The organism is Kitasatospora sp. NPDC094028, assembly GCF_049543595.1.
Classification (GTDB): Bacteria; Actinomycetota; Actinomycetes; order Streptomycetales; family Streptomycetaceae; genus Kitasatospora.
Map to the genome: position 1 here is coordinate 375,788 of NZ_JBMVFA010000003.1, position 57,671 is coordinate 433,458.

The 57,671-nt window shown below is 72.8% G+C and carries 40 protein-coding genes and 2 pseudogenes (1 of these 42 cut by a window edge); 21 read left to right on the forward strand and 21 right to left on the reverse strand.

The features are described 5' to 3' along the window. Nucleotides 1–30 precede the first annotated feature (30 nt). Entirely contained in the window at nucleotides 31–879 is an 849-nt protein-coding gene (locus tag ACPC54_RS07365) for a helix-turn-helix domain-containing protein (protein WP_498962174.1), read from the reverse strand. Between the two features lie 295 nt (nucleotides 880–1,174). On the opposite strand from ACPC54_RS07365, the gene ACPC54_RS07370 reads away from it, so the two are divergent. Further along, a complete protein-coding gene (locus ACPC54_RS07370) occupies nucleotides 1,175–1,738 on the forward strand; it encodes a GNAT family N-acetyltransferase (protein WP_498962176.1) in 564 nt (187 codons plus the stop codon). A gap of 19 nt (nucleotides 1,739–1,757) precedes the next feature. Here the strand turns inward: ACPC54_RS07370 and ACPC54_RS07375 are convergent, their stop codons facing one another. Together ACPC54_RS07375 and ACPC54_RS07380 are read right to left on the reverse strand one after the other, a co-directional pair. Then, nucleotides 1,758–1,952 (reverse strand): DUF397 domain-containing protein, encoded by a 195-nt coding sequence (locus ACPC54_RS07375; protein WP_498962178.1) that lies wholly within the window; start codon nucleotides 1,950–1,952, stop codon nucleotides 1,758–1,760. Further along, complete coding sequence (locus tag ACPC54_RS07380) at nucleotides 1,945–2,793, reverse strand: helix-turn-helix domain-containing protein (RefSeq protein ID WP_498962180.1); 849 nt, start codon at nucleotides 2,791–2,793, stop codon at nucleotides 1,945–1,947. The genes ACPC54_RS07375 and ACPC54_RS07380 overlap by 8 nt, the downstream gene beginning before the upstream one ends. Nucleotides 2,794–3,122: 329 nt before the next feature. On the opposite strand from ACPC54_RS07380, the gene ACPC54_RS07385 reads away from it, so the two are divergent. The 3 genes from ACPC54_RS07385 to ACPC54_RS07395 all read left to right on the forward strand — a co-directional run bounded on the left by ACPC54_RS07385 (nucleotide 3,123) and on the right by ACPC54_RS07395 (nucleotide 4,415). After that, nucleotides 3,123–3,485: an ATP-binding protein gene (locus ACPC54_RS07385; RefSeq protein ID WP_498962182.1), complete on the forward strand. Its 363-nt coding sequence runs from the start codon at nucleotides 3,123–3,125 to the stop codon at nucleotides 3,483–3,485. After that, nucleotides 3,482–3,634: a hypothetical protein gene (locus tag ACPC54_RS07390; RefSeq protein ID WP_498962184.1), complete on the forward strand. Its 153-nt coding sequence runs from the start codon at nucleotides 3,482–3,484 to the stop codon at nucleotides 3,632–3,634. Before ACPC54_RS07385 ends, ACPC54_RS07390 begins: the two co-directional genes overlap by 4 nt. Before the next feature lie 142 nt (nucleotides 3,635–3,776). Then, entirely contained in the window at nucleotides 3,777–4,415 is a 639-nt protein-coding gene (locus tag ACPC54_RS07395) for a flavin reductase family protein (RefSeq protein ID WP_498962186.1), read from the forward strand. Between the two features lie 24 nt (nucleotides 4,416–4,439). Here the strand turns inward: ACPC54_RS07395 and ACPC54_RS07400 are convergent, their stop codons facing one another. The 4 genes from ACPC54_RS07400 to ACPC54_RS07415 all read right to left on the reverse strand — a co-directional run bounded on the left by ACPC54_RS07400 (nucleotide 4,440) and on the right by ACPC54_RS07415 (nucleotide 8,328). Further along, nucleotides 4,440–5,180 (reverse strand): alpha/beta hydrolase, encoded by a 741-nt coding sequence (locus ACPC54_RS07400; RefSeq protein WP_498962188.1) that lies wholly within the window; start codon nucleotides 5,178–5,180, stop codon nucleotides 4,440–4,442. Nucleotides 5,181–5,415: 235 nt separating this feature from the next. Next, nucleotides 5,416–6,651 carry an RCC1 domain-containing protein gene (locus tag ACPC54_RS07405; protein ID WP_498962190.1) on the reverse strand — a complete coding sequence of 412 codons (1,236 nt, stop codon included), beginning with the start codon at nucleotides 6,649–6,651 and terminating at the stop codon, nucleotides 5,416–5,418. A gap of 31 nt (nucleotides 6,652–6,682) precedes the next feature. Further along, nucleotides 6,683–7,960, reverse strand: a complete 1,278-nt coding sequence (locus ACPC54_RS07410) for an RCC1 domain-containing protein (RefSeq protein WP_498962192.1) — start codon at nucleotides 7,958–7,960, stop codon at nucleotides 6,683–6,685. A gap of 122 nt (nucleotides 7,961–8,082) precedes the next feature. Then, on the reverse strand, nucleotides 8,083–8,328 hold the full coding sequence (locus ACPC54_RS07415) for a hypothetical protein (protein WP_498962194.1): 246 nt from the start codon (nucleotides 8,326–8,328) through the stop codon (nucleotides 8,083–8,085). Between the two features lie 288 nt (nucleotides 8,329–8,616). On the opposite strand from ACPC54_RS07415, the gene ACPC54_RS07420 reads away from it, so the two are divergent. After that, nucleotides 8,617–9,513, forward strand: coding sequence for a carbohydrate binding domain-containing protein (locus ACPC54_RS07420; protein WP_498962196.1), 897 nt, complete (start codon nucleotides 8,617–8,619; stop codon nucleotides 9,511–9,513). Continuing rightward, a complete protein-coding gene (locus tag ACPC54_RS07425) occupies nucleotides 9,513–10,856 on the forward strand; it encodes a hypothetical protein (RefSeq protein WP_498962198.1) in 1,344 nt (447 codons plus the stop codon). The genes ACPC54_RS07420 and ACPC54_RS07425 overlap by 1 nt, the downstream gene beginning before the upstream one ends. 63 nt (nucleotides 10,857–10,919) lie before the next feature. Here the strand turns inward: ACPC54_RS07425 and ACPC54_RS07430 are convergent, their stop codons facing one another. From ACPC54_RS07430 to ACPC54_RS07445, 4 genes and pseudogenes are all read right to left on the reverse strand, one after another. Next, on the reverse strand, nucleotides 10,920–11,843 hold the full coding sequence (locus ACPC54_RS07430) for a hypothetical protein (RefSeq protein ID WP_498962200.1): 924 nt from the start codon (nucleotides 11,841–11,843) through the stop codon (nucleotides 10,920–10,922). Continuing rightward, nucleotides 11,840–12,799 carry a hypothetical protein gene (locus ACPC54_RS07435; protein WP_498962202.1) on the reverse strand — a complete coding sequence of 320 codons (960 nt, stop codon included), beginning with the start codon at nucleotides 12,797–12,799 and terminating at the stop codon, nucleotides 11,840–11,842. Before ACPC54_RS07435 ends, ACPC54_RS07430 begins: the two co-directional genes overlap by 4 nt. A gap of 125 nt (nucleotides 12,800–12,924) precedes the next feature. Further along, nucleotides 12,925–13,107, reverse strand: coding sequence for a zinc-binding dehydrogenase (locus tag ACPC54_RS07440; RefSeq protein ID WP_498962445.1), 183 nt, complete (start codon nucleotides 13,105–13,107; stop codon nucleotides 12,925–12,927). Beyond that, nucleotides 13,096–13,194 (reverse strand): annotated as a pseudogene (locus ACPC54_RS07445) (quinone oxidoreductase family protein); the annotation flags it as partial. The pseudogene ACPC54_RS07445 and the gene ACPC54_RS07440, both read right to left, overlap by 12 nt. Nucleotides 13,195–13,400: 206 nt before the next feature. Here ACPC54_RS07445 and ACPC54_RS07450 point away from each other — a divergent pair. From ACPC54_RS07450 to ACPC54_RS07465, 4 genes are all read left to right on the forward strand, one after another. Further along, on the forward strand, nucleotides 13,401–14,975 hold the full coding sequence (locus tag ACPC54_RS07450; RefSeq protein WP_498962204.1) for an MFS transporter: 1,575 nt from the start codon (nucleotides 13,401–13,403) through the stop codon (nucleotides 14,973–14,975). A 111-nt stretch (nucleotides 14,976–15,086) separates the two neighbouring features. Further along, nucleotides 15,087–15,566, forward strand: coding sequence for a MarR family winged helix-turn-helix transcriptional regulator (locus ACPC54_RS07455; RefSeq protein ID WP_498962206.1), 480 nt, complete (start codon nucleotides 15,087–15,089; stop codon nucleotides 15,564–15,566). After that, the gene (locus tag ACPC54_RS07460) at nucleotides 15,563–16,147 is read left to right on the forward strand and encodes a cysteine hydrolase family protein (protein WP_498962208.1); all 585 of its coding nucleotides are present in this window, start codon (nucleotides 15,563–15,565) and stop codon (nucleotides 16,145–16,147) included. The genes ACPC54_RS07455 and ACPC54_RS07460 overlap by 4 nt, the downstream gene beginning before the upstream one ends. Nucleotides 16,148–16,186: 39 nt before the next feature. Next, nucleotides 16,187–16,849: a class I SAM-dependent methyltransferase gene (locus tag ACPC54_RS07465; RefSeq protein WP_498962211.1), complete on the forward strand. Its 663-nt coding sequence runs from the start codon at nucleotides 16,187–16,189 to the stop codon at nucleotides 16,847–16,849. Between the two features lie 66 nt (nucleotides 16,850–16,915). Here ACPC54_RS07465 and ACPC54_RS07470 read toward each other — a convergent pair whose 3' ends face one another. The 3 genes from ACPC54_RS07470 to ACPC54_RS07480 all read right to left on the reverse strand — a co-directional run bounded on the left by ACPC54_RS07470 (nucleotide 16,916) and on the right by ACPC54_RS07480 (nucleotide 26,846). Further along, complete coding sequence (locus ACPC54_RS07470) at nucleotides 16,916–18,073, reverse strand: acyl-CoA dehydrogenase family protein (RefSeq protein WP_498962213.1); 1,158 nt, start codon at nucleotides 18,071–18,073, stop codon at nucleotides 16,916–16,918. A 46-nt stretch (nucleotides 18,074–18,119) separates the two neighbouring features. Next, nucleotides 18,120–26,294: a type I polyketide synthase gene (locus tag ACPC54_RS07475; RefSeq protein ID WP_498962215.1), complete on the reverse strand. Its 8,175-nt coding sequence runs from the start codon at nucleotides 26,292–26,294 to the stop codon at nucleotides 18,120–18,122. Between the two features lie 198 nt (nucleotides 26,295–26,492). After that, nucleotides 26,493–26,846, reverse strand: a complete 354-nt coding sequence (locus tag ACPC54_RS07480; protein WP_498962217.1) for a hypothetical protein — start codon at nucleotides 26,844–26,846, stop codon at nucleotides 26,493–26,495. Nucleotides 26,847–27,038: 192 nt separating this feature from the next. Here ACPC54_RS07480 and ACPC54_RS07485 point away from each other — a divergent pair, with 192 nt between their 5' ends. The 3 genes from ACPC54_RS07485 to ACPC54_RS07495 all read left to right on the forward strand — a co-directional run bounded on the left by ACPC54_RS07485 (nucleotide 27,039) and on the right by ACPC54_RS07495 (nucleotide 28,847). After that, nucleotides 27,039–27,890, forward strand: coding sequence for a helix-turn-helix domain-containing protein (locus ACPC54_RS07485; RefSeq protein WP_498962219.1), 852 nt, complete (start codon nucleotides 27,039–27,041; stop codon nucleotides 27,888–27,890). Between the two features lie 13 nt (nucleotides 27,891–27,903). Continuing rightward, a complete protein-coding gene (locus ACPC54_RS07490; RefSeq protein WP_498962221.1) occupies nucleotides 27,904–28,101 on the forward strand; it encodes a DUF397 domain-containing protein in 198 nt (65 codons plus the stop codon). A 176-nt stretch (nucleotides 28,102–28,277) separates the two neighbouring features. Next, nucleotides 28,278–28,847: an HD domain-containing protein gene (locus ACPC54_RS07495; RefSeq protein WP_498962223.1), complete on the forward strand. Its 570-nt coding sequence runs from the start codon at nucleotides 28,278–28,280 to the stop codon at nucleotides 28,845–28,847. Here ACPC54_RS07495 and ACPC54_RS07500 read toward each other — a convergent pair. Together ACPC54_RS07500 and ACPC54_RS07505 are read right to left on the reverse strand one after the other, a co-directional pair. Further along, the gene (locus ACPC54_RS07500; protein ID WP_498962225.1) at nucleotides 28,829–29,296 is read right to left on the reverse strand and encodes an NUDIX hydrolase; all 468 of its coding nucleotides are present in this window, start codon (nucleotides 29,294–29,296) and stop codon (nucleotides 28,829–28,831) included. The genes ACPC54_RS07495 and ACPC54_RS07500 overlap by 19 nt on opposite strands. Next, a complete protein-coding gene (locus tag ACPC54_RS07505; protein ID WP_498962227.1) occupies nucleotides 29,283–30,056 on the reverse strand; it encodes a DUF5919 domain-containing protein in 774 nt (257 codons plus the stop codon). The genes ACPC54_RS07500 and ACPC54_RS07505 overlap by 14 nt, the downstream gene beginning before the upstream one ends. 95 nt (nucleotides 30,057–30,151) lie before the next feature. On the opposite strand from ACPC54_RS07505, the gene ACPC54_RS07510 reads away from it, so the two are divergent. The 8 genes from ACPC54_RS07510 to ACPC54_RS07545 all read left to right on the forward strand — a co-directional run bounded on the left by ACPC54_RS07510 (nucleotide 30,152) and on the right by ACPC54_RS07545 (nucleotide 37,611). Continuing rightward, a complete protein-coding gene (locus ACPC54_RS07510; protein ID WP_498962229.1) occupies nucleotides 30,152–30,847 on the forward strand; it encodes an HAD family hydrolase in 696 nt (231 codons plus the stop codon). Nucleotides 30,848–30,928: 81 nt separating this feature from the next. Beyond that, nucleotides 30,929–31,831 carry a phosphotransferase gene (locus ACPC54_RS07515; protein ID WP_498962231.1) on the forward strand — a complete coding sequence of 301 codons (903 nt, stop codon included), beginning with the start codon at nucleotides 30,929–30,931 and terminating at the stop codon, nucleotides 31,829–31,831. 34 nt (nucleotides 31,832–31,865) lie between these two features. Beyond that, nucleotides 31,866–32,861: a nucleotidyltransferase domain-containing protein gene (locus ACPC54_RS07520; RefSeq protein ID WP_498962233.1), complete on the forward strand. Its 996-nt coding sequence runs from the start codon at nucleotides 31,866–31,868 to the stop codon at nucleotides 32,859–32,861. Nucleotides 32,862–32,874: 13 nt separating this feature from the next. Next, a complete protein-coding gene (locus ACPC54_RS07525; protein ID WP_498962235.1) occupies nucleotides 32,875–33,549 on the forward strand; it encodes a histidine phosphatase family protein in 675 nt (224 codons plus the stop codon). Between the two features lie 10 nt (nucleotides 33,550–33,559). Next, nucleotides 33,560–34,699: a hypothetical protein gene (locus tag ACPC54_RS07530; protein WP_498962237.1), complete on the forward strand. Its 1,140-nt coding sequence runs from the start codon at nucleotides 33,560–33,562 to the stop codon at nucleotides 34,697–34,699. A gap of 179 nt (nucleotides 34,700–34,878) precedes the next feature. After that, nucleotides 34,879–35,763 (forward strand): hypothetical protein, encoded by an 885-nt coding sequence (locus tag ACPC54_RS07535; protein WP_498962239.1) that lies wholly within the window; start codon nucleotides 34,879–34,881, stop codon nucleotides 35,761–35,763. Nucleotides 35,764–36,133: 370 nt separating this feature from the next. Further along, nucleotides 36,134–36,331 (forward strand): DUF397 domain-containing protein, encoded by a 198-nt coding sequence (locus tag ACPC54_RS07540; protein WP_498962241.1) that lies wholly within the window; start codon nucleotides 36,134–36,136, stop codon nucleotides 36,329–36,331. 461 nt (nucleotides 36,332–36,792) lie between these two features. Then, nucleotides 36,793–37,611: a class I SAM-dependent methyltransferase gene (locus ACPC54_RS07545; RefSeq protein WP_498962447.1), complete on the forward strand. Its 819-nt coding sequence runs from the start codon at nucleotides 36,793–36,795 to the stop codon at nucleotides 37,609–37,611. A gap of 321 nt (nucleotides 37,612–37,932) precedes the next feature. Here ACPC54_RS07545 and ACPC54_RS07550 read toward each other — a convergent pair whose 3' ends face one another. The 5 genes and pseudogenes from ACPC54_RS07550 to ACPC54_RS07570 all read right to left on the reverse strand — a co-directional run. Beyond that, complete coding sequence (locus tag ACPC54_RS07550; protein ID WP_498962243.1) at nucleotides 37,933–38,517, reverse strand: DUF2867 domain-containing protein; 585 nt, start codon at nucleotides 38,515–38,517, stop codon at nucleotides 37,933–37,935. Nucleotides 38,518–38,597: 80 nt separating this feature from the next. Next, nucleotides 38,598–40,040 (reverse strand): cytochrome P450, encoded by a 1,443-nt coding sequence (locus tag ACPC54_RS07555; RefSeq protein WP_498962245.1) that lies wholly within the window; start codon nucleotides 40,038–40,040, stop codon nucleotides 38,598–38,600. 28 nt (nucleotides 40,041–40,068) lie between these two features. Continuing rightward, the gene (locus ACPC54_RS07560; RefSeq protein WP_498962247.1) at nucleotides 40,069–41,517 is read right to left on the reverse strand and encodes an MFS transporter; all 1,449 of its coding nucleotides are present in this window, start codon (nucleotides 41,515–41,517) and stop codon (nucleotides 40,069–40,071) included. Further along, nucleotides 41,514–52,598, reverse strand: a pseudogene (locus ACPC54_RS07565) (alpha/beta fold hydrolase); the annotation flags it as partial. The gene ACPC54_RS07560 and the pseudogene ACPC54_RS07565, both read right to left, overlap by 4 nt. A gap of 53 nt (nucleotides 52,599–52,651) precedes the next feature. Next, nucleotides 52,652–57,671, reverse strand: partial view of a type I polyketide synthase gene (locus ACPC54_RS07570; protein WP_498962249.1) — the 3' portion only. Its footprint extends 1,370 nt past the window's final position; the window shows 5,020 of its 6,390 coding nt (coding positions 1,371–6,390); its start codon lies off the right edge, out of view — the gene reads right to left on this strand; the stop codon is at nucleotides 52,652–52,654.

Consider the following 57,671-nt stretch of genomic DNA (forward strand, 5'->3'; position numbering starts at 1 on the left):
CTCTACTCGATTCCATGGGATTGCACGGCTTCACCCGATCGCAGCAATGGCGGCCGTGATCAACGCACGAGCTTTCGGGCCGTGGACCGCCATGTCGGCCAACATGCCGAACGTGTCGGCGTACATGGCCACTTCGCTGGGCTGCGTCAGCGTGAGGTGCCCGGAGATCAGCTCCACGTTCACCTGAGCGGTGTCGAAGATCCAGAACCCTTCCACGGGCATCCGAGTACGGCGCAGCCGAGTGGGGACGATGCCGACGCTGACATTCGGCAGAGCGCTCACCGCGATCAGCCGCTCAAGCTGCGCGACCTGGGTGTCGGCGTTGCCAAGCGCGTTGCGCAGCACGGACTCCTCAAGCAGGAATGCGAAACGCCGCTGCCCCTCGTGGAGGACGCGTTGCCGTTCCATCCGAACGGCAACGGCAGCGGCCACGTCATCGACCGCCACGCGCCGCAACTGAACGGCCCGCAGCACGTCCTCGGTGTAGCCGGACGTCTGGAGCAGCCCGGGCACGAGCCACGACGAGTAAGCCCGAAACCAGTGCGTTCGCTCGAACAGGGGCAGAACGGCTTCCTGCGCCCTTCGTAGCCCCGCGCGCTCCATGCGGCGCCACTCCACCCACAGGCCTTCCACGGCATGCAGGGAGGCGACCAGGTCCGCCGTCTCGTCTTCCCGGCCGCATGCACGACACCACGCGCGCAGGTCATCGGCGGACGGCGAGGTCTTGGCGGTGGAGATCCGAGAGACCTTGGACGGATGCCAGCCGCACAATGCCGCAAGCTGCTTGCCGTCCAATCCGGCGTCCTTGCACATTTCCCGAAGACGAGCGGCGAGGACTTGCCGGGCGGCCTGGACATGAGACGAGCCAGAGGCTGACATGGTGGGTCAGGTCACCTCACAGTTCTCGTGCGGAGTGGCCCGCCACTGAGCAGATGCAACCTCACCAACTCTCCCGATGTCGAACCGGTTGCGCCTGATTGCACACGTGACTCCGGCCGTCGAACAGGGAAGGAGGGCATCCGGGGCGGGAGTCATCGGTCATCGGGCCCGCCGGGCGGGCCCGACGCCAGCTGCGGAGGCAGCTGTTCGGCTTGCCGGTTGGGGTGCGGCTGGGGTCGGGGGCAATAGCGTGGTGGGCCGGGATGGCGCTGGTGTGGCGGGAGGGGTGAGCGACGTGGCGCGAGTGGATCTGCGGTTCGCCGAGTACGTTCCGGAGCCGGGCGAGCGGTGTGCTCCGGTGGACGCGGTGGTGGCGGAGGCGACCGGGAACGACGTGCCGGCGCTGGCCGCAATGCAGGCGCGGGCGCGCGGTGGTTCGGCGGGCGAGTGGGCAGAGCGGATTCATCGGGCGCTTCGGGGTGAGCGCAGCCTGGTGATCACGGCGAAGGTGTCCGGTGAGGCGGTCGGGTACGCGAATGCAGCGTTCCTGCCCGAGCACCCCGGAGACGGCGCCCCGGCCGGCTACTACCTGACCGGCGTCACGGTGGACCCGGACTGGCGGCGTCGCGGCATCGCGGGCCTGCTGACCCGGCGGCGGATGGAGTGGATCGGAGAGCGGGACTCGGCGGCCTGGTGCTTCGTCTCCGCCCGGAACGGCGCCTCGCTCGACCTGCACCGGCAACTCGGTTTCGACCGGGTCGCGTTCGCCGCTTCGTTCCAGGGCATCGAGTTCGCCGGCGGCGGGGGCTGGCTTCTACGAGCGGACCCACCCCGTCCTGGCGGTGGCCCTTCGCTCTGAGAGCGAAGGGCCACCGGGATCAGGTGGTGTGGTGGTCGAACTCGCCGGCCTTGGCACCTCGAAGGAAGTCGGCGAACATTGCGGGGGCGGTGTGGACCACGACTTTGCCCTCGTCGGACTCACGCAGCTCGACGAGTCCGGCGATGGTTCGCACCTCGACGCACTCATCGGCAGAGCTGGAGAAGCTGGACTTCTGCCACACGGAACTATGCATGCTTGCTTTCCATTTCCTTCTTGATGGACCCGATGAAGTCTCGGGACTCTTCTTCCGAGAGCGCACAGGACCCGAATCGGGCAACCAGGGATCGGAACTTCGCCACCTGGGCCGGGGCGTCGAAGATCTGGCATCCGACGCTCGTGTCGACCTGGGCCGCATCCAGTTCGGGAGTCGGCCCCTCGGCGTACGTGAAGGTCACGCTTGAGGCCGGCACAGCGCTGACGTCGAACGGAATTACTCGGATCGAAAAGTTCGCGGAGTCTTCGATGAGAACGCCGAGCTGTTCGACGAGGACGGCCGGGCTGCTGAACCGCATGCGCAACGCCGCTTCATGGACGAACGTCGAGTACGACACTGCACCGGATCGGACGATTCGCTGCCGCTGCATCCGGAATGCCGTCCTCAGGTCGATCTCGTGCCGAGGTAGGGGCGGGAAGGTCTGAGCGAAGACGGCGGAGGCGTAGGCACCGGTCTGGAGTAGGCCGGGAATGAAAGCCATCGAGTAGGAGGTGAGCCTTCGGGCCTGGCCTTCGAACTCCGCAACGTCGATGAAGTCCTCGGACAGGGCGGAACGGTACTCCTCCCACCAGCCGGGCTTCTCGCGATCGGTGATGATGTCCGAAAGCGCAGCGATCAAGGGCTCGTTGACGCACATGCAAGCCGCAGCGACCGTGCGCAGTCGCTCCACGCTGATGCCGATCTTCCCGGCCTCCATCTGTGTCACCTGTGCCGGGCTCATGCCGACTGCGCGGCCGAGCTCGACGTTGCGGAAGCCGGCCTGCTCGCGCATCCTTCGCAGCTCTGCGCCGAGCCGCCGTTGACGGAGCGTGGGGTTCATGCGTGGAGCCATGACGTCCTTCCAAGCGGGTTCAGCCCCAGTCTGCCGCGCAGCTTGCCAGCCGGTCCATCCATGGGCGACCGGTACCACGTTAGAGGGAACATCCCGAATCTGGGTAAACGTTGATCCGTTGCTGCGCTATGGTCAATCTCGCATCGATCCGATGGATCGTCAGTAACGCCTGTTTTCAAGGGCAGTAGGCGCCTGCTGCCCGCGCACCGCAGAGCAGCCACGCGTGGCATCAACCAGCTCCGGCCTGGCCTGGCTCACGGCGACGTGTCCGTCGACCGTTCCTCTCCTCTCCACATCACCGCCTCACGGAGGCTTCCATGTGCAACCGCAACACGCCCTCGCTCGCCCTCTCCCGGCAGGCCCTGCGCTACGCGCTGACCCGGGCCGGGTGGGACTCCGAGGTCATCTTCAACGCCGAACTCGCCCTCGTCGAGCTGATCGTGAACGCGTGGCGGCACGGCGCCACCCCCGCGCCCGTCGTCCACTTCTCGCTCCTCACCGCCACCCTCCGGGTGTGCGTCGCGGACGAGAACGACGCGCTCCCCGCGCCCCGCTCCCCCGCCGGCCTCGCGGAGACCGGGCGCGGCCTGCAGCTCATCGAGGGCCTCACCCACCGGTGGGGCGTCGACCCGCAGCAGCGCGGCAAGATCGTGTGGTTCGAGCTGGACTTCGCCGCGTGAGCCACGGCAGTGCCGCCTTCCTGATCGGCTCAGCCTTCGCCGTGCTCATCGCCCTGGCGTTCGCCACCGTCGCCCTCGGTGTCATCACGGCCCTGCGGATGCCCAGGCCCGATGACGAGCACAGGCAGGAGCAGAACAACCCCGTCTGACCACGCCGCCTGCGCCGAGCCGAGTTCCGAACTCGGCTCGGCGGCACGGCGAACGCGATGTCGCCTTTCCGCCAGCGCCACGGATGCCGCTCGGAGAGGGTCGACCTGTCCGTCCGACCCCCCTCCCCGAAAGGCGCAGCTCATGCACGTCGTCCCCGGCCTCAAGGTCCTCTACTTCGGCACCCCGGTGGTCCTGATCAGCTCGCTCAACGAGGACGGCACCGCGAACCTCGCCCCGATGTCCTCGGCCTGGTGGCTGGGCCAGTCCTGCATGCTCGGGCTCGGCAACAACGCCCAGACCACCGCGAACCTGCTGCGCGAGGGCGAGTGCGTCCTGAATCTCCCCTCCTCCGCGATGGTCGACGCCGTCGACCGGATCGCGCTCACCACCGGGAAGCCGAACATCATCGACTACAAGGTGAAGCAGGGCTACCGCTACGAGCCGGACAAGTTCTCCGCCGCCCAACTGACCGAGCAGCCCTCCGAGTTGGTCAAGGCACCCCGGGTCGCGGAGTGCCCGGTCCAGCTGGAGTGCGCGGTCACCACGTCCCACCCCTTCGGCGGTCCGGACATGAACGCCACCGCCTTCGAGGTGAAGGTGCTGCGCGCCCACGTCGACGAGTCCCTGGTCATCCCCGGGACGCACTACGTGGACCCGCTCGGCTGGGACCCGCTGATCATGAAGTTCTGCGAGTTCTTCGGCGGCGGGCAGAACGTTCACCCGTCGCGCCTCGCCGAGGGCTGGAACATGCCGCACGGGCTCCAGGCGGCGACCGCCTGACCCGGAGCCCGTGACCGCCCGCTGCTACTTCAGGTGCCGGGCGAAGAACCCGGCCGCGTCCTCCCCGGCGAACTGCGGGACGCCCGTGTGCCCGCCCATGTTGGCGTGCAGCGTCTTCTCCTTGCTGCCGAAGGCGTCGAACAGGTCCAGGGACGCCTGCCGGTCATTCCCCTCGTCGTCCCACTGCAGCAGGACGTGCAGTGGAATGGTGACCTGCCGCGCCTCCTCGACGATGGCGCGGGGCACCAGACTCCCGGCGAAGAAGCCGGCGGCCACGATGCGCGGCTCGACCACCGCCAGCCGGACCCCGATGGAGATCACGCCCCCCGAGTACCCGACCGGCCCGCCGATCTCCGGCAGCGCCAGCAGCGCGTCCAGCGCGGCCTGCGCCTCCGGGACGGCCTGTTCGACGAGCGGGAGGACGAGGGCGTCGACGATCTCGTCACCGACCGGCTCGCCGGCCTGCATCGCCCGCCGCAGGTCGGCGCGGGCCTGTTCGAGCACGGGCAGCGGAGGCCGGTCACCGCATCCCGGGAGCTCGATGGTGGCCGCGGCGAAGCCGTCCGCCGTGGCGCGCCGGGCCCGCTCCACGACCCGGGCATACATCTTGCGCAGGCCCAGCGGGGGGAGGCTGAGAAGGATCAGCGGCACCGGCGCGGACGCGGAGGCGGATGCGGGCGTCCACAGGATGCCGGGGATGTCGCCGAGGGTGAATTCGCGTTCGAGGACGCCGTCGTCGAGGCGTCGCTCAGAGGTGATGTGCATGGTCGTGCCTTTCGGGAGAGCTCACAGAACGGCGCTCCCGGGCGACGACCTATCGCCCGACCGTGACCCCGGAGGGGAGCACCCATGTCGGTATTGCGTTCACGGGTACCACCTCCTCGTTCTCTCACACGGCCACCGGAAAGCTAGCAGCAGAAGCCGCACTCCGCCAACAGGTTTTCTGCGGACGCGTAGCCCGGAGCACCCTCCGGACGACGCGTCCGCCGTCACCACGGCTCTAGTTGGCGAGGCTGAAGTCGCCGCCGACCGGGGCGGCGATCTTGTCGACGCCGGTCAGCGCGGTGAGCGAGGTCACCGGGGTGCTGCTGTTGTCCGTGGTGCCGTTGCCGAGCTGCCCGGAGCCGTTGTTGCCCCAGGAGCGGACGGTGTTGTCGCCGAGCAGCGCGAGGGTGTGCTCGCGGCCGCCCGCGACCAGCTGGACGCCGGTGATGCCGGGCACCGGAACCGGGGTGATCCGGTAGTCCGTCGTCCCGTCGCCGATCTGGCCGGAGGTGTTCTGGCCCCAGGCCTTCAGCTTGTTGTCGCTGTCGGTGACGGCCAGGCTGTGGTTGCAGCCCGCCGCGATCTGGGAGACGCCGCCGAGCCAGATGCCCTGGGCATCGACCGGGGTGTAGCGGCTGATGGTGCTGTTGTCGCCGAGCTGCCCGGTGGCGTTGTACCCCCAGGCCTTCACCGCGTTGCCGCTGGTGGGCTTGCTCGGCCCGCTCGGCGGCCCGACGAGCGCGATGTTGTGGTTGCAGCCGGCCGCGATCCGGGTCACGCCGGTCAGGTTGCTGACCTGGAACGCGACGTTGCGGCTGGCCGAAGTGCCGTCGCCCAGCTGCCCGTTGATGTTGTAGCCCCAGGCCCAGACGGTGCCGTCCTCGCGCAGCGCGATGCTGTGGTTGAGCCCGGCCGAGATCGCGATCACCTTGTTGAGGCCTTCGACCCGGACGGGCACGCTGCTGTCCGTGTTGGTGCCGTTGCCGAGCTGCCCGTAGTTGTTGTGGCCCCAGGCGACGACGGTCTGGTCGGCGAGCAGCGCGAGGCTGTGCGCGCCGCCGCCCGCGATGTCGGTGACGTTGCTCAGGTTCACCACCTGGCCGGGCGCGTTGTGGCTGAACACCGAGCCGTCGCCGAGCTGCCCGTAGGTGTTGGCGCCCCAGGACTGGACGGTCCGGTCGGTCAGCAGCGCGAGGCCGTGGCCGTTGGTGGGGCCGGCACCGCCCGCGGCGATCTTGACCACCTCGGCGCTGGTCAGCCCGATCACGGAGGTGGAGGTGGTCCGGAAGTCGGTCCAGGTGCCGTCGCCGAGCTGACCGGAGCGGTTGTTGCCCCAGGCCTTGAGCCGCTTCTCCTGGGCGTGCGCGTTCCCGGCCGGGAGCGCGGCCAGACCGAGAGCGGTCAGCGCGGCGACGCCGGCGGCGAGCGTCGAGCGGAGTCGAGACCGGTGTGTGGTACGGGAGTTGGTCATGTCCTGCCTACCTTCGTGGGGAGTGGGAAGGTCACCGCGCCAGGCTGAAGCTGCCGTTGGAGGGCGCGGCCACCATGGAGACGGCTCCGGACTTGGCCAGCACCTGCACCGGGGTGGACTTGTCCTTGGTGGTGCCGTCGCCGAGCTGGCCCTTGTCGTTCAGGCCCCAGGCCTGGACGGTGCCGTCCGAGAGCACGGCCAGGTTGTGCGAGGCGCCGGCGGCGATGCCGATCACGCCGGTGACGCCGGGGATCGGCACGCTGGTGTTGCGCTGGGTGGTGGTGCCGTCGCCGATCTGGCCCTTGTCGTTGTTGCCCCAGGCGCGCAGGGTCTTGTCCTGGAGGAGCGCGACGCTGTGCGAGGCGCCGGCGGAGAGGGCGGTGACGTTCTTGAGCTCCAGGACCTGCACCGGGTAGGGCTTGTTCTGGTTGACCGCGGGGGTCGTGGTGGTGACGGTGTCGTCGCCCAACTGCCCCTTGTCGTTGAGGCCCCAGGACATCACCGAGCCGTCCGCGAGCAGCGCGAGCGCGTGCGAGGCGCCGGCGGCGATGCCCTTGACGGTGGTCAGCTCGGGGATCACCATCGCGGTGGTCCGGGTGGCCGGGGACGGGGTCGGCACGGGGTCGGTCGACTTGGCGGGCCGCTGGGTGACGCCGAGCTGGCCCTTGTCGTTGTTGCCCCAGGTCTTGACGGTGCCGTCGATGAGCAGGGCCATGCTGAAGGCGTCACCGGCGGCGATCGCCTTGACGCCCTCCAGCCCGGCGACCGTCACCGGCAGGTTCGCGTTGGTGGTGGTGCCGTCACCCAGCTGCCCCTTGTCGTTCAGGCCCCAGGCCTGGACGGTGCCGTCCTTCAGCAGGGCGAGCGCGTGCGCGCCCCCGGCCGCGACCGCCTGGACGCCGCCCAGCCCGGCCACCAGCGCGGGCACCGCCCACTCGTCGGTGGTGCTGGTCACGCCGTTGCCGAGCTGGCCCTTGTCGTTCTTGCCCCAGGCCTCGACGGTGCCGTTGGCCAGCAGCGCGAGACCGAAGCCGGTCGCGGTGGCGGCGGCCCCGCCGGTGCCACCGGCGGCGACCGAGTTCAGCTCGGCGCCGGACAGTCCGACCACCGAGGTCGGGGTGAGCCGCTGGGTCTTGGTGCCGTCGCCCAGCTGACCGTTGGCGTTCATCCCCCAGGAGCGCAGCCGCAGGTCGTACGCGGAGGCGGCGGAGGTGGGCAGAGCGACGGTGCCGAGCAGGGCCAGGCTCGCGATCAGGGCGGGCACGGCGGCCGCGGGCAGCCGGCGGAACTTGCGGTGCAGCGGGTGCATCTCTTCCTCACGTTCGAAGGGCAGCAGGGCAGGGGGATGCCCGGCGGCGGCAGGAGGGTGCCGCCGCCGGGGTCGGCGGTGCGGGTGGGTCAGAGGTGGGGTGGGTCAGAGGTGGGGGTGGGTCAGAGGCAGGGCCGGGACGGGACGGCGCGCCGGACGGGCTCGCCCGTGACCAGGCCGGGCGGCGGCAGCGGCCGGTGGTGGGGCCGGTCGGCGTCGTCGCCGGCGCAGGGCGGCACCGGGCGCACGACACCGGGGGCCACCGGGGCGACCGCGACGGCCGGGGTGACGCCGAGCAGCGGCAGGGCGAGGGCCAGTAGCAGCGGGCAGGCCGACAGGCCTCGGGCGGAGCGGGAAACGGGTGACATGACGCCCCTCGTGGTCCGGCCGCGCGGCACCCTGGCCGCGCGGCCGTGGCTGGAGGTGGAGATCGGATCGCCGGAATGCCTCCCCCGTCACCAGAACGACCGTGCGGTTCCGAACGGCTTTCCACACAGTCGGCCCAGCCGGATCGTTCGTCTTCGCCCTATCGGACCGTCAGTGGTTGCGGTCCGTGATCAAGGCCCGAAGCATGGACGACCGGGACCAGTTGACCGCCACCTCACCATGACGCAAGTGCCTTGCCTCGATGCCGATTTCAGTGGGAGAGACCCGTGTTGCAAACACAGCGAGCCAGACTTCTCGCCGTCACCCTGGGTGCCGCCGTCGCCCTGGCGACCCCGGCACCGGCGGGGGCGGAGGACACCCAGCCGGCCGTGGTGCCGAACGGGACGTTCTCCTCGCCGACCGCTCCGGCCAACGGCTGGACCGGGGCCGGCATCGACAACTGGACCGGCGACACCGGGATCGCTTCCTCCGGCCGCACCGCTCACCCCAAGAGCCTCCAGGCCGCCTCGCTCCACTGGGGGAGCAAGGCGGTCCCGATCAGCACCCGGGTTCGCGGCGTGCGGGCCGGTTCCACGGTGACGCTCAGCTGGGACGACAACCCCGACAGCTGTGTGCCCCAGGGCGCCACCAAACGGACGTACACCATGACGGTCGCGGGCGCCGCCAACCAGCCGGGCCAGTTCAGCACCAACACCCCCACCGGCGCGGCGAACTGGTTCATCGGCCGCACCTACTCCTTCACCGCCGCCGAGGACGCCCCGCAGATCACCTTCACGTCGACCAGCACCGACTACCTCAACTGCGCCCTGTTCATCACCAACGTCGACGCCAAGCAGACCGCCGCGCCGCAGCAGCCGCCCGCGCAGGACCCGTGCGCGGGCGACGCGGCGAACAACCCGCAGTGCAAGAACGTCGCCGACAACAAGGCCCAGATCGACAAGTGCCCGGCCGACAACCGGGATTGCCTGGCGAGCGTGGCCGGGGACGGCAAGGCGGAGAAGGACGGCATCGCCGACGAGAAGCAGACGCTGACGGACTTCAACAAGGTCCCCCGCGACCAGAAGCCGAACGACGCGGCCGCCGGCCTGTGCGCCCTGCCGAACGCGCTGACCGACGTCCCGCCCGGCAACACGGTCGTCCCGCCGAGCGACTGGTGGTACTGCTGATGCGGCGCCGACTCGGCTGCGCCGTCGCGACGGTCGGCCTGGCGCTGGCCGCCGCGCCGCCCGCGCGGGCCGCCGACACGGTGGACGTCCCGGTCCTCAACGGCACCTTCGCGCAGCCCGTCGCACCCGACAACGGCACCGCCGCCGGGCACGCCGACTGGTCGCCGGAGAACAACGGCGTGGTGTTCGGCAAGGCGCTCGCCCAGCACCCGCAGGGCTACCAGGCGGCCTCGCTGAATTGGAACGGCGCCCCGCTGGTCCTGCGGACCCGGCTGTGGGGCGTGAAGGCCGGCTCGCATGTCACCGTCAGCTGGGACGACAGCCCGGGCGTGGACCGCCGTTGCACGGCCGAGCAGCTCCAGGGCGGCCAGACGTACAACGTCGCGCTGATCGCCGCCGGGCCGGTGCCGGACCCGCAGATCACCACCAAGGGCACCGACACGGTCGGCACCGCCAACTGGACCACCGGGCGCAGCTTCGGCTTCGACGCGCCCGAGGACAACCCGATGGTCTCCTTCGAGTCCGCCGAGAAGCGCGACTCGCTCTCCTGCGGCCCGCTGATCACCAACGTGACCGCGAAGCAGACGCCCGCGCCCGTCGACCAGAAGGTCCGCAAGGAGCAACTGCCGGGCCCCAAGGGCTACAAGGGCAACGAGCCGCTGGAACCGGGCATCGTGGTGGACGACTGCGAGGGCGCCGCCGCCAACTGCACGTTCACCGTGGACAAGGGCTCCTCCTACCAGTACTACGGCCAGACCCGGATCGTCGGCGAGGTGTACCTCAACTGCAGCCGCAACGCCATCGTGGACGACCGGAAGATCACGGTCACCGAGCCGCCGTACGACAGCCTGACGCAGTACTACGCGCTCAAGGGCACCCCGCTGGTGCCCAGCCGCTCCGACATCTCGCAGAGCCGGCCCAACCTGGCCGGTCAGGCCGCCGCCGGGTTCAGCGCGGCGGGCGGCAACGCGGCGGCCGTGTCCACCAGCAACCCGCTCACCTGGAGCCGGACCAGCACCAAGGGCCTCAACCCCACCATCCAGCCGGGTGAGGTGAGTTGGATCGAGGTGCAGCCGGCCCGCGAGCGGGTGGCGGGCACGTTCGCCAACGCCCGCAACACGTACCGGCTGGACGCGGTCTTCGACGTCCCGGCCACCGCCCTGCCCGACCGCTACTTCCAGCGCACCGGCCCGTTCACCGACGTCGAGCTGCAGCGCTGCGCCGCCGCCCGGCCGACCGCCGGCACGCCGGACAACGGGGCGAACCCGGGCAACCGGCTGGTCACCGTCGACGCGCCGCCGGCCGGGGTGCGGGTGCGCTCGCTGCCGCTCGATCAGCGATAGTCGCACACGACCTGGCCGCCTGCCCGAGGATCCGGGCAGGCGGCCACGATCTCGGGCGGCGGGTCAGGGCAGCGCCGCCCAACTCCCCCCGGGCGTCAGCCGGTACTGCTCGACCGGCCGGGCACCGTCCGTGCGCGGCGGCGCCTCGATCAGGCCGGCCGGCAGGGACCGCCCCGGCGGCCGCATCGACAGGCACTTGTCCGTGGCGCTGAAGGTCTGCGCGACGACGGTGCTGACGTTGGCGGTGGACGGGCTGTCCACAACCACGTTCTTGATCAGCTTCGCGGCGCCGTCCACGCTCAACTCGCCCACGGTGCGGGTCATCGCGTTCAGCGCGCCGAACTGCAGCTCGTCGCCCGCCTTCACGGTGAACTTGACCTGGGTGGTCTCGGTGACGACCTGCTGCCACTCGTGCGACCAGGTGGCCTTGAAGGCGGACTGGAAGCTGGCCTGGGCGCTGAGCTTGAGCGCGGCCGAGCCCGTTACGCTGCCGCTGACCGTCACGCTCCCGCCGTTGCTGACCTCCGAGTTCGGGCCCTTGTCCTTCGGAGCCGTGATGTCGGTGTGGCTGACGTCGGTCTTGTTGCTGCCCGCGATGCTGCCACCGACCGTGGTGGTGTTGTCGATCGTGCCGGTGATGGTGGCGCTCCCGGAGATCTCCCCCGAGATGTTGTCCTTGGTGCTGGACTGCAGCACCACCGTGCGCTCGACGCTGATCGGCTTGTTGGTGCAGTTGATCGCCGCGTTGCCGACCGAGACCACGCCCGTGGTGAACTGCCGGGACAGGCCCGGCAGGACGCGGAACGAGCAGCCGTAGTCCTGCCCGCAGCCGTGTGCGAGCGCCGGGGCGTCCGGCAGCGGGGTGTCGCCGTCGAAGGCCTGCGCCTGGGGCGGTTCGTCGGGCACGGACTCCGCAGCGACGCTCTGCCCGGCCCCCAGGGCCAGGGCGGTCAGGGCCGCGGACAGGACCCACAGCTGCCGCTTCACCGCGCCCTCCAGGCGCCCTCGGCGGTACGGACGAAGACGGCGTCCGGCACCCGGCCGGGCTCCACCGGCGGGAGCTCGACCAGGCCTCCCCCGGCCCGGCCCGGGGGCCGCAGCGACAGGCACTTGTCCGGGACGGAGAAGGTCTGCGCGACGATCGAGCTGGCGGTGACGAGCGAGGGGCTGTCCACCGTGACGTTCTTGATCAGCTTGCCGGTGTTGTTCACCGTCAGCTCACCGGCGGCCCGCGACATGGCGCTCACCATCCCGAACTGCAGCTCGTCGCCCGGGCTGACGGAGAAGGACACCTTCGTCGACTCGCTCGCCTGGGCCTGCCACTGGCGCGCGAAGGCGGCCTTGAAGGCGGACTGGAAGGTGGCCGAGACGCCGAGGTGGAGGGCGTTCGAGCCGTTCACCGTCGCCGTGACCCCGGCGGTGTTGCTGGTCACGTCCTGGGTGGTCGGGCCCTTGTCCTTGTTCGGGCCCCACTGGGTGATGCCGTTGGTCATGCTCGGTGCCACGCTCGCCTGGCCGGAGACGGTGACCGTGACGTCCACCCCGCCCTGCAGGCTCGCGCTGCCGGAGATCTCGCCGCCGATGTTGTCGGTGCTGGTGCTCACCAGGGTGACGGTGCGGTTGACGTCCATGTCGCCGTTGGTGCAGTTGATCGCCGCGTTGCCCACCGACACCACGCCGCTGGTGAACTCGCGCGGCGCCCGGTCGTACAGTCGGAAGCGGCACGCCGAGGGCTGGTCGCACCCGCTGGTCACCTCCTTGGTGGAGGCGAGCGGCTTGTCCCCGTCCATCGCCTGCGCCGCCGGGGGCGGCGGCGCGCCGCTGTCGTCCGCCGCACCGGCCGGGACGGCGAACGGGACCAGGACGGCTATCGCCACCCCGGGGACCAGCAGGGTGACCCGGGCGGCGCGGCGCCACGGCGGCGGGCAGGCGGAAACGGCCACGGATACTCTCCTCGTTCGTCGGACGGCGGCACTTCCCATCCTCGGCGAGGGGCGCATCGCGGGCGAACGGTCGGCCGCCGGGCGTGCGCCATTCGATGGCACGTCACGCCCGGACGCCCCTGCCGTCAGGCGCCGACGCGCAGGACGAACTTGCCGGTGGAGTCGCGGCGTTCGAGGATCCGGTGCGCCTCGGCGACGTCCGCAAGGTCGAGTTCGGTGGTCTCGATCCGGACAGCGCCGCAGGCGAGCAGCCGGGCGGCCTCCTGCAGGTGCCCGTGCACCAGCTCGGGCCGCTGGTCGATCGACACCTCGCCCGGGCCGGGCTCGGGGACCTCCAGCTCGACGAGGGTCAGGACCTCGGGGCCGCCGTAGCCGTCGAACCGAACTGCGCGCATGGGAAAGCCTCCTGGCTGCGGGAAGGGGACGCCCGACGCTCCCGCCGGAGCGTCAGGCATCGAGACAGTATCAGGGTTCGTATTCAACTTTCGACACTGTTTCAGCCTTGACCTCTGCGACGGCGGCGGGCTAGCGTTCCGTCCGCCAAGCATCAGAACCCTGACACCGATCAGGGATCTACGTCGATCTCGGAGTCGCCCACCCCATGAAGAGCTCTCCCCGCACCACGCTCGCCGCGGTGTGCCTGGCCGGCGGCCTGCTGCCCGCCTCGCTCACCGGCGCCTCGGTCGCGCTGCCGAAGATCGCCACCGACCTGGGCGCCGGACTCGGGCCCCTCCAGTGGGTGGTCAACGGCTACAACCTGACCTTCGCCAGCTTCATGCTCGCCTGCGGCGCCCTCGCCGACCTGCTCGGCCGCCGCCGGATGCTGACCATCGGCATCACCCTGTTCGGCCTGTGCTCGCTGGTCAGCGGGCTCGGTGACGACATCCACTGGCTGGACGGCGCCCGACTGCTGGCCGGCGCCGCGGCCGCCGCCGTGCTCACCTCCGGCAGCGCCGTCCTGGCCGCCACCTTCTCCGGCCCCGCCCAGGCCAAGGCCTTCGGCGTGCTCGGCTCCTCCTTCGGCGTCGGCCTCGCGCTCGGCCCGTCCACCTCCGGACTGCTGGTCTCCGCCTTCGGCTGGCGCGCGGTCTTCCTGCTGCACGCCGCGCTCGCACTCGCCCTGCTGCCCGCCCTGCCGCGGATCGCCGAGTCCCGCGACCCGGACGCCCGCGGCGTCGACTGGGGCGGCACCGTCACCTTCACCACCGCCCTCGCCCTGGCCACCCTCGCCATGGTCGAAGGCCCGCAGCGGGGCTGGACCAGCCCCGTCACGCTCGGCCTGCTGGCCGGCTCCGCACTGCTGATCGCGCTCTTCGTGGTGGTCGAACTCCGCCAGGAGCGGCCGATGTTCGACCTCTCGCTGTTCTCCCGGGGCCGGTTCACCGCGATCTGCTGCGTACCGGTCGCGCTCGCCTTCGGCTTCGTCTGCCTGCTGGTCTTCCTGCCCTCCTACTTCATGGGCGCCGCCGGCTTCAGCAGCACCGGGGCCGGCGCCGTGATGCTGCTGCTCACCGCACCCGTGCTCGTCCTGCCGATGGTGGCCGGGCACCTCGCCCGCACGATCCCGGTCCGCACCCTGCTGGCCGTCAGCCTGCTGCTGGTCGGCGGCGGCGCCGCCTGGCTGACCACCATCCATCCGGGCATCGGGGCGGCCGGCCTGGTCGGACCGTTCCTGGTGATCGGCACCGGCGTCGGCATCTCCTTCGGCCTGCTGGACGGCGCCGCGATCGGCTCCGTCCCGCCGGAGCGCGCCGGCATGGCCGCGGGCATGTTCAACACCATGCGCCTGGCCAGCGAGGCCGTCGCCATCGCGGGCACCGGCTCCGTCCTGGTCAGCCTGATCGGCTCGAACCTCTCCCCCGGCCTCGCCGCCCAGGGCGACCCCTACCCCGGCACCGCGGACGAACTGGCCGCCAAGGTCGCCCAGGGCGACCTGGCCGGCCCGGAGGCCGGCGTGGCCGCCGCCGGCCGGGAGGCCTTCCACGGCCTGCTCGCCGAGGGCTACACCGACGCGCTGCGCACCGTGCTGTGGATCCTGGCCGCGGTGGCCGCACTCGGCGCGCCGCTGATAGCGCTGCTGCTGAAGGAGCGCGCGAAGCCGGCGGCAGAAGCCGTCGAGGCCGATGGGCCGGTCGAGACCGCCGAGGCCGGCGAACCGCTCGGCGCCGGGCGCTGACCCCGCCCCGCCGCCCCGGGCGGGCCGGTTCGCCCGCAACCGCTTATCAGCCCACTGATGTAGGGTAACGCTCGAACAATCCGCTCCGGGGCAGGCAGGGATGCGATCACTTTGACAGGAACCAGCTCCGACCGGCCGAACCCGGCCGCGCCGCTCGACTTCCACGACCGCCTCGGCCACGCCATCAAGCGCGCCGAGCAGGCGCTGATCGGCGAGAAGACCCGCGTGCTGCGCACCGTCGACCTGACGGTGCCGCAGTACGTCACCCTGCTCGTCCTCCAGCAGTCCGCCGGGATGTCCGGGGCGCAGCTCGCCCGGGAGTGCATGGTCACGCCGCAGACCATGACGACGATCCTGACCAACCTGGAGACCAAGGGCCTGATCACCCGCGAGCCGTCGAGCGTGCACCAGAAGGTGCTGGTGGCCAAGCTGACCCGCTCCGGCCGCGCGCTCACCAAGAAGGCCGACGCGCTCGCCCGGGGCGTCGAGGAGCGGCTCGCCGAGGCCTTCGACGAGGCCGAGCGGGCCCAGCTGCGCGAGCTGCTGGACCGCTCGACGGCGGCGCTGCGCCGGGCGGAGGACGCCCGGTGACAGGCAGCGTCCTCCTCCTGGTCGACCTCCAGCACTGGATCGTCACCCGCCCCGTCGCCCCGCGCCCGGGCGCCGAGGTGGTGCGCGCCGCCGCCCGGCTGAAGGCCGCCTTCGAGGCGGCCGGGCGGCCGGTGGTGCTGGTCCGGCACGCCCGGCTGGACGGCAGCGACGGCGGCCCGGACTCGCACTTCAACCGCTTCGCCGAGGAGGTGACGGCCCGGCCCGGCAACGAGGTGGTCACCAAGTACACGATCGACGCCTTCGCGGGCACCGACCTGGAGGCGCGGCTGCGCCGGCTCGGCGCCACCGGCCTGGTGGTGGCGGGCATCGCCACCGAGTACGGCGTCGGGGAGACCGTCCGCAGCGCCGTCGCCCTCGGCCACCCGGTGACCGTCGTCGAGGACGCCGTGTCCGCCCTCTCCGCCCCGGCCCACACGGCCGCCCTGGCGGCCCTGCGCGGGCTGGGCGTCACGGTCGCGTCCACCGACGAGCTGATCGGCGCGGCGGACCGACCGGCACGACGGACGGACCGTCACCAGGTGCAACTGCACACCGGATCAGGACACTTCCGCCGCGTATAGTCGGACGGGACGCATTCACCCCCGGGCCGGAGGATTCACGTGACCGCTTCGCACTCTGATCAGGTCATCGCCGGCCAGGCCATGTACAACCCGTCGACACTGCGGCTGTACGACTTCGCGGCCTTCCAGCTCAACTGCCGCTTCCTGTTCCGGGTCCCGGTGTCCGAGGTGGTCGGCCTGTTCGACCGCAACGTGTCCGCGAAGCACCTGGACCTCGGGGTGGGGACGGGCTACTTCCTGGACCACTGCCGGACCAACCCGGGGCAGGCCATCACCCTGGCCGACCTGAACGAGCACTCGCTGGACCACGCGGCGGCCCGGCTGGCGCGCTTCGACGTCACGACCGTGCAGGCCAACGCGCTGGAGCCGCTGCCGCTGCCCGCGCGGGAGTTCGGCTCGGCGTCGATGAACTTCCTGCTGCACTGCGTGCCCGGCGACATCCGCGAGAAGGCCGTGGTGTTCGACAACGTCGCGGCGTGCGTGAAGCCCGGCGGGCGGCTGTTCGGCGCCACCGTGCTCACCAGGGGCGTGCCGGTGAACCCGCTCGCCAAGGTCATGCTGGCGGCGTGGAACAAGCGCGGCATCATGCACAACGCCGCGGACTCGCTCGACGACCTGCGCGAGGTGCTGGCCGCCCGCTTCCCTCGGCACAAGCTCGCCGTGCGCGGCTGCACCGCCCTCTTCGAGGCCGAGGTGCCGTAGACCCCGAAGCGAAGAGACGGGCCCGAACTCCCCCGCCACGGCGGAGGGTTCGGGCCCGTTCGCACGTCAGGTGCGGCGCGGCACCGGGATGACGTAGCGGCTGAACACCAGGTCGCGCAGGACGTCGTCGCCGCCCTCCACGATGGAGATGTAGCGCATGTCCCGCATCAGCTTGCCGATCGGCGACTCGTCGGTGTAGCCGAGCCCGCCGAACATCTCCGAGCCGACCGTGGCGATGTCCCAACCCGCCTGGCCGCAGAACATCTTGGCGGTCAGCGCGGACTTCAGGGTGCCCTGCCGGTGCCACAGGTCCGCGGCGTTCGGGTTCGCCATGATCGCGTCGTAGTCCCGGGCGGCGCGCAGCAGATGACTCTTCATGACGTCGATCTGCATCTCCATCTGCCCGAGCTTGGCCGCGAACACCGGGTTCTCCAACAGCGTGCCGTCACGCAGCGGCTTGGTCTTGGCGTAGGTCATGCACAGGTCGCGGATCCGGCGGGCGATGCCGAGCCCGGTGGTGGCGATCAGGATCCGGCTGGCGTTCAGGCCGATCTCCAGCAGCCGCAGGCCCGAGCCCTCCAGCCGGTTGGCCACCGGCACCCGGCAGCCCTTCAGGCTCACCTGGTAGCTGTACGAGGCGCGCACGCCGATGACGTTCCAACGCTTCACGACCTCGATGCCGGGCGTGTCGCGCGGGACGAGCACGGCGTGGTGCACCTCCGGGTCCTCCGCCGAGCGGCCGACGACCACCAGGAAGTCGGCGAAGTCGGAGTTGGTGGAGATGAACTTCTCGCCGGTGATGACGAGTTCGTCCCCGTCCACGGCCACCACGGTGTCGATCTTGCCGAGCTCGCTGCCCGCCACCCGCTCACTGCCCGGCGTCGCGCAGAACGAGCCCCGCTCGCCCATCGCCCCCAGGTACTGCTTCTTCAACTCCTCGGATCCGTACAACTGCACCATGCTGGTGCCCAGCACCGAGATGAACAGCGTGAACGCCACCCCGGCGTCCCCGTAGGCGAGTTCGTTGACGATCTCGACGCCGTCCGCGAGGCTCAGGCCCCGGCCACCCAGCTCCTCGGGCAGCCACCAGTTCGCCAGCCCGGTCTCCCGGAACCGCTCGTAGACATCCGAGGGCTTGTCCTGGAACGTGTCGAACTCGGCGTGGCGGCCGTCCAGGTGCTCCTTGACGAACGCGCGTACGGCCTTCAGGTCTTCCGGCTTCATGCTCTCCACTCTCGGGTCGGGCGGGCTGGCGGCTCGCAGCCTGTGCTCAATCGGAGATCGCGCGCTGCACGAGCGCCTCGATGTCGAGGTCGTCGATCTCGTCGAAGTCGTCCCCGTCGTCGAACTCGTCGTCCGGCAGGTCGGCGGCGGCCTCGTCGGCCTCCGGCTCGGGGAACAGCAGCTCCCGGACACGCTCCGCCAAGGCGGCGGGCGTCGGGTAGTTGTAGATCACCGTGGCCGGCACGTGCACGCCGGTGTCCGCCTTGACCTGGTTGCGGAACTCGACGCCGCTCAGCGAGTCGAACCCGATCTCCTGGAACGACATGTCGGCGTCGATGTCGTCGACGGACGCGTAGCCGAGGACCGCCACCGCCGTCTCCAGCAGCAGCGTCACCAGCTCCTCGCGCTGCGCCTCGGGCGCGAGGCCGGCCAGCCGGCGCGCCATCGGCGACAGGCCGTCCGCCTCCTCGGCCGGCTCCTCGGCGGGCCGCTCCACCGCGACCGGCGCGGCGGACACGGCACCTGAGCGCAGCACGGTGCGCAGCAGCTCGGGCACGGTGTCCTGGCGCAGCGCGGTGCGGTCGACCTGCACCGGCAGCTGCAGCGCGTCCTCCGAGCCGAGCGCGGCGTCGAACAGGGCGGTGCCCCGGTCCGCCGTCAGCGGCGTCATGCCGTGGCGGCGGAAGCGGGCCAGGTCGGCCTCCCCGAGGGTGCTGGCCATGCCGAGCTCCCACGGGCCCCAGGCCAGGGCGAGCGCGGGCAGGCCGGCCGCGGCGCGGTGCTCGGCGAGGGCGTCGAGGAAGGCGTTGGCGGCCGCGTAGTTGGCCTGGCCGGCGTTGCCGACCACGCCGACGACGGAGGAGAACAGCACGAAGGCCGACAGGTCGAGGCCCTTGGTCAGCTCGTGCAGGTGCCAGGCGGCGTCGACCTTGGGCGCGAACACCCGGTCGATCCGGTCCGGCGTCATGGTCTCCACGGCGCCGTCCGCGAGCACGCCCGCCATGTGCACCACGGCGGTGAGCGGGGCCTCGGCCGGGATCAGCGCCAACTGCTCGGCCAGCGCCCCGGCGTCCGAGACGTCGCAGGCGGCCTGGCCGACCTCGGCGCCCAGCTCGGTCAGCTCGGCGGCCAGGTCGGCGGCGCCGGAGCGGCTGAGCAGCAGCAGCCGGCGCACCCCGTGCTCGGTGACCAGGTGGCGGGCGAACAGCGCGCCGAGGCCGCCGGTGGCGCCGGTGAGCAGCACCGTCCCGTTCGGGTCCCAGGCCGGCCGGGCACCCGTCGCGGCGGCCGCCGGGACGAGCCGCGGGGCGTAGACCCGGCCCTGGCGGACCACCAGCTGCGGTACGGCCGGGTCCAGGGTCTCCAGGGCCCGCAGCGACTCCTCGGTGCCGTCGGTGTCGACGAGGACGAAGCCCTCGCCGTACTCGACCTGGGCGGAGCGCACCAGGCCCCGGACGGCCGCGAGGGCCAGGTCGGGCGTCTCGCCGGGGAGGGCGGCCACCGCGCCCCGGGTCACCACGGCCAGCGGGCGCTCCTGCGGCTCGGCGAGCCGGCGCTGCACCAGCTCCAGTGCCGCGTGGGCGCTCGCCCGCACGGACGCGGGGACGTCGCCGCCCGCGCTCGCCTCGACGTGCACCAGGTCCATCGAGCCGGAAGCGTCCACCGGGCCGGCGGCCCGCTCGGCGCCCTCCTCGACCGGCGCCCAGCGCACCGCGAACAGCGAGTCGGCGACGGCGCCGCGGGCCAGCTGCGCCGCCGAGGCGGGCATCAGGGCCAGCGAGTCGACGGTCAGCACCGGCGTGCCGTCCGCCGCGGTGATCGCCACCGACACCTCGGCGGCGCCCAGCCGGGCGACCCGCACCCGCAGCCGGCCGGTGCCGCGCGCGTGCAGCGCGACGCCGGACCAGGCGTACGGGAGGAAGGCCCGCTCCGCGTCGTCCGGGCCGAGCAGCGCCAGCAGCGGGTGCAGGGCGGCGTCGAACAGGGCCGGGTGCACGGCGAAGCCCCCGGCGGCGTGCGGCACCCGCTCGGGCAGCTGGACCTCGCCGTAGGCCTCGTCCCCGTCCCGCCACAGGGCGCGCAGGCCCTGGAAGGCCGGGCCGTAGCCGAAGCCCCGGCCCGCCAGCTCCGGGTAGAAGCCGGCCAGGTCGACCGCCGCGGCGCCCTGCGGCGGCCACACCTCGGCCGGCGCGGGGCGGGCGGCGGCCTGCGGGACGGCGAAGCCGGCCGCGTGCCTGGTCCAGGCGCCGGAGCCGGCCGCGGCCGGGCGGGAGTAGACGCCGACCGGGCGGCGGCCGGACGGCTCCGCCTCGCCGACCAGCACCTGCACCCGGACGGCGCCGGCGGCGAAGGTCAGCGGGGCGTGCAGGGTCAGCTCCTCGACGGACCGGCAGCCGGTGCCCTCCAGGGCCCGCAGCACCAGGTCCACCACGGCCGCGCCGGGGAACACGGCGGTGCCGAACACGGCGTGGTCGGCCAGCCAGGCGTCGGCGGCCGGGTCGATCCGGCCGCTGTAGGCGACCTGCTCGCCGGTGGCGAGCTCGGTGGCGGCGGCCAGGAACGGGTGCGCGACGGCCGCCAGCCCGGCGTCCTCGACGTCGCCCTTCGGGCACTCGGGCTGCGCCCAGTAGCGCTGCGGCTCGAAGGCGTAGCCGGGCAGGTCGACGGGCCGGCCGGGACGGCCGAGGGCGGCCAGGTGGGCCGGCCAGTCGACGGGCACCCCGGCGACGTGCAGCCGGGCCAGGGCCTCGGCGGCCGCGCGGGTCTCGGACCGGTCCTTGCGGGCGAGCGGGATCGCCGTCAGGCCGGCGTCGGCGAGCGGTTCGGCGGCCATGGCGGCGAGCACTCCGTCCGGGCCGACCTCGACCAGCGCCTCGGCGCCGGCCTTCACCGCGGCGGCCACGCCGTCCGCGAAGCGCACGGCCTCGCGCACGTGCCGCACCCAGTACTCGGGCTGCTCCAGCTCGCCGGGCCCGGCGACGGCGCCGGTCACGTCGGACACCACCGCGAGGCGCGGCGGCGCGTAGGCGACGGACTCGGCGACGCGCCGGAACTCGTCCAGCATCGGGTCCATCAGCGGCGAGTGGAAGGCGTGCGAGACCCGCAGCCGGGTGGTCTTGCGGCCCTTGGCGGCCAGCTCGGCGGCGATCCCGGTGACGACCTCCTCGACGCCGGAGATCACCACGGCGGCCGGGCCGTTGACGGCGGCGACGGAGGCGTCCCGCTCGTGCCCGGCGAGCGCGGCGCGGACCTCGTCCTCGTCCGCCTGGACGGCCACCATGGCACCGCCGCGCGGCAGTTCGCCCATCAGGCGGCCGCGGGCGGCGACCAGGCGGGCGGCGTCGGCGAGCGAGAACACGCCGGCCACGTGGGCGGCGGCGAGTTCGCCGATGGAGTGGCCGACGACGATCGCGGGCTCGATGCCGAGCGAGGTGAGCAGCCGGTAGGCGGCGACCTCGAAGGCGAACAGCGCGGGCTGGGTCATCGCGGTCTCGTCGAGCAGCGCGGCCTGCTCGCTGCCGGGCTCGGCGCCGACGACCTCGTCGAGCGGGTGCTCCAGCAGCGGGTCGAGCGCGGCGCAGACCTCGCGCCAGGCGGCGGCGAACGCCGGGAAGGCGGCGACCAGTTCACGGCTCATGCCGAGCCGCTGGCTGCCCTGCCCGGAGAACAGGACGCCGACGACGGGCGGCGCCGCGGTGTGGCCGGTGGCCACCCCGGGGTCACGCCGGCCGTCCGCCAACGCCCGGAGTCCGGCGAGGAGTTCGGCCCGGTCGGCACCGACGATCGCGGCCCGGTGGTCGAGCACGGAGCGGCGGGTGGCCAGCGAGAGCGCGACGTCGGCCGGGTCCGCCTCGGCGACGGCGGCGGCGTCGGCGAGCTTGCGGGCCTGCCCGGCGAGCGCCTTGGCGCTGTGCGCGGACACCGTCCAGACGAGTTCGCCCCTGGCGGGCCCGGCGGCTTCGGTGACCGGCTCCACCGCGTCGCCCTGCTCGATGATCACGTGCGCGTTGGTGCCGCTGATCCCGAAGGAGGAGACGGCGGCCCGGCGCGGGCGGTCGGCGGCGGGCCAGTCGCGCTGCTCGGCGAGCAGGCTGACCCGGCCGGCCGTCCAGTCGACCTTGCTGGTGGGCCGTTCGGCGTGCAGCGTGCGGGGCAGCACCCCGTGCCGCATGGCCTGCACCATCTTGATCACGCCCGCGACGCCCGCGGCGGCCTGGGTGTGCCCGATGTTGGACTTCAGCGAGCCGAGCCACAGGGGCTCGCCCCCGGCCCGCTCGCGCCCGTAGGTCGCCAGCAGGGCCTGCGCCTCGATCGGGTCGCCGAGGCCGGTGCCGGTGCCGTGCGCCTCGACGGCGTCGACCCCGGCCGGGGTCAGCCCGGCGTTCGCGAGCGCGGCGCGGATCACCCGCTCCTGGGAGGGGCCGTTGGGGGCGGTGAGCCCGTTGCTGGCGCCGTCCTGGTTGACGGCGCTGCCGCGCAGCACGGCGAGCACCCGCCGGCCGTTGCGGCGGGCGTCGGACAGCCGCTCCAGCACCAGCACGCCGACACCCTCGGACCAGCCGGTGCCGTCCGCCTCCTCGGCGAAGGCCTTGCAGCGGCCGTCGCCGGCCAGGCCGCCCTGGCGGGCGAACTCGACGAACATGCCCGGGGTGGACATCACGGTGACGCCGCCCGCGAGGGCGAGCGAGCAGTCGCCGGAGCGCAGCGCCTGGGCGGCCAGGTGCAGGGCGACCAGCGAGGACGAGCAGGCGGTGTCGACGGTGACGGCCGGCCCCTCCAGGCCCAGGGTGTAGGCGATCCTGCCGGAGACGACGCTGCCGGAGCCGCCGGTCAGCGCGTAGCCGGCCAGGCTGTCGGACACCTCCTGCAGGCGCGGCAGGTAGTCCTGGGCCATCGCGCCGAGGAACACGGCGGTGTCGGTGCGGCGCAGCCGGGCCGGGTCCTGGCCGGCGTTCTCCAGCGCCTCCCAGACGGTCTCCAGGGCGAGCCGCTGCTGCGGGTCCATGGCCAGCGCCTCGCGCGGGCTGATCCGGAAGAAGCCGGCGTCGAAGTGGGCGGCGCCGGCCAGGAAGCCGCCGGCGGCGGCGAAGCCGGCGTCCGCGCCGACCTGCCAGCCGCGGTCCTCGGGGAAGCCGGTGATCGCGTCGGCGCCGTCCGCGACGAGGCGCCACAGGTCCTCGGGGGTGGCGACGCCGCCGGGCAGGCGGCAGCTCATGCCGACGATCGCGATCGGCTCCTCGGACACCTCCCGGACGGCGACGGGCGCGGCCGGGGCCTCGTCCGGTCCGGCGATCAGCTCGCGGATGCGGCGGACCACGGCGGCCGGGGTCGGGTGGTCGTAGGCGAGCGAGGCGGGCAGCTCCAGGCCGGTCGCGGAGTTGAGCCGGTCGCGCAGCTGCACGGCCGTCACCGAGTCGAAGCCGAGCTCCTTGAAGGTGTCGTCGGCGCCGATCCGCGCGGTGTCGGCGTGCCCGAGCAGCACGGCGGCCTCGCCGCGCACCAGGGTCCACAGCTCGGCCTCGGAGGGGCCGGTGGCGTCGGCCGGGGTCTCGACAACCGCGGCGGGGGCCGGCGTGGAAGCCGCCACGGTGACGGCGCCGTCGACCCAGGCCCCGTCTATCCAGTAGGGCTCCCGCTGGAAGGCGTACGTCGGCAGCGGCACCCGGCGGGCGCCGGTGAACACGTCGCCCCAGGCCAGGTCGAGGCCGCGGGTGTACAGCTCGGCCATGGACAGCCGCAGCCGGTGCACCTCCTCCTCGCCCCGGCGCAGCGTGGGCTGGACGACGGCGCTGCCGGTGGTGGCGGCGATGTGCATGGCCAGCACCGGGTGCGGGCTGACCTCGACGAACACGCCGTAGCCGTCCGCACCGAGGGCCCGGACGGTGTCGGCGAAGCGCACCGGCTCGCGCAGGTTGCGGTACCAGTACTCGGCGTCCAGGGTGGCCGGGTCGACCCGGCCGGCGGTGACGGTGGAGTAGAAGGCGACGCCGCTGTCGGTGGTGGCGGCGCCGGCCACCCCGGCCAGCACCTCGTCGCGGATCGTCTCGACGTGCGCGGAGTGCGAGGCGTAGTCGACCGGAACGACCCGCGCCCGCCTGCCCTGGGCCTCGCAGGCGGCGACGGCCGCGCGCACGCCCGCCGGGTCGCCGGAGATGACGGCCGTACCCGGGGAGTTGACGGCCGCGACGGAGACGCCGGGCTGGTCGATCTGCTCGGCGGGCAGGTCCAGGATGGCCATCAGGCCGTGCCCGGACAGCTTCTCGGTGATGACCCGGGCGCGGGCGACGATCAGCCGCACGCCGTCCTCCAGGGTGAGGATGCCGGCCGCGGTGGCGGCGGCGATCTCGCCCTGGGAGTGGCCGATGACGGCGTCCGGCTCGACGCCGGCGGCGCGCCACACCTCGGCGAGCGAGACCATGACGGCGAACAGCGCGGGCTGCACGACGTCCATCCGCTGCAGCGCGTCCTCGTCGCCGAGCACCTCGCGCAGCGACCAGCCGCCGTACCGGCGCAGCAGGCGCTCGCACTCGTCCATCCAGGCGGCGAAGACCTTGTTCCGCGCCCACAGGCCCTCGGCCATGCCGATCCAGTGGGCGCCCTGGCCGGAGAACACCCAGACCAGGCCGCCGCGCCCGGCGGCGGTGCCGGTGACGACGCGGGCGTCGGGGCGGCCCTCGGCGAGCGCGGCCAGGCCGTCGAGCAGGTCCGCGCGGTCGGCGGCGAGGACGACGCCGCGGCTCTTCAGCGCGGACCGGGTGGTGGCGGTGGAGTAGCCGACGTCCAGCGGGCGCAGCTCGGCGTCCTCGCGGACCCGGTCGAGCAGGCGCCGGGCCTGGGCGCGCAGCGCCTGCGGGGTGTGCGCGGACAGCAGCACCGGGACGGCCGCGCCGGTCTCGGGCGCGGGCTCGACCTCGTCGACGGGCTGCGGCTGCGGGGCGGCGACGACCAGGTGGCAGTTGGTGCCGCCGATGCCGAAGGAGCTGACGCCGGCCACGCGCGGGCCCTCGGGCCACGGGCGGGCCTCGGCGTTGACCCGCAGCTTCCACTGCTCCAGCGGGATGCCCGGGTTCGGGCTCTCGTAGTTCAGGCTGGCGGGCAGCACGCCGTGCCGCACCGACAGGGCGACCTTGATCAGGCCGAGCACGCCGGAGGCCGGTTCGAGGTGGCCGATGTTGGTCTTCACCGAGCCGACCAGCAGCGGCCGTTCGGCGTCGCGGCCGTCCCCGTACACGGCGGCCAGGGCGCTCGCCTCGACCGGGTCGCCGGCCCGGGTGCCGGTGCCGTGCAGCTCGACGTAGCCCACCTCGGCCGGGTCCACCCCGGCGGCGCGGCAGGCCGCGCGCAGCAGGGCGCCCTGGGCCTCGGCGCTGGGCACGGTGAGGTCGCCGGCGCCGTCGTGGTTGACGGCGCCGCCGAGCAGCACGCAGTACACGTCGTCGCCGTCGGCGACGGCGTCGGCCAGGCGCTTGAGGACGACCACGCCGGCGCCCTCTCCGCGGACGAAGCCGTTGGCGCGGGCGTCGAAGGTGTAGCTGCGGCAGTCGGGCGACAGCGCGCCGGCGCGGGCGAAGGCGATCGTGGTCTCAGGGGCCAGGTTGAGGTGCACGCCGCCGGCCAGGGCGAGCCGGGCGGCGCCCGAGCGCAGGCTCTCGCAGGCCATCTGCACGGCGACCAGCGAGGAGGACTGGACGGTGTCGACGGTCAGGCTCGGCCCGTGCAGGCCGAGTTGGTGCGACACCCGGTTGGCGATCAGGCCCCGGCTGAGCCCGGCGACGGAGTGGTGGGACAGCGCGTCGGCGCCGCGGCGGTGCACCAGCGAGGCGTAGTCGTCGCCGGTGGCGCCGAGGAAGACGGCGGTGGCGCTGCCGTGCAGGCTGTCCGGCGGGAGGCAGGCGTCCTCGAGGGCGTCCCAGCTCAGCTCGAGGACCATCCGCTGGCGCGGGTCCATCGCCGCGGCCTCGCGCGGGGAGATCCCGAAGAACCCGGCGTCGAAGTCGCCGGCGCCCGCCACGAACCCGGCCCGGGGGTGGCGCGCCAGTTCGGCGACCCCCTCCGGCCAGCGGCCCGCGGGCGGCTCCGCGATGGCCTGCTCCCCCTCGGTCAGCATCCTCCAGAAGGACCGCAGGTCCTCGGCGCCGGGCACCCGGCACGACATTCCGATGACGGCGATCGCCTCGCGACCCGCCCCGGTGAGCCCGTCCCCGAACTCGTTCCCACCCATAAGAGCTCCCGACCCTCGCTACCCCTGTCGACACTTCGATCGGGCGACGGGCTCCGCAGATACGTTTTCGGGGCGTCGATTCGGACGAGTTTCCGGCCGAACCTTCCCCGGAAGGTTTCGGGCATGACCGCGACACGACCGGATCGGCCCTCCGGACCGGCCCGCGAGATGCCGGTGGGCGGCCACCCACTGACGGTTTCAGGCGGCCTCGGCCCGGCCCAGCGCGGCGGCACCCGGCCGCGCGAGCCAGACCAGTCGCGCGGTGACCCCCGCCCGTCCGCCGAAGTGTCGGACGGCACGCTCGGGCGACGCGAGGGTCATGCGCGCCCGCCCGTCGATGCCGATCACGTGCGCGGGCCCGTCATCGCCCGCGAGCCCCCAGGCCACGACCCACCCGTCGGCGTCTTCACACTCCTCGCCGCACACCTGGACGACGGCGAACAGTCGGGGCGCGGTCTCGAGCACGAGCCCGCACAGCTCCTGCTCGAAGGGCGGGTCAACCAGCATCCGAACCATGGCCGGGCGGGCGTTTGGCGAGGGCGCAGCAGTCATGGAAATCTCCTACATGAAAGAGAGTTGGACGCGACGCTGTCGCCACGACAGACAGCGGAGTTGAACTGACTCACCATCAAAAGTAGCCAGTCGCTAGTATGTAGTCCACCGTCTTTGAGGAATTGGTAGCACCGCCACTCCAAAGGATGAACGGCGCCGGCCACGGCGCGCGAGCGAAGGGAGCAGCAGCGGATGCCGCCCAGCAAGATTCCACCGAGCATCCGGCAGCGGCGACTCGGCACGGAGTTGCGCCGATTGCGCGAGCAGGCAGGACTGTCGGTCACCCGAGCCGGGGAGTTGCACGGCACGCCGCAGTCCCGGATCAGCAACATCGAATCCGGCGGATACCCGGTGAGCGCGGACCGGGTACGAACCCTGGCCCGCCTCTACGGCTGTGTGGACGACGCCTTGATCGACGCACTGACCCGCATGACCGGCGGCCGGACCCGAGGCTGGTGGGAGGAGTACCGCGAGATCCTTCCCGCCGGAGCCCTCGATCTGGCGGAAGTCGAACACCATGCGCGATCGATGCGGATCGCGACCGCGATCCACCTGCCAGGCCTTCTCCAGACCCCCGAGCACGCCCGCGCCCTCTTCCGGGACGTAGTACCGGCCTTGTCACCACCCGAAGTGGAACACCTCGTTTCCCATCGCATCAAGCGGCAGGCAGTGCTGTACGGCGAGCGGCCGTGTCCGCTGACCGCTGTCGTTCACGAGGCCGCCCTGCGCATGGACTTCGGCGGCCCAGAGGTGGTCCGCGATCAGCTGGAGCACCTGCTGAAAATGAGCGAGCACCTGTACGTCGACCTGCGAGTGATCCCGTTCGGCACCGGCAGCTACCCCAGCTCCGGTGCGGGGATCGTGTACTTCGCCGCCGACGTCCCCCATTTGGACACCGTGCAGGTCGATGGGGACGGATACGACTTCATTGACACCGAGCCACAGCTGATCAAGTATCGAGCCGTGTTGGACCGGCTGGAGGCAAGCGCGCTCGGGCCTGACGCATCCCGCGACCTCATCCGTCGTATCGCCCAGAGCATGTGAGAGGGGAACACTCATGGCTGTTCAAAGCTGGCAGAAGTCCTCATTCAGCGGTGACAGCGCCAACTGCATCGAGCTCGCCTCAGCCCCCGACAGCAGCATCAGGCTCCGGGAGAGTGATGACCCCGACCTCATCCTCACCACCTCGCCAGCCGGACTCCACACCCTCCTGCGCGGCGTCCGCGCAGGAGAATTCGACCATCTGACACAGTAGTTCGCACCCTGATGGCGAAGGCGTCGCCGCTCGGCGGCAGGTTCGTCTCACCCCCGGCGCAACCCTGCGGTACGAGATCGTCAGTCCGGGCCCACCGCGAAGGTTCGCGGCGGGCCCGATGAGGACGACCCAGCTCCCCTGCGCGTACAGGTGCTCAGCACGGGAACCAATGACCCATGAGCGAAGAGCCGATTTCATGGGCGAGAACGCTGGCAAAGAACCAGCTTGCCGAGTCGCTGCCCCGCCGCTGGGCACACACTCAGGGCGTGGCTGAGCGGGCGGTCCGCCTCGAAGGAGTTCTTGGCCATCAGATCGGGCTCCTCACCCGTGCCGCTCTGCTCCACGATGTCGGTTACGCACCGGGAGTGGCGACAACAGGGTTCCACCCACTCGATGGTGCGCGGTTCCTCCGTGACGTCCATGGGGCCGATGACCAGCTCACGCGGTTGGTGGCGAACCACTCGTTCGCCCTGCTCGAAGCCGAGGAGCGCGGTCTGCGAGAAGTGCTGGAGGTCGAGTTCCCGCTGCTGGAGGACCAGCGATTGGTCGACGCCCTGGTGTGGTGCGACATGACGACGACACCCGCCGGCAGTCCGACCACCGCCGAGGCCCGCGTTGCGGAGATCCTCAGTCGTTACGGGGCGGAGAGCGTGGTGGGGCGGTTCATCGGTCGGGCGTCGCCGGGGATCTTCGCGGCGGTTGAACGGGTGGAGGCGGCGCTGGCGGCTCAGCCGAGGTGGGGATAGGTGCCGGCGAGGTAGTCGCCGATCTGCTGGCGCATGCTGGGGTGGATGTCGTACCGGTCAAGGTCGGCGGGCTGGATGAACCGAACGCCGTCTGCCTCGTCGTTGATCGTGGGCTCGCCGCCGACTGGGCGGCCGATGTAGGTGTTCTCGTACTGCTGGCGGATCTCGCCATCGGTGTAGGCGACGATGTGGTTCGGGTTGGTGTAGACGCCAAGGAAACCAGTGATCTCGGCCTGGATGCCGGTCTCCTCCGAACACTCGCGTACCGCACAATCGGCGGCGGTCTCGCCGATGTCCTGGGCGCCGCCGGGCAACGCCCACTGTCCCGTGTCCCGGCGGCGCTGCAACAGGATGGCACCGGAGTCGTCGACGACGAGCAGATTGCTTGCAGGGATGAGGGTGTTGGCCTTGGGGGCGTTGGGGTCGTTGTAGTACTCAGTCCTGCCCATGTGCGGCGGTCCCCTCCTGGTCGGGCATCCAGGGCCGCGCGTGGGCCCAGACTGCTTCGAAACTCTGAGCGTAGTTGTCGAACCAGCCGGTGGTGTCCACTCGCTTGAGATGGAGCAGGGGGTTGGCACTGGCCGGCTGGCCGAAGATGTGCGGGTTTACCAGCAGGTTGTCGTCATAGCGGAAGAGGGAGTTGTACAGCGTGGTGTCATGAAGTCTCACCTCGCACCCCTCTTCCGGGAGCAGAGGTCGGTAGTAGGTGAGGGACGCTCGGATCTTGGCCGCCAGGGTGTCGCCGATGCCCTCCTCGCGGCCTCTGGTTGCAGCCGCGCGCCCGCTCGGGTCTCCGAAGCACAGCCGCACTTGAACACCGCGGCCAGCCCGTTCGGCAAGCATCTTGGCGACGTGCGGATTGGATTGGGCGAAGAACGTCCCGGAGAGGACGAGCACGTCGATCCGCTGCCGGGCCTCCTGCAGCAGGGTCAGCCAGGTCTCGCGGGGCACACTGGCCCGGTTCTGGTACGTACCGACGAGCTCCATGCCCAACCCTTCGGTCCGCCGGCCTGCATCAGACCGTGAGTCCGGCCAGAGGAAGGTCGCCTCGACCTGCAGGAGCCGGGCGGCGCGGAAGCGGTGCCTCGGGTGGGGTAAGCGTCCGCCGAGCCAGCGACCAACGGTCTTGGGATCCACTTCGCAGGCTTCGGCGAGCGCCTCCGGCTCTATGCCTCGCTGAGCGAGTACGGAGTGAAGTCGCTCGTTCACGGAGGCCATACAAGCCGAGGGGGCGCGGCTGTGCAAGGACGTTGTGGGACGTTTCGCCGGAGCTGACGGCCAGACAAGGTGCCTACTCTGGCGGCATGCAGCTCATCGTCCTATGGGATATCGACCACACCCTCATCGAGAATGCCGGGGTGAGCAAGGAGATCTACGCAGCCGCATTCGCCGCGTTGACCGGTGCCCCACCAGCCGTGCGAGCGTCGACGGAGGGCCGTACTGACCGCTTGATCATGCGCGACATGTTCCGCAGCCACGATCTCCCAGAGCCCGACTGGCCGATCATCGAAGCCGCCCTCACCCGGGCCGGCCAGGAACATTTCGGCGAACTGCGTCGACGCGGGATGGCACTTGCGGGTGTGCGCGACGCCCTCAAGGCCGCGTGCGTCCAGGCCGATTGGGTGTCATCGGTACTGACCGGCAACATTGCGGCGAATGCTCGCGTGAAGCTGTCGGCCTTCGATCTCGATCCACTGCTGGATCTCGGCGTCGGCGCTTATGGCGCCGACGCCGAGCAACGTGCCGACCTGGTAGCCGTCGCACGCGGACATGTTCATCGCCATCGCGGACTGCCCCGGGGCGTACCGGTCGTCCTGGTCGGCGACACGCCACGGGACATCGAGGCAGCCCTCACCACCGGCTGCGGGATCATCGCGGTGGCTTCCGGTACCCACAGCCGGGCCGAGCTGGCAGCAGCCGGTGCTCCAGTGGTTCTCCCGGACCTGTCGGACACAGCGGGTCTCCTTGCTCTGCTGGAAAACGTCCCAGGACGTCCCTGAGCCGTCCAAGTACGCGGTGACGCGGTCCTCGCATGCTGCGCCACGATCCCCTCAAACTCGGTGCTACGGAAGGATGGGTGGATGAGCGACTGGGAGTTCGTGAAGGACAGAACCGCCGCCCACGGCGCGGTGTGGCGGTCGGCCGATGGCCTGTTCTACAGGCGGACCGGTGGAGAGGATCTGCGGGCGGAGGCCGAGTTTCAGCACCTGGCCGCTGGCCTCGGCTATCCCGTCCCGGAGATCGTTGACAGCGGGTCTGCGGACGAGGGCTGCTTCGTCGTCGAGCGAGCCATCGGCGAGACCTCGTTGCACGAGGACGCGCTGGCCGACGCGAAGCGGGACGGACAGGTCAGCTACCAGGTGATCAGTACGGCAGCTGCCGTGTCATCGAAGCTCCTGCAGGCCCAGGCCAGGCACCCCCTGCCCGCGACGCCGTGGTTCGAGAAGGCGGCCTTCGCGGCCGAGGTCTTCGAGGAGAACCCGGACTTCGACACCCCGCGAGTCCACGAGGCGGTCAAGCACGCCCTCGACCGGCTGGCCCAACTGCCTTTGGTGCACGGGCACCTTGACTACGGCCTGCCCAACGTCCTTCAGGCCGGCGTCATCGACTGGCAGCACCACGGACCGATCCCGCTCGGCTACGACGTCTACCCCGCGCTCGACATCGTGGCCTTCAAGGGCGGCGGCAAGGGCTACACGATCACCCCGGAACAGCGCGCCGCCTACACCACCGCACTCGACGAGACCACCGCATCCCTGATCGGCCAGCGACTGAGCGGGCACCTGGGCGACTTCCTGCTCGTCAAGTGCTTCTTCTTCCTCGCCCTCATGCGGCCCACCGACCCCGCACGGCACGACAAGCACATCAAGTGGCAGTACCGCCGCTCTCTGTTCACGATGGGACTTGAGCAGTATGAGTCGTCCAACACGATCGACACCGGCACCTTCCCCACTCTGGAACGGTTCACCGCTGAACACCGGTAGGCCGGTCCCCACCGTCCGCGGCCGCGACTACCTGATGGACCACCACGGAGTCGTCTTCAAGGTCATCGGCGACAGCCACCCCGGCAGCCACTACCTGGGCTACGTCAAGTACCACCCCGACGACAAGGGCGACCGGCGGCTGTTCAGCCGGACCTACCGGCAGAACAGCGTCGTGTCGAAGTCCTTCGGCATCCTGGCCGACAGGCCGGAGTGCTACGTCTACTCCGACACCCTCGGCTGCGTGATCACCGGCATCCCGCGCGAGGACGTGGCCGTTCACTACTCCTGCCGCCAGGCCCTCGCGGCCATCCACGAGGAGCCCGGCGCGGTCGCCGACAACCCGGCCGGCAAGGACCTCCTGGCGATCACCGAGTGGATCACCGCGAACGGCGCCCAGGGCCTGATCGGCGTGACCGGGTCCTTCCTCGTCGGCTGCTTCAACGAACGCTCGGACATCGACCTCGTCTGCTACGGACCGGAGGGCTACCAGGCCGCCCAGGAGCTGTTCCAGCAGGCCGACCTGATCCGGCCGTACGACGGGGATGACCTCACCAGACTGTACATCCGCCGAGCCAAGTACATGGAGGGCAGTTCCTTCGACGCCCTGATCAAGCAGGAGCGCCGCAAGCTCCAGGGGCTGACCTTCGGTACCGGCGCGCACATCAACTGCGAACCGATCCGCTCCGATCGCGACAGGACCTTCACCCGTATCTCCTCCAAGGAGGTCGGCGAGATCTCCCTCCTCGCGAAAATCACCGACCACGCCGAGGGCCTTACTACCCCCGCCGTCTACGGGATCAAGGTCGAGACCATCCTCAGCTCGACCATCGACGAGGCCGACTCCTTCGCCCGCCGGATCACCCACATGCGCTCGTACCTCGGCGCCTACACCGGAGCGTTCCGATCCGGAGACACCGTGCACCTGGCCGGCAAGCTGGTTCACACCCAGGACGGCGAGCACAGCGGCTTCGGCATCGAACTCACCCCGTGGACCGTCAGCAGTTCCTACGTCGCCAACCTCGCCGGGTAGGAGCCGCCACACCATGACCCTGCTCGTCATCCGGCACGCCGAGTCGGTCGAGAACGCCGACAAGTACCACGGCTTCTACCAGGACCCTCGCCCCTACAGCGGAGCCGCCGCGCACGCCATCTCCCGAACCATCGTCGGCCTCACCCCGCGCGGCTTCCGGCAAGCCCAGTGGCTCGCCGAAGTCCTGCCGGAGCTCGCAGGCCCCGAGCCGCACGTCTACACCTCGACGTACCGCAGGGCGATCGACACAGCCGCGATCGCCCTGCCCGACCTCCCTGATGGGTGGCCCCTGCAGACCGCGCTCCTCGACGAGCAGAACTACGGCGACGCCACCTACATGACCAAGCGCGAGCTGTACGACAGCTACCCCGAGCTTGCCGAGGACCGCCGCCTGCGCAAGCACGTCTGGACCGCTCCAGGTGGCGGCGAGTCGCTCACCGAGGGCGTGCTCAACCGGGCCGCCGAGTTCGCCGCCCTCGCCCAGGCTGAAGCCCGGGAAGCCCGCACCGTCGTCGCGTTCACCCATCAGACCGCCGCGGTGGCGCTCCGCTCCCTGCTGGAGCTCCACACGCTGCCCGAGATCCTTGCCGAGGAGCGGAAGGGCAAGATGCCCAACGCCGCGATTCTCCACTACGAGCTGCGCGACGACCGGTTCACCCGGACGGGAACCACCACCCCGCCGATCTAGGGAGGAGCCCGTGCGACACCTGTTCCTCAACGGGCCTGTCCAGAACGGACCCTTCACCTTCGCCACCCACCCCGGCAAGGCCGTGGGCATCCGCCTCGCCGCCGCCCTCAACGCCATCCTGGGCTCACCGCCCACACCCCACCTGTGGAACACCGTCACCCTCGCCGGAGACCTCCGCCACCGCCAGGCCGAGGGCCCGGTGATCCCGCGCCAGCGCTTCGAGGCCGACCTGATTTCCGCCAAGTACACGTCCGGACAGCCCCCGGCGGGCGGCCTCCTGACCGACACCGACGCGGAGGTCGCCAACCTCGCGCTGGAGATGATCGAGAACAACCTCCGCGCCGGCACCCTCACCATCAGCCGCGAGACCGTCCCCACCTGCCGGGCCTGCGGTCACATGACCGGCACCGGCAGCCACCCCTGCAACGCCTGCGGCAGCACCGAGACCCGGGACCGCACCGGCCTCCACCTCGTCGCCGAACTCGCGAAGGACCGCCCCGTCCTCGACCGCTCGGACATCCACGCCAGCCACCGCCAGCAGCCCAAGCACCTCCAGCACACCGCTTCCAACGTCGCCCAGCGACTGATCCTCTCCCGAACCCGCGACCACGGCATCGACCTCGCGCCCCTCGGCCTGAACCGCCTCGTCCTCGACCCACGGGTCGGCATCCACGCCACCGTCCTCGCCGCAGCCCGGCGACACGAAGCGGACATGGCCGTCATGACCATCACCGAGAACGCAGCCAACCACATCGCCGCCCACGGCCAGCACTTCCGCGAACACAGCGGCATCCGGCTTCAGTACGCCCTGTACGGCCACCTTCCGTACGACCACACGAAAAGCCTGCGGCCATTGCACGAAGCGTACCGAGCCACTGAGGAGATCAAGGACGGCTTCGAAAAGTGGTTCCTCCCGATCTTCTCCCTGAGAGCCAAGACCGGAACTCGGCCGGACCAACTGCCCGCACTCTTCAAGCAATACATGCGGGCACACCTGGCCAGGCCTGTTGATGCGGCCGACGAAGCCGTCTTCGAATCCGTTCAGCGCTCGGTCGCCGCCGGAGAAACGGAATGGATCACGAACAAGCAAGCCCTGGCCAACGTGATGACTGCCCGCGGAGATACTCCCGGGCACCGCTGCGGAGCCTGACGCGACCGATCTCAGGCCCCGCTGCACCCGGCCCAACTTCACCCTACGAGGCGATGTTTCCGGGAAGTCCTGATGCCATGTCAGATTCAGTGATACGTTCCGCAATACAACCAAAAACAGGCGACCCCGGCGGTGCTACCAACACCCCGGGGTCCGGCACCAGGAGAAGGCAACTCCCGATGCGCGTCCATCGTAGCGCCCACGCGCGCGACTTCACCGTGCTGCCCAACTGCATGCTGCAGTACCGGCGGCTGTCCTACACCGCCCGCGGCCTGCTCGCGGACCTCCTTTCCCGTCCCGATGGCTGGCGGGAGGACGGCCGGCACATGGCCGACTCCAGCCCGCAGGGGCGCGGCGCGATCCGCAAGGCCCTGAAGGAGCTGACCGACGCCGGCTTCTACCGCGTCGAGAAGATCCGCATGCCGGACGGCACCATCCGGACCGAGACCCACGTGTACGACACGCCGTGGTTCGCACCGGCTGCCACCCGTCCGGCGCCCGGTGGAGCGGCCGCCGGGCGTGCTGGCAGCCCTGTTGTAAAGGACTGGCAACAAGAACCCACCCTCCCCACGAGTCCGGCCGATGACGTCAAGCCTGAAGAACGGGAGGAGGATTCCGAGACCGAAGGCGTCCGCGATGCGGTGGCCACCCTGTTCCGCGTGATCCGCCCCGAGCCCCGGCTGCACCTGGGCGAAGCCGAAGCGCGCGCACTCGCTCCCCTGGTCACCCAGTGGCTCGCTCGTGGCAGCACCCCGGCCGACCTGGCCCACGCCCTGCTTCCGGGCCTGCCCGTCCCGATGCACTCGGCGGCGGCCGTGCTCCGCTACCGCCTGGAGCACAAGATGCCTCCCGTCCCGGCCGCAGCAGCAGCCAGGTACGCCGAGTGCGCCAAGTGCCACGACCCCGTGCCCCGACCGGGCATCTGCCGCCCGTGCGCCGGCCTGACAACCCGCACCCTCACGGTCGGCAAGAGCGCAGAGGTGGCAGCCGCAGGTGCCGCCCGAGTCCGAACCGCCCTGCGCTCCGCCATCGCCGGCAGTCGGCCTGCACACAGCGCAGCCTGAGACACGTGACCCCGCTGACCCAAGGGGGCTCCGGAAGGGGGAGGTCGTCTCGCTCCGGCAGGTCGTTCGCCCTACACCATCAGCGCCGCGTGCCGCCCAGCAGGCGGCACGCGGCCGGGCCCGGGGCGGGCACCCGCCGGCAGGCGGGTGGGGGGTGGATGGTGGGGAACGGCGAGGGACTTACCCAACGCACCGGGTGATGCGCGGGTGTTCACCCCGCATAACACCGGTGCTCCGAGTTCCTTGATGCCCATGCACAACTCGAGAAGTACCAAAAAGCTCTGGACCTCATGGAAGCCTGCGCCCTCAGCCCCGCGAAGTCGCGTGATCTCATTGCCCGTATCGGGAAGGACACCTGAGAGGAAGCGCTGTGTCAGATCCTGACTGGCAGAAGTCCAGTTTCAGCTCCGAGTCGGTCAACTGCATCGAGCTCGCCGCAGCCCCCGACAGCAGCATCAGGCTCCGGGAGAGCGATGACCCCGACCTCATCCTCACCACCTCGCCAGACGGACTCCGCGCCCTCCTGCGCGGCGTCCGGGCAGGAGAATTCGACCATCTGACACAGTAGTTCGCGCCCTGGTGGCGAAATCGTCGCCGGGCGGCGGCAGGTCCGTCCCACCCTCGGCGCGACCCTTGCGGTACGGGACCATCAGTCCGGGCCCGCCACGAAGGTTCGTGGCGGGCCCGGAGAACCGGTGCGCGCGTCCGGGGTCGTCCCAGTTGCCGGGGCTCGCCCGTGTGTCGCTGAAAGCCACCCGGGACCGCGCTGGAGAACCGAGCCGAGTGGGCGCCCGGCGCCACCGCGACCCCGCCGGTCCCCTGTCCGACTTGCGGGGCCTCGCCGTGGGCGAGGCCCCGGAGCGGATCGAGGAGCAGGCCATGGCCCACGACGCCACCGACGTGGAGCTCGAAACCCTCTCCTCCATGCAGAGGATCGGGCTCGACCACGGCCTCGGCGACCCAGCTCACGCCGAATGGCAGAGAAGCCTGCTCTCGACCCACACTCACGAACCCTCCGGAGCTGCCACAGTGACGAGCAACACCGCACACCAGGACGCCGCAGTCGCCGACAGGACGATCCTCGCGAACGCCGCTTACGCCGACGGACGTCACCTGGCCGCCCGCCAGTCCATCTACCGGTGGCAGCGGCCGCAGTACGACCTGCCCGGGATCGTCGTCGAAGAGCTGGCCGCCAGCAGCGGTACCGTCCTCGACGTCGGCTGCGGCAACGGCAAGTTCGTCGGCCGCCTACACAAGGACCGCCCAGACCTTCAGATCGTCGGGATGGACATTTCGGCGGGCATCCTCACCGACGTCGCGAGGCCGGTCCTGGTGGCCGACGCCCAGGCCCTGCCCTTCGGTGATGACAGTGCCGACTGCGTGCTGGCCCTGCACATGCTGTACCACGTCAGCGACATCGCGGCCACGATCGAGGAACTGGCCCGCGTCCTCCGGACTGGCGGCGTGCTGATCGCCTCGACCAACAGCGACACCGACAAGCAGGAGCTGGACCAGCTGTGGGCCAGGGCCGCCGGAGACGTCCTCGGGATTCCCGAGGGGCCGGCACGGGTCTCCCTCAGCTCCCGCTTCTCCCTGGAGAAGGCCCCCGGCTACCTCGGGACAGCGTTCGATGACATCCGCGTGCGGGAACTTCCCGGCGCCATCGAGATCACCGACCCCGCGCCAATCGTTGCCCACCTGGCCTCCTACGAGGCGTGGGCCGACCAATGCGGCGTCCCGTTCCACGAGACCGTCAACCGGGCAGCCGAGATAGCCGCCGCCACGATCGCGGCCGAGGGGTCGTTCAAGATCACATGCCTTGGCGGCATCCTGGTCTGCCATCCGTGACAGGGGATCGGCCTTCCCCACGGGCGCGACCCCGTGGGGCCGCAGAGTGTGAGCAAGACCGCTCGCCTGAAGCAGCGATCCTCACAGCTCGCCCGTGCTCCGGTCCATGGTCCCAAAGTGCCGCGGCGCCGCGTGCCGCCCGGCGGGCGGCACGCGGACAGGCCCCGGGGCGGGCACCCGCCGGCAGGCGGGTGGGGGGTGGACGGCGGGGAACGCCGGTGGGCTTACCCAATGCACCGGATGACGCGCGGGTGTTCACCCCGCACAACACCGCTGCCGCGCGAACCATGCGGTTCGCGCGGCAGCGGTGGGCGGCCGGTGTCAGGCGGCCTTGCGCGCGTGCCAGGTGCGGCCGATGGTCTTCACCAGGTTCGGCGTCACGAAGACCCGGCGGATCGGCAGGATCGCCGGCATGTACACCTTGCCGAGCGCGCCGTTCGGTTTGGCGAGCACGGCCATCTGGGCGTGGAACCGGCCGTTGCCGTCGTCCACCCAGCCGATGTGCATCACGGCGTGCACCGTCCGGTTGACGACTTCGGTGACCCACTCGGTGTCCGTCTGGTAGACCGACTTCATCGGCACCGTCTTCAGGTCCGGGCCGCGGGTGCCGTCACGCAGGTCGTCCGCCAGCCGCTCCCGCAGCGACGGGTTGCGCGGGCTGATGCCCTGGTCGGCGGTGTCCCAGCCCATGACCGCGCCGAGCTTCCAGCGGATCGCGAACAGCAGCCGGTAGGCCGCCGACGGGTGGAAGTCGGTCCCGTCGCCGCTGAACTGCCGCACCAGCCGGGCCAGGTCGTCGGGGCCACCGGGGGTGTCCAGGTCCCAGACGTCCTCGATGTCGAAATCCCCGATGTACTCGTGGATCCGCCACGGCCGATCCGTGAACGCGGTGTTCGGGATCCTCATTCCTGCCTCATCTCTCGTGGAACGCAACCGCGTTGTACGCGGCCGACCTGCTTCGCCAAGCTACCGGCGTTTACGGCGACTTATCGGGCGCCTGCCGTGGCCTCCACCCGGCGGGGGTGGAACACCATGCGGGCGCCGTCCTTGGGGATGTTGACGACGGTACGGCTGTGCGCGGGCACCGCCTCGCCGGCGACGCGCCGGACGTCGGTGGTGGTCAGGATCTCGGTCAGGGTGGCCTTCAGTTCCATCAGCGCGATCCGGTCGCCGAGGCAGCGGGTGTGGCCGCCGCCGAACGGGATCCAGGTGTGCGAGGCGGGCTTGACGCCGAGGAAGCGCTCGGGCTTGAACGCGTCCGGGTCCGGGTAGTTGTGCTCGTCCCGGTTGAGCAGGTAGGCGCTGGCCCACAGCCGGTCGCCGGGCGCGTAGCGCACGCCGCCGAGCTCGACCGGCTTGACCACCTCGCGGGGCACGATCTGCTGGATCGGCGGGCCGAGCCGCAGCACCTCGTGCACGACGGCGGTCAGGTACTCGTCGCTGTCGCCGGCGGCCATCTCGGCGCGCAGCTTCTCGACCACCTCGGGGTGGCGGGTCAGGAACTCCAGTGCCCAGCAGATCGCCGAGGCGGTGGTCTCGGTGCCGGCCAGGAACTGGGTCATGATCTCGTCGCGCATCTCGGTGACGCTCGGCGGGTTGCCGTCCTCGTCGCGGATGCCGAGCATCACGCCGAGCAGGTCGTCGCCCTCGGCGCCGGAGCGCCGGCGCTCCTCGATCGCCGCGTTCACCATCGCGTGCACCCGGTCGCGGCGGACCAGGAACTCGTTGACGCCGTTCGGCCGGAACAGCCGCATCCGGCGCAGCTTCTTCGGCGGCAGCAGGTGGAACGGCTTCATGGTGGACGGCTTGGAGTTGAAGGTCAGCATCTTCATGACCTCCGCGAACATCGCCGCCTCGTTGGAGGGGCGGTGCTCACCGAAGAGGACCTCCATGATGACCTTCGTGGTGTAGGCGTGCGCGAAGGGGTGCACTCCCACGGCCCGGTCGCGCGGCCAGGACGCCACGTGCTCCTCGGCGAGCCGGTACACGGCCTGCTCGACGCGCTTCATCGCGTCGCCCCGGAAGGCCGGCATGACGGCGCGGCGGCGGCTGGTGTGCTCCGCCTCGTCCAGCCAGGCCAGGCCGTTGCGGCCGGTCCACTTCTCGATCGGGGTGTTGCTTGAGCCGGTGTGCAGGACGTCCCGGGGGGCCAGGAACATCTGCTTGACGTCCTCCGGGGCCGATATCACGTACAGCGGCACGCCGGGGATGATGGTGACCCGGAAGCGGCTGCCGTACTTGGCGCGGCAGGTCTTCAGGTACGGCTCGGGGCGGGCCCAGATGCTCAGCACCTGCCGGATCCGCGCCATCTCCACCACGGGCAGCGCGGTGGAGGGGACGACGGTCTGGGCGGCCGGCGCGGAGTGGTCGACGGGGCACTTGCCCCCGGAGGCGGCCGCCGCGTCGTGCGTGTTGCTGGAGTGGTCCATGGTCCTCGGTTTCCTTAAGTCGTTGACGCTAGCTCGTTGCCGCTCGGGACAGCTGCTCTGGCTGGTGCTCCCCGCCCGGGGCGGCCGGAGCGGGTGGGGTGGACGGGCCGGCCGGGCCGATCGCGAACAGGGCGAGCCCGCTGACGAGGCTGGCGCCGGCCATGATCAGGAACGCGGTGCGGTAGGTGTCGACGCCCGGGTGTCCGGTCAGCACGGCCGAGACCACGGCCACGCCGAGCGCCATGCCGATCTGCCGCGACATCGACGCCATGCCGGTGCCGGTGGCGACCCGCTCGGGCGGCAGCGACAGGGTGGAGGCGGCGGCCAGCGCCGGCAGGATCACGCCGAAGCCGATGCCGCCGATGATCCCGCCGGGCAGGAAGGTGCCGGTGAAGTCCGGCGTGCCGTCCACCGCGAGCGCCCACCACAGACCGCCCGCCGCGAACAGGCCGGCGCCGACCGCGCCGACCACGTGCGCGCCGCACCGGACGGCCAGGATGCCGCTGGGCACCGCGAACAGGGTGGCGGCGACCGGGCCCGGCGCGATCTCCAGGGCGCCGCGCAGGGTCGTGTGCCGCCAGATCTGGGTCAGGAACAGGATCGTCGACAGCGCCATCGCGCCGACGCCCATGAAGAAGAAGCCGGTCGCCACGTTGCCGAGGGCGACCTTGCGGATCCGCAGCAGGGCCGGCTCGATCACCGGCGCCGGGTGGCGCCGGGCCCGGCGCACGGTCAGCACCAGGCCGAGCACGCCGACCGCCGACAGGCCGATCACCTGCGCGCTGGTCCAACCCCAGGCCTGGCCCTGCGAGATGGTGCCGACGACCGCGCCGACCGACACCGCGAGCAGGCCGATGCCGAGCAGGTCCGGGCGGGGCCCGTCCTCGGTGCCGGAGCTGGTCAGCGACCAGCCGCCGAGCAGCAGCGCCACCGCCCCCAGCGGCAGGTTGACGACGAACACCCAGCGCCAGTCGACCTCCGCCAGCAGACCGCCCAGCGGCAGCGCGGCGGCGGAGCCGACCCCGCCGACCGCCGTCCACAGCCCGACCGCGACGCCCCGCTTGTGCGGCGGGAACAGGCCCAGCAGCAGGCTCATCGAGCTGGGGGCCATCAGCGCGGCGCCGACGCCCTGGAGGGCGCGGGTGGCGATCAGCACCTCCAGGTTCGGCGCCGCCGCGCAGCCGGCGGACGCGGCGGTGAACACCCCGAGGCCGAGCAGGAAGACCTGCTTCGTCCCGGAGCGGTCCGCCCAGCGCCCGCTCGGCAGCAGCAGCGCGGCGTAGGTGATCGCGTAGGCGCTCATCACCCAGGACAGCCCGGTCAGGCTGGCCGAGGGGAAGGACTCCTCCAGCCGGGGGAAGGCGATGTTGACGATCAGCATGTCCACCGCGGAGACGAACACTCCGACCAGGATCACCGCGATGGCCAGGCCTCGTCTGAGCCCACCGTTACCGAGCCCACTGTTGTTGGCGCTCATGCCTCGATCCACTTCTCGATCGCCCCGGCGGTGGCGGCGGCCTCGGCCTCGATCAGGGCGAGGTGGTCGGCGGCGACCTCGACGAGGTCGCCGGCGTCCTCCCAGCGCGGGGCGTCCGCCGCCGTCGCGCCGCCGAGCGGCCGGGCCGCCCGGATCAGCAGGGTGCGGGCGGCGACGGGCGCCGGCCGCGGGCCGGCGAACAGCGGCAGGTAGCCGCCCATGGCCAGCCAGTTGGCGTCGTCGACCAGGACGTCGCGCCGCTCCTGCAGGAGGATCCCGGCGAGCATGGCGGCGAACGCGCGCTCCGCCCGCTCCGGGTCGTCGTCCGGTGCCGGGGTGTCGATCATGGCGACCCCGGCGAGCGCGGCGCCCTCGGCCTCCAGCCGTCCGGCCAGCGACCGGGCGACGGCGCCGCCCATCGAGTAGCCGACCAGCACGAAGGGGTCGTCGCCGACCGCCGTACGGATCGCGCCCGCCATTGCCTCCTCGACGGCCTCCCGGGAGCCCGGGTTGAGTTCCGTCCCGAAGCCCGGCAGGGCGCACACCAGCACGTCCCGCACGCCCTCGAAGGACTCGGCCAGGCGCACGAACTGCTCCTGACCGGAGCCGACCACGTACACGTAGGACGGCACGCAGACCACCTTCACCCGGCCCGGGCCGGCCGCCAGCCGCACCAACGCGCCGCCCCGGTCGGGCAGTTCGTCGGCCGAGCCGAAGGCGGGACGGGCCGCGGCGGCGGCCAGCAGCCGGCGCAGCGAGGCCGGTAGCTCCCCGGCCTCGGCGGCCCGCCGCAGCCGGGCGCCGATGCTGTCCCCGGCCGGGGCCTGCGGCTGCTCCGCCGCCCCGGTGCCGGCCAGCTTGAGCAGCTGACGGGCGATCTCCGCCGGGGTGGGGTGCTCGAAGACGAACGAGACGGGCAGGCTCAGGCCGGTGGCCTGGGAGAGCCGGTTGCGCAGCCCGACCGCGCTCATCGAGTCCAGGCCGAGTTCCTTGAGCTTGCGCTCGACGTCGATGCTGTCGTCGGCGCCGTGCCCGAGCACCGCCACGACCTGGGCCGTGACGAGCTCCAGCACGACCCGCTCGCGGTCCGCGTCCGGCACTTCGGCCAGCCGCTGGGCCAGCGACCCGCCGGCCGCCTCGCGCCGGGCCGGGATCCGGACCAGGCCGCGCAGCAGCGCCGGCAGGGTCCGCTCGCGGGCCTGCGTCCGCAGCTCGGCCGGGTCCAGCTGGACGGGCGCCAGCAGGGCGGCATCCGCGGCGAGGGCCTGGTCGAACAGCTCCCCCGCGCGCTCGGCGGTCAGCCCGGTGGTGCCGGCCGGCGCCTCCTCGCCCGGCCGGGGGCCCCAGACCAGCACGGTGCCGGGCAGCCCGGCCGCGCGGCGGGTGCGCACCATCGCCTCGAGTGCCGCCGGGTGCGCGTCGGGCCGTTCGCCCAGCAGGGCGGCGTAGGAGGAGCACACCACGAAGGCGGCGAGGTCGGCGTCCGCGGTCAGCTCGTGCAGCCGCCAGGTGGACTCCAGCGGCGCGTCGCCGGCCTGGACGACCGCGCGCAGCGGCCGCGCCAGGGACTCCAGCAGGGCGGGCAACCGCTCGGGCGCCGGCGCCTCGACGCGCACCCGCGCGCCCAGCCGGGCCAGCTCGTCGACCAGCCCGTCCGTCGCGGCGTCGTGACCGTCGATCAGCAGCAGGTCCCGGACGCCGTGCCGGACGGCCAGGTGGCGGGCGATCGACGCGCCCTCGGCGCCGCCGGTGACCAGCACGGTGCCGTCCAGGTTCGTCAGCGCCGTCCGCTCGGCCGGCCCGGCTGCGACCGCGGCCAGCCGGGGTGCCAGGGCCTGCCCGCCGCGCACGGCGAGCTGCGGCTCGTCGGCGGCGAGCAGCGCGCCCCACTCCGGTTCGACGCCACCGTCCAGGTCCACCAGCAGGAAGCGGCCCGGGTGCGCGGACTGCGCGGCGCGCAGCACGCCCCACGCGGCGGCCCGGGCGGGCTCGGGGGTCTCCGGCCCGACGACGGCCACCGCACGGCGGGCCGTCACGACCAGCACGGCGTCACCGAAGCGCTCCTGCGCCAGCCAGTGCCGGACCAGCTCCGAGGCCTGCTCGGCGGCGCCGCGCACGGCGGCCGGGCCGTCCCCGGCGGGGGTGTCGAGCACGGTCAGCACGGCCTGCGGCACGGCGGCCCCGCCGTCCACGGCCAGGGCGAGCCCGGCCAGGTCGGCGTAGCGGTCGAGCACGCCCGGGGCGGCCTGGCCGAGCGCGGCCAGCCGGACGGGCGAGGCGGAGCCGAGCGCCACCGGGGCCCAGTCGACCCGGTACAACGAGCTCTGGCCGCGCCGCAGTTCCTCCAGGTGCGCCGGGTCGGCGTCGGCGAGGACGACGCGGCCCGCGGAGAGCACGGGCATGCCGTCCTCGCCGAAGACGTCCAGCCGCAGCGTGTCGCCGTCCGGGATGACCCGCACCAGGCCGCGGGCGGCGCCGGTGTCGACCAGGCGCACGCCGGACCAGGCGACCGGCAGCTTCGGCGCGCCCTGGTCGGCGAAGGCCGACTGGCCGACGTGCAGGGCGGCCTCGAAGAGCGCCGGGTGGATGCCGAAGCCGGCGGCGCCGACCTCCTCGGGCAGTGCCAGGTCGGCGTACAGCTCGGCGCCGGAGCGCCAGGCCGCCCGCACCCCGTGCAGGGCCGGGCCGCAGTCCAGGCCGAGGTCGGCCAGGGCCGCGTACAGCCCGTCCACCGACAGCGACTCGGCGCCGGCGGGCGGCCAAGTGCCGACCAGGACGGCGGCGGGCTCGGTGTCCTCGGGTGCGAGCCAGCCGGTGCAGTGCCGGGTCGACCCGGCGCGCTGGTCGCCGTCCGGGCGGGTGTGGATGGTCACCGGCCGGCGGCCGTCCGCGGCCGGGGCGCCGACGATGGCCTGCACCTGGAGCGCGGCGCCGTCCGGCACCAGCAGCGGCGCCTCGAAGACCAGCTCGTCGAGCAGCGGCGCCCCGACGCTGCGGCCGGCGGCCAGCGCCAGTTCGACCAGCGTGGTGCTGGGCGCGACCGGCAGGTCGAAGGCGACGTGGTCGCGCAGCCACGGCTGGGTCTCCTGCGACAGGCGGCCGGTGAGCACCCACTGCTCCCGGTCGGCGAGTTGCAGGGCCACCGCCAGGACGGGGTGCCCGACCCGGCCGAGGCCGGAGGCGGACGGGTCGCCGGCGGCCGGGCGCGGGTTCGGCCAGTAGCGCTTGTGCTGGAAGGCGTAGGTCGGCAGTTCGACCCGGCGGGCGCCGGCCTCGGCGAAGCAGACGGCCCAGTCGACCTTCACCCCGGCGGTGTGCGCCTCGGCGAGGGAGAACAGGAACCGCTTCAGGCCGCCCTCGCCGCGGCGCAGCGAGCCGACCACCTTGACCCGGCGGGCGGCGCCGCAGGCCTCGGCGGTGTCCTCCACGGCCATGGTCAGCACGGGGTGCGGGGACATCTCCAGGAAGCAGCCGGTGCCGCCGTCGATCAGCGCGCGGACGGCCGGCTCGAAGCCGACCTGGCCGCGCAGGTTGGCGTACCAGTAGGCGGCGTCCATGGTCGCCGTGTCGAGGTAGCCGCCGACCGCCGTCGAGTAGAACGGCACCCGGCCGCTGGTCGGCTCGACCGGCGCGAGGGCGGTGAGCAGCTCGGCCTCGATGGCCTCCACCTGCGCGGAGTGCGAGGCGTAGTCGACCTTGACCTTGCGGGCCCGGACGCCGTCGCGCTCGCAGGCTTCGAACACCTCGTCCAGCGCGCCGGGTTCACCGGCGACGACCACGGCGGCCGGGCCGTTCACGGCCGCGACGGAGAGCCGGCCCGCGTACGGCTTCAGCAGCTCCTCGACCCGGTCGACGGGCAGCGCCACGGACATCATGCCGCCCAGGCCCGCGAGCCTGTCGCGCACCAACTGGCTGCGGACCGCGACGATCCGGGCCGCGTCACGCAGCGACAGACCGCCCGCAACGTACGCCGCCGCGATCTCGCCCTGCGAGTGGCCGACCACGGCCGAGGGCTCGACACCGTAGGAACGCCAGAGGGCGGCGAGGCTGACCATGACGGCGAACAGCGCCGGCTGGACGACATCCACCCGCTCGAACGACGGCGCACCCTCGGCGCCGCGCAGGACGTCCTCCAGGCTCCAGTCGACGAACTCGGCCAGCGCCTCACCACACGCGGCGATCTCCGCCGCGAACACCGGCGCCGAGTCCAGCAGTTCAACGGCCATCCCGACCCACTGCGCACCCTGACCGGGGAACACGAACACCGGCTTGACGGCCGAGGAGGTCGAACGCCCGCTGGCCGTCCGCTCGGTCACCTCGCCGACCGCGAAGGCGGCCAGCTCGGCGGTCAGGTCGTCCCGCTCGGCGGCGACCAGCACCGCCTGGTACTCCAGCCGGGCCCGGGTGGTCAGTTGGGAGTACCCGAGGTCGAGGACGGAGAGCCCGGGGTTCTCCAGCAGGTGCCGTCGCAGCCGCTCGGCCTGGGCACGCAGGGCGGCACCGGTCCGGGCGGAGAGCAGCACCGGCACGGCCGGGGCGGCCTCGGCCGCGGGCTCGGCGGCCCGGAGGTCGGCCGGGGCCTCCTCGACGATGATGTGCGCGTTGGTGCCGCTCACGCCGAAGGACGACACGCCGGCCCGGCGCGGGCGCTCGCCCGCGGGCCACGGCCGGGCCTCGGTCAGCAGCTCGACCTCGCCGGTCTGCCACTCGATGTGCGGGGACGGCGCGTCGACGTGCAGCGTCTGCGGCAGCACCTCGTTGCGCATCGCCATCACCATCTTGATCAGGCCGGCGACGCCGGAGGCGCCCGAGGTGTGGCCGATGTTCGACTTGATCGAGCCGAGCCACAGCGGCTCGCCGTCGCGCTCCTGGCCGTAGGTGGCCAGCAGGGCGTGCGCCTCGATCGGGTCGCCGAGGACGGTGCCGGTGCCATGGCCCTCGACGGCGTCCACCTCGCCCGCCGACAGCCCGGCGTTGGCGAGCGCCTGCCGGATCACCCGCTCCTGCGAGGGGCCGTTGGGTGCGGTGAGGCCGTTGCTGGCGCCGTCCTGGTTGATCGCGGTGCCCCGGATCAGGCCGAGGATGCGGCGGCCGTTGCGCCGCGCGTCGCTCAGCCGCTCCAGCACGACCAGGCCGAGGCCGTCCGAGAAGCCGGTGCCGCTGGCCGAGGCCGCGTAGGCGCGGCAGCGGCCGTCACCGGAGACCGCCTGCTGGCGGCTGAACTCGGTCATGATGACCGGCGTGGTCATGAAGGTCACGCCGCCGGCCAGGGCCAGCGAGCACTCGCCGCCCCGCAGCGCCTGCGCGGCGAGGTGCAGGGCGACGCCGGAGGAGGAGCACGCCGTCTCGACCGAGAGGGCCGGGCCCTCCAGGCCGAGGGTGTAGGCGATCCGGCCGGAGGCGACGCTCGTCATGGTGCCGGTCAGCCGGTAGCCCTCGTACTCCTCGGGCACGTTCACCGAGTAGTCGGCGCCCGTGATGCCGACGAACACGCCGGTGTCGCTGCCGCGCAGCGAGGTCGGGTCGATGCCCGCGTGTTCCAGGGTCTCCCAGGAGGTCTCCAGCAGCAGCCGCTGCTGGGGGTCCATGGCGACGGCCTCGCGCGGGCTGATGCCGAAGAAGTCGGCGTCGAAGTCGCCGATGCCGTTGACGAAGCCGCCGGCCCGGGAGGTGCTGGTGCCGATCTGGGCCGCGTCGCCGTAGAGCTTCGTCAGGTCCCAGCCGCGGTCGGTCGGGAACGGGCCGATCACGTCGCGGCCCTCGGCGACGACCGTCCACAGGTCCTCGGCGGAGGTGATGCCGCCGGGGTAGCGGCAGCCGATGCCGATGATGGCCAGCGGCTCGTCCACCGAGCCCTGGCGCTTCTGCGCGGCCGGGGCGGCGGTGTCCGGGGTGCCGTCCGCCTGCGCGAGCAGCAGCCGGGCGACGGCCAGCGGCGTCGGGTGGTCGAACACGACGGTCGCGGGCAGCGGAACGCCGGTGCTCTGCGACAGCCGGTTGCGCAGCTCGACGGCCATCACCGAGTCGAAGCCGAGCTCCTTGAACGCCCGGTCGCCGTCCACCTCCTCGGCGGAGTCGTGGCCGAGCACGGACGCCACCTGCGCCCGCACCAGGTCGAGCACCGCGCCCAGCCGCTCGGCCTCCGGCACCTCGGCCAGCCGCAGCGCCAGCGTGCGGCCGGCGGCCGAACGCCGGGCCGGCACCCGGACGAGCCCGCGCAGCACGGCGGGCAGCAGCCCGGCCCGGGCCTGCTCGCGCAGGACGGCCGGGTCCAGCTCGACCGGGGCCAGCAGCGGCTCGGCGGCCGCCAGGGCGCGGTCGAACAGGTCCAGGGCCGTGGCGGTCGCCAGCGACAGGATGCCGGCCTGGGCGACCAGCGCCGCGTCGGCCGAGCCGGCGTCGGCGGCGCCCCGGCCGTCCGCCCAGAAGCCCCAGGCGAGCGAGGTGGCCGGCAGGCCGGCCGCGCGGCGGGCGGCGGCCAGCGCCGTCAGCGCCGCGTCCGCGGCGGAGCGGGCGGCCTGGCCGGGGATGCCGGCCAGGCCCTCGAAGGCGGAGCAGAGCACGAACGCGGCCAGGTCCGCGTCGGCGGTCAGCTCGTGCAGGTGCCGGGCCGGCTCGACGGTGGCGCGCAGCACCGCCGCCAGGCGGTCGGGCGTCAGCGTCTCGACCAGGCCCGCGTCGGGCGCGCCGGCGGCGTGCACGACGGCGGTCAGCGGGTGCTCCAACCCGGTGACCATGGCGGCCAGTTGGTCCCGGTCGGCGAGGTCGCAGGGCGCGACCCGGAGCCGGTCGCCGAGCGGCGCCAGCTCGGCGGCCAGGGCGTCGGCCTGTTCCGGGGCGACGGCCAGCACCAGGTGGCGGGCGCCGTGCCGGGCGATCAGGTGCTCGGCGAAGCGGGCGCCGAAGTCGCCGGTGACCAGGACGGTGCCGTCCGGGTCCAGGGCCCGCGCGCCGTCCGCCGCGGCGGAGAGCCGGGCGAGGCGGGGTGCGAGCACCTTGCCGGCCCGGACGGCCAACTGGGGCTCGTCCAGGCCGAGCAGCGCGGCCCACTCCGGTTCGGCGTCCGCGGCCGGGTCCACGTCGACCAGGAGGAAGCGGCCCGGGTGCTCGGACTGCGCGGCGCGCACGAGGCCCCACGCCGCGGCCTGCGCGGCGTCGGGGGCCTCGCCGCCGACCGGGGCCGCCCCGCGGGTGGCCAGGACCAGCGTGACCCCGTCCAGCGGCCCGGCGGCCGTCCAGTCCCGCACCAGCGCCAGCGCCTCGGCGGGGGTGCCGGTCGCGGCCAGCACGGCTCGCGGGGCGGGCGCCCCCTCCCCGACCGCCTGCCGCAGCGCGGCCGGGTCGGCGTGCCGGTCGGACAGGCCCGGGGCGGCGTCGCCCAGCGCGGCCAGCCGGACGGGCTTGGCCGCGGCGACCTGCACGGGCACCCAGTCCAGCCGGTACAGCGGGCTCGGCCCGCGGCGCGAGCGCCCGAAGCGGGCAGGCTCGGCGGCCCGCACGGCGATCCGGTCCACGTGCACGACCGAGGCGCCGTCCGCGTCGAACAGGTCCAGCCGGAGCAGGCCCTCGCCCACCGGGGCGAGTCGCGCCCGCACCCGGGAGGACTTCTCCCCGGCCAGCCGCACGCCCGACCAGGACACCGCCGAGGAGACCGCCTCGGCGCCCGCCCGGTGGGCGACGTGCAGGGCGGACTCCAGCAGCGTCGGGTGGACGGCGAAGCCGCCCGGCTCGGCGCCGTCCGGCAGGGCGAGCTCGGCGAACACCTCGCCGCCGCTGCGCCACGCCGACTGCGCGCACTGCATCAACGGGCCACAGTCCAGGCCGAGTTCGGCCAGCGACGCGTACAGCTCGTCGACCGACACCGGCTCGGCGCCGGCCGGCGGCCACTCCCCGCCCAGCCGGGCGGCCGGCGCCTCGGCGCCGACCGCCAGCCGGCCTCGGGCGTGGCAGACCGCCTCGGCGAAGGGCTCGTCGCCGGAGTCCGGCCGCGAGTAGACCGCGACCTCGCGGCGGCCCTCGGCGTCGGCCTGGCCGAGCGTCACCTGCACGCGGGCGGCGGCGTCGTCGCCGAACACCAGCGGGGCGTCGAGGCTCAGCTCCTCCACCACGGCACAGCCGACGTGCCGGCCGGCCGACAGCACCAGCTCCACCAGCGCCGCACCGGGCAGGGCGACCGTGCCGAACAGCGCGTGGTCGTTGGCCCACGGCTGCCCCTGCGCGGAGACCCGGCCGGTGAACACCCACTCGTCACGGTCGCCGACCTGCACGGCCGCCGCCAGCACCGGGTGCTCCACCCGGCCCAGGCCGACCGCCGACGCGTCGGCGAGGCCGGTGGCGTCCAGCCAGTAGTGCTTGCGCTGGAAGGCGTAGGTCGGCAGCTGCACCGAGCGGGCACCGGCGAAGGCCGCCGCCCAGTCGACCTTCACCCCGGCGGCGTGCGCCTGGCCGAGGGAGAGCAGGAAGCGCGGCAGGCCGCCCTCCTCCCGCTTCAGCGAACCCACCACCGACACCCGGCCGTTGGCCTCCGCCGCCTCGACGGCGTCCTCCACGGCCATGGTGAGGACCGGGTGCGGGGACATCTCCAGGAAGCAGCCGGTGCCCTCGGCGATCAGCGCGCGGATGGCCGGCTCGAAGCCGACCTGACCGCGCAGGTTCCTGTACCAGTAGTCGGCGTCCAGCACCGCCGTGTCGATGAACTCGCCGACGACGGTGGAGTAGAACGGGATCCGGCCGCTGGTCGGCTCGACCGGCGCCAGGGCGGCGAGCAGGTCCGCTTCGATGATCTCGACCTGCTGCGAGTGCGAGGCGTAGTCGACCTTGACCTTGCGGGCCCGGACTCCGTCGCGCTCGCAGGCCTCGAACACCTCGTCCAGCGCGCCGGGTTCACCGGCGACGACGACGGCGGCCGGGCCGTTCACGGCGGCCACCGAGAGGCGGCCCGCGTACGGCTTCAGCAGCTCCTCGACCCGCTCCACCGGCAGCGCCACCGACATCATGCCGCCCAGGCCCGCGAGCCTGTCGCGCACCAACTGGCTGCGCACGGCGACGATCCGGGCCGCGTCGCGCAGCGACAGCCCGCCCGCGACGTACGCGGCCGCGATCTCGCCCTGCGAGTGGCCGACCACGGCCGAGGGCTCGACGCCGTACGAGCGCCACAGCGCCGCCAGCGACACCATGACGGCGAACAACGCCGGCTGGACGACATCCACCCGCTCGAACGACGGCGCACCCTCGGCGCCGCGCAGGACGTCCTCCAGGCTCCAGTCGACGAACTCGGCCAGCGCCTCACCACACGCCGCGATCTCCGCCGCGAACACCGGCGCCGAGTCCAGCAGTTCGACCGCCATCCCGACCCACTGCGCACCCTGACCCGGGAACACGAACACCGGCTTCACCGTGCCACCGGCCGAACGGCCCTCCACCACCAGCGGCGAGGGCTCGCCCACCGACAGCGCCGCCAGACCCGCCAACAGCTGCTCACGATCGGCCGCCGCCACCACAGCCCGGTGCTCCAGCTGCGCCCGCGTCGTCGCCGCCGAGAACCCCACATCGGCAAGCGACAGCTCAGGCCGCGCCACCAGATGCGCCCGCAACCGCTCCGCCTGCGCCCGCACCGCCGCCGCACTACGACCCGACACCGGCACCGCGACCGCCGGAACGTCGGCGCTCGGCTCAACGGACAGCGGCTCCTCGGCCGGCGCCTCCTCCAGGATCACGTGCGTGTTCGTCCCGCTCACACCGAACGAAGACACCGCCGCACGACGCGGCCGCCCGTCCACCACCGGCCAGTCCCGCGCCTCCGTCAGCAGCTCGACCCGGCCCGAGGTCCAGTCGATGTGCGGCGAGGGCTCGTCGACGTGCAGCGTGGCGGGCAGCATGCCGTTGCGCATCGCCATGACCATCTTGATCACGCCCGCGACACCGGCGGCCATCGAGGTGTGGCCGATGTTGGACTTGATCGAGCCCAGCCACAGCGGCTCGCCCTCGCGCTCGCGCCCGTAGGTCGCCAGCAGCGCGTGCGCCTCGATGGGGTCGCCGAGGGTGGTGCCCGTGCCGTGGCCCTCGACGGCGTCGACGTCGGCGGCGGTCAGCCCGGCGTTCGCCAGCGCCGCCCGGATCACCCGCTCCTGCGAGGGGCCGTTGGGCGCGGTGAGGCCGTTGCTGGCGCCGTCCTGGTTGACGGCCGTACCGCGGATCAGGCCGAGGATCTTCCGCCCGTTGCGCTTGGCGTCGGACAGGCGCTCCAGCACGACCAGGCCGAGGCCGTCCGCGAAGCCGGTGCCGTCCGCGTCGGACGAGTACGCCTTGCAGCGCCCGTCCGGCGAGACCGCCTGCTGCTTGCTGAACTCGGCCAGCATGAACGGGCCGGACATCACGGTGACGCCGCCGACCAGGGCCATCGAGCACTCGCCCGCGCGCAGTGCCTGCACGGCCATGTGCAGGGCGACCGAGGAGGAGGAGCAGGCGGTGTCGACGGACACCGCCGGGCCCTCCAGGCCGAACACGTACGAGATGCGGCCCGAGGACACGCTCGCCGCGCCGCCGGTCAGCTGCAGGCCCTCGATCTGCGGCAGGCTGCCCGCGGGCATCGCGCAGTAGTCGCTGGTGCCGACGCCGCAGAAGACGCCGGTGTTGGTGCCGCGCAGCGTCGTCGGGTCGATGCCGGCGTGTTCGAAGGCCTCCCAGGAGGCTTCGAGCAGCAGGCGCTGCTGCGGGTCCATGGCCAGCGCCTCGCGCGGCGAGATGCCGAAGAAGTCGGCGTCGAACTCGCCGACGTCCTCCAGGAAGCCGCCGCCGCTGGTGGAGACGGCGCCGGGCCGGCTCATGGTCGGGTCGTAGAGCCGCTCCACGTCCCAACCGCGGTCGGTGGGCAGGCCGGTGACGGCGTCACGGCCGGCCGCCACGAGCTCCCACAACTGCTCGGGGGTGGTCACTCCGCCCGGATAGCGGCAGCTCATGCCGACGATCGCCAGCGGCTCGCTGGCCTGGGCGAGGATCTGCTTGTTGAGCTGGCGGAGCCGGTCGGTCTCCTTGAGGGACTTCCGCAGCGCTTCTATGAGCTGGTTCTGATCGGTGGCCATTCTCTATTCCTTCGTCTCCGAGCTCATTGCGGCGGGGGCGTGCTGGGCCGGGTTCACCCGAGGTCCTCCTGCGCCATCCGGATCAGGGCTTCCGCATCCATCTCGTCGATCGACGCGCCGCCGGCCTCCTCGGTTGCCGTCTCGGGCAACTCACTGTCCGCCAGTTCCCGCAGGGTGCCCAGAAGTCCGGCCAGCCGCAGCCGTTCGATCGGGATCGACGCCAGCAGCGCCCGGATCTCCTCCTCCTCGGACCGCGGTCGGCCCGCCGCGTCGGGGACGATCTCCGGCAGCAGGTGGCGGGCGATCGCCGCCGGCGACGGGTGGTCGAACACGACGGTGGCGGCCAGCCGGACGCCGGTGGCCTGGGTGAGCCGGTTGCGCAGCTCGACGGCGCTCAGCGAATCGAAGCCGAGGTCCTTGAACGCGCGCTCCGGGTCGATCGCGGCGGCCGAGGCGTGGCCGAGGACGGCCGCCACCTGCGCCTGCACGACCTCCAGGACGATCCGCTCGCGCTCCGCCTCGGGCACGGCCCCCAGCCGCTGGGCCAGCACGCTCGCCCCGGCGTCGGCCGCCCGGGCCGGCAGCCGGACCAGGCCGCGCAGCAGCGGCGGCAGCATCCCGGCCCGGGCCTGCGCCCGCAGCACGGCGGTGTCCAGGAGGACGGGCGCCACCAGCGCGGCATCCACCTCCAGCGACCGGTCGAACAGTGCCGGGCCGGTCTCCGGGGTCAGCGCGCTGACCCCCATTCGCCCGAGCCGGGCCAACTCCGCCTCGCCCAACTGGGCTGCCATGCCGGCCGTTTCGGACCAGAGGCCCCAGGCGAGCGAGGTCGCCGGCAGGCCGGCGGCGCGGCGGGACGCGGCCAGCGCGTCCAGAGCCGCGTTCGCGGCCGCGTAGTTGCCCTGGCCGGGGCTGCCCATCAGGGCGGCCACCGAGGAGAACAGCACGAACGCCGACAGGTCCGTCCCGGCGGTCAACTCGTGCAGGTGCCAGGCGGCTTCGAGCTTCGGGCGGAGCACCCGCTCGACCTGCTCGGGCGACAGCGACTCGACCGTGCCGTCGTCCAGCACACCGGCGGCGTGCACGACGGCCGTCAGCGGCTTCTCCGATTCCGCGATGGCTGCCGCCAGTTGCGCGCGGTCCGCGACGTCGCAGGCCACCACCGTCGCGGTCGCGCCCAACTCGGCCAGTTCCGCGACGAGTTCGGCGGCACCGGCGGCCCGGGGGCCGCTGCGGCTGAGCAGCAGCAGGTCACGCACGCCGTGCGCGGCCGCCAGGTGCCGGGCGAACACCGCGCCCAGGCCGCCCGTACCGCCGGTGACCAGGACGGTCCCGTCCGCGCCCAGCGGCGCCGGCACGGTCAGCACGACCTTGCCGACGTTGCGCCCCTCGCGCAGGTGGCGCAGCGCCTCGCGGCCCTGCCGGACGTCCCAGGTGCGGACGGGCGCGAACCGCAGGACGCCCTGCTCGAACAGGGCGACGATCTCGGCCAGCAGCTCGGCCAGGCGCTGCGGCCCGGCCTCCCACAGGTCGAACGCCCGGTAGGTGACGCCCGGCCGGGCGGCCGCGATCGCGTCCGCGTCGCGGATGTCGGCCTTGCCCATCTCCACGAACCGGCCGCCGCGCGGCAGCAGGTCGAGCGAGGCGTCGACGAACTCGCCGGTCAGTGAGTTCAGGACGACGTCCACCCCGGCGCCCCCGGTGGCGGCCAGCAGGTCGTCACGGAAGGCCGTGTCACGGGAGTTGGCGATGCGCTCCGCCGGGACGGCCCCGGCGGTCAGCACGTCCCACTTGGCGGGGCTCGCGGTGGCGAACACCTCCGCGCCGAGGTGGCGGGCGATCTGCACGGCGGCCGTGCCGACCCCGCCGGCGGCGGCGTGCACCAGCACCCGCTCCCCCGCGCGCAGCCCGGCCAGGTCCACCAGGCCGTAGTAGGCGGTCGCGTAGGCCACCGGCACCGACGCCGCCTCGGTGAACGACCAGCCGTCCGGGATCCGGGCGAGCAGGGCCCGGTCGGCGACGGCCACCGGGCCGAAGGAGCCGCCCACGATCCCGAACACCCGGTCGCCGGGCGCCAGGTCGGTGACCCCGGTGCCGACCTCCAGCACCGTGCCCGCCGCCTCGGCGCCCAGCGGGACGTCGTCGGGGTACACGCCGAGGGCGATCAGCACGTCGCGGAAGTTCACCCCGGCGGCGCGGACGCCGATCCGCACCTCGCCGGCCGCGAGCGGGCGGCGGGCGGTCGACGCGGTGACCTCGACGCCGTCCAGCGAGCCCTTGCGGGTCACGGACAGGTGCCACGGCCCGTCTGCGGCCGGGGCGGGGGCCGGGGCCAGGCGCGGGGCGAGCACCCGCTCGCCGCGCACGGCGACCTGCGGCTCGTCGGCGTCGAGCAGGGCGCCCCAGTCGGGCGTTCCGCCGTCCGCGCCGTCCAGGTCGACCAGCAGGAACCGGCCCGGGTGCTCGGACTGCGCGCTGCGCAGCAGGCCCCACATCGCCGCCTGGGCGGCGTCCGGCGCCTCGCCGTCGACGGACACCGCGTTCCGGGTGACCAGGGCCAGCCGGGTCCCGGCCGACCAGTCGGCGGCCAGCCAGCGCTGCACCAGGGCGAGCGCCCCGACGACGGCCTCGCGGGCCGCGTCGGCCTCGTTCCCCGCCGGGGTGGCGATGGACGCCACCACCAGCCGCGGCTTGGATCCGCCCTCGGCGAAGGCCTGTCCGAGCGCGGTCAGGCTCTCGAACCGCTCACCGTCGACGGCCGCGCCGCCCAGCACCGCCGGCCGGACGGGCTGCGCCGCGCCGAGCGCCACCGGCGCCCAGTCCAGCCGGTGGACGGACTGCCCGCCGCCGTTGCGCAGCCGCTCCAGCTGGGCCGCGTCGACCGGGCGCATGTCCAGCCGCTCCAGGCTCAGCACCGGCTCGCCCTGCTCGCTCGCGACGTCCAGCCCGAAGGCGGCCTCGTCCACCCGGCGCATCCGGATCCGCACCCGGGACAGGCCGCGCGGCGCGATCCGCACCCCGGACCAGGAGAACGGCAGGAACGCCTGGTCGTTAGGCCCGTCCGAGAGCAGGCCGGCGTGCAGGGAGGCGTCGAACAGCGCGGGGTGCACACCGAAACCGTCGCCGCCGCTGTCGCCCGGCAGGGCCACCTCGGCGTACACGGACTCGCCGACCCGCCAGGCCGTCCGGACGCCCTGGAACGTCGGGCCGTAGTCGAAGCCGAGTTCGGCCATGCCCGCGTACAGCGCGGCGCCGGTCAGTTCCGTCCCCCCGGCGGGCGGCCACTCGGTCGGCAGCCACACCGCCGGAGCGGCGCTCTCGGCCGCCAGCCAGCCGCGCGCGTGGCACACCGGTTCGACGGCCTCCTCGGCCGACGCCACCTCCGGGCGGGCGAACACCGCGACCTCGCGGCGGCCGTCCTCGGTGGAAGCTCCCACCGTGACGCGGAGTTGGGCGGCCGCGCCCTCCTCCAGCAGCAGCGGCGACTCCATCACCAGCTCGTCCACCACCGGCACACCCACCCGGCGGCCGGCCGCCGCGACCAACTCCACCCAGGCCGTACCGGGGACGATCACGTGGCCGAGCACGACGTGGTCGCTCACCCACGGCTGGGCGCCGGCGGTCAGGCGGCCGGTGAACAGCCACTCGTCGCGATCGCCGACCTGGGCGGCGGCGGCGAGCACCGGGTGCTCGATCCGGTCCAGGCCGGCCGCCGTGACGTCCCCGGCGCCGGCGCCCGGGGTCAGCCAGAAGCGCTCGCGCTGGAAGGCGTACGTGGGCAGGTCGACGATCTTGGCGCCGGTGCCCGCGTAGAAGGCGGCCCAGTCGACGGCCGAACCGGCGGTGTGGGCCCGGCCGAGGAAGCCGGCGAAGGTCTCGCGGTCCTCCTGCTTGGCGCGCAGGGCGGCCGCGAACGCCGCCTCCGTGTCGTCCTCGACGCACTGGCGGGCCATCGCGGTCAGCACCGCGTCGGGGCCGAGCTCCAGGAAACGGCGAACGCCCAGGCCCCACAGGGTGGTCACGCCGTCGGCGAAGCGCACCGCCTGGCGCACGTGGCGCACCCAGTACTCGGCGTCGAAGGCCTCGACCAGGGCGCCGGTGACGTTGGAGACCACCAGGATGGTCGGCTCGGCGTAGGTCAACTTCTCGGCGACCGTACGGAATTCGGCCAGCATGGGTTCCATGCGGGGCGAGTGGAAGGCGTGCGAGACCCGCAGCCTCGTCGTCTTACGACCCTCGACCCTCGGCAGCCACTCCTCGACGGCGTCCGCGTCACCCGAGACGACCAGCGCGGTGGGCGCGTTGATCGCGGCGATCTCCAGCCGGCCCTCGAACCCGGCCAGCGACTCGGCGACCTCCGCCTCGGTGGCCTGCACGGCCACCATCGCGCCACCGGCGGGCAGCGCGCCCATCAACCGGCCACGCGCGACGACGAGTTCGGCGGCGTCGGCGAGCGAGAGGACGCCCGCGACGTGCGCGGCGGCGATCTCGCCGACCGAGTGCCCGACCAGATAGTCCGCCCGCAGCCCCACTGACTCCGCCAGCCGGAACAGCGCCACCTCGACCGCGAACAGCGCGGCCTGGGTGAACTCGGTCGAGTTCAGCTCCTCACCACCGGCCGCGATCAACTCCCGCACCGAGCACCCCAGTCGGGCATCCAGCTCGGCGCAGACCTCGGTCAGCGCCCGCTCGAACACCGGGAAGGTACCGGCCAGCTCCAGGCCCATCCCGGCCCGCTGCGAACCCTGCCCGGTGAACAGGAACGCCGACTTCCCACCGACACCCGGCGCCCCGGCCGCGACCGCGGCCAGGCGCTCGATCAGCTCGTCACGCCCCGAGGCGACGACGACCGCACGCCGCTCCAGCAGCGCCCGGCTGGCCGTCGCCGAGAACGCGACGTCCGCGACCGAGAGTTCGGGCCGCGCCAGCAGGTGCGCGCGCAGCCGCTCGGCCTGGGCCTTCAGCGCCGCGTCCGTCCGGGCGGACACCACGACCGGCAGCGGCGCTGCCGGCCCAGCGGGCTCGACCGCCATCGGCTCGACCGCCGGCGGCTCCTCCACGATGATGTGGGTG

What these genes read in the sequence shown, in the direction of transcription:
- ACPC54_RS07365 (WP_498962174.1), bottom strand. Translation starts at nt 879, where the DNA reads ATGTCAGCCTCTGGCTCGTCTCATGTCCAGGCCGCCCGGCAAGTCCTC.
- ACPC54_RS07375 (WP_498962178.1), bottom strand. Translation starts at nt 1,952, where the DNA reads ATGCATAGTTCCGTGTGGCAGAAGTCCAGCTTCTCCAGCTCTGCCGAT.
- ACPC54_RS07380 (WP_498962180.1), bottom strand. Translation starts at nt 2,793, where the DNA reads ATGAACCCCACGCTCCGTCAACGGCGGCTCGGCGCAGAGCTGCGAAGG.
- ACPC54_RS07385 (WP_498962182.1), top strand. Translation starts at nt 3,123, where the DNA reads ATGTGCAACCGCAACACGCCCTCGCTCGCCCTCTCCCGGCAGGCCCTG.
- ACPC54_RS07395 (WP_498962186.1), top strand. Translation starts at nt 3,777, where the DNA reads ATGCACGTCGTCCCCGGCCTCAAGGTCCTCTACTTCGGCACCCCGGTG.
- ACPC54_RS07400 (WP_498962188.1), bottom strand. Translation starts at nt 5,180, where the DNA reads ATGCACATCACCTCTGAGCGACGCCTCGACGACGGCGTCCTCGAACGC.
- ACPC54_RS07405 (WP_498962190.1), bottom strand. Translation starts at nt 6,651, where the DNA reads ATGACCAACTCCCGTACCACACACCGGTCTCGACTCCGCTCGACGCTC.
- ACPC54_RS07410 (WP_498962192.1), bottom strand. Translation starts at nt 7,960, where the DNA reads ATGCACCCGCTGCACCGCAAGTTCCGCCGGCTGCCCGCGGCCGCCGTG.
- ACPC54_RS07415 (WP_498962194.1), bottom strand. Translation starts at nt 8,328, where the DNA reads ATGTCACCCGTTTCCCGCTCCGCCCGAGGCCTGTCGGCCTGCCCGCTG.
- ACPC54_RS07425 (WP_498962198.1), top strand. Translation starts at nt 9,513, where the DNA reads ATGCGGCGCCGACTCGGCTGCGCCGTCGCGACGGTCGGCCTGGCGCTG.
- ACPC54_RS07450 (WP_498962204.1), top strand. Translation starts at nt 13,401, where the DNA reads ATGAAGAGCTCTCCCCGCACCACGCTCGCCGCGGTGTGCCTGGCCGGC.
- ACPC54_RS07470 (WP_498962213.1), bottom strand. Translation starts at nt 18,073, where the DNA reads ATGAAGCCGGAAGACCTGAAGGCCGTACGCGCGTTCGTCAAGGAGCAC.
- ACPC54_RS07475 (WP_498962215.1), bottom strand. Translation starts at nt 26,294, where the DNA reads ATGGGTGGGAACGAGTTCGGGGACGGGCTCACCGGGGCGGGTCGCGAG.
- ACPC54_RS07480 (WP_498962217.1), bottom strand. Translation starts at nt 26,846, where the DNA reads ATGACTGCTGCGCCCTCGCCAAACGCCCGCCCGGCCATGGTTCGGATG.
- ACPC54_RS07485 (WP_498962219.1), top strand. Translation starts at nt 27,039, where the DNA reads ATGCCGCCCAGCAAGATTCCACCGAGCATCCGGCAGCGGCGACTCGGC.
- ACPC54_RS07490 (WP_498962221.1), top strand. Translation starts at nt 27,904, where the DNA reads ATGGCTGTTCAAAGCTGGCAGAAGTCCTCATTCAGCGGTGACAGCGCC.
- ACPC54_RS07495 (WP_498962223.1), top strand. Translation starts at nt 28,278, where the DNA reads ATGAGCGAAGAGCCGATTTCATGGGCGAGAACGCTGGCAAAGAACCAG.
- ACPC54_RS07500 (WP_498962225.1), bottom strand. Translation starts at nt 29,296, where the DNA reads ATGGGCAGGACTGAGTACTACAACGACCCCAACGCCCCCAAGGCCAAC.
- ACPC54_RS07510 (WP_498962229.1), top strand. Translation starts at nt 30,152, where the DNA reads ATGCAGCTCATCGTCCTATGGGATATCGACCACACCCTCATCGAGAAT.
- ACPC54_RS07515 (WP_498962231.1), top strand. Translation starts at nt 30,929, where the DNA reads ATGAGCGACTGGGAGTTCGTGAAGGACAGAACCGCCGCCCACGGCGCG.
- ACPC54_RS07520 (WP_498962233.1), top strand. Translation starts at nt 31,866, where the DNA reads ATGGACCACCACGGAGTCGTCTTCAAGGTCATCGGCGACAGCCACCCC.
- ACPC54_RS07525 (WP_498962235.1), top strand. Translation starts at nt 32,875, where the DNA reads ATGACCCTGCTCGTCATCCGGCACGCCGAGTCGGTCGAGAACGCCGAC.
- ACPC54_RS07535 (WP_498962239.1), top strand. Translation starts at nt 34,879, where the DNA reads ATGCGCGTCCATCGTAGCGCCCACGCGCGCGACTTCACCGTGCTGCCC.
- ACPC54_RS07550 (WP_498962243.1), bottom strand. Translation starts at nt 38,517, where the DNA reads ATGAGGATCCCGAACACCGCGTTCACGGATCGGCCGTGGCGGATCCAC.
- ACPC54_RS07555 (WP_498962245.1), bottom strand. Translation starts at nt 40,040, where the DNA reads ATGGACCACTCCAGCAACACGCACGACGCGGCGGCCGCCTCCGGGGGC.
- ACPC54_RS07560 (WP_498962247.1), bottom strand. Translation starts at nt 41,517, where the DNA reads ATGAGCGCCAACAACAGTGGGCTCGGTAACGGTGGGCTCAGACGAGGC.